The organism is Pseudomonas sp. S37 (assembly GCF_016658545.1).
Classification (GTDB): domain Bacteria; phylum Pseudomonadota; class Gammaproteobacteria; order Pseudomonadales; family Pseudomonadaceae; genus Aquipseudomonas.
Genome location: NZ_JACVZC010000023.1, coordinates 1 through 55,650, shown reverse-complemented (window position 1 = coordinate 55,650; position 55,650 = coordinate 1). Strand labels below are relative to the sequence as shown.

Sequence of the window (55,650 nt, the reverse complement as noted above, 5' to 3'; positions counted from 1 at the left end):
CGCATCTTCTCCACCAGATGGTCGCGCCCCAACAGCAGCTCGATGCCTGGCCCGGCACTGCTCGCGCCCGTGGTCAGGAACCAGCTGCCTCGCTCGCGCAGCTCCAGGCGAGCGATGGAAAAGCCCAGGGGGCGCAGCATCTGGCTCAATACCTGATACTGCTGCATGACTTGTTGCTGGGCACGCTGCGGCCCGGCCAGCTGCGGCAGGTGCTCGTAGTTGGCCAGTTCACGCGGGGTGAAGGCCTGGCCCTGGTTGTTGAGCAAGGCTTCTTCACCCCAGCGTGCCACCGGCAGCTGCTCTTCGAGGCGGATCACTACCTCGTCGGGCCACACCCGGCGTACTTCGGCGTGCGCGATCCAGGGCATCTGCTCAAGCTCTGCGCGCATCGCCGGCAGGTCGACGCTGAAGAAGCTCGCCGCCACGTAGGGCGCGATACGCTGCTGCACCGACTGCTGGCTGATGTAGCTGAGGTCGCCTTGCACGTCGATCTTGGTGATCGGCCGGTCGGCGTACGGCATCAGGCGAATGGCACCTTCGTAGGCACCAAAGCCTGCCGCCACCAGCAGCACGGGCCACAGCAGGCGCTTGAGGCCGCCCAGGCTTGGCCGCGGCAGGCGCGCCGATACGGGCTCGTCGGCCACCAGCCGGCTGGCACCACGCGGCACCGGCTTGCTACGGCCGGTTACGGGTTGCTGCTGACGTATCATTGCGCCTTGCATGATGATTAACCTCGCGTCGCCACGCTTTCGGCCAGGATTGCCAGCACCAGTTGCTGGAAGTCCAGGCCAGCCGCGCGGGCCGCCATGGGCACCAGGCTATGATCAGTCATGCCGGGTGCGGTGTTGACTTCGAGCAGCCAGAACCGGCCCTGCTCGTCCTGCATCACGTCCAGCCGCCCCCAGCCTTCGATGCCAATGGCATCACAGGCGCGGGCGGTCAGGTCGATCAGTTCCTGTTCCTTGGCGCTATCCAGGCCGCACGGGATGCGGTACTGGGTATCGTTGGCGATGTACTTGGCGTCGTAGTCGTAGAACACGTGCGGCGTACCCAGGGCGATCGGCGGCAGCACCTGGCCGCGCAGTACCGCGATGGTGAACTCCGGGCCGTGGATCCACTGTTCCACCAGTACCTGGGAATCGTATTGGGCGGCGTCCTGCCAGGCGGCGACCAGTTCCTGGGCGCTGTTCACCTTGGCCATGCCGATGCTAGAGCCTTCATGGGCGGGTTTGACGATAAGCGGGAAGCCCAGTTCCGTACTGGCCTGCAAACAATCGTTTTCGCTCGCCAATACCGCGTGGCGCGGGGTCGGAATACCCAGGCTCTGCCACACCTGCTTGGTGCGCAGCTTGTCCATGGCCAGCGCCGAGGCAAGGATGCCGCTGCCGGTGTAGGGGATGCCCAGGCACTCCAGCAGGCCTTGCATGCTGCCGTCTTCACCGCCACGGCCGTGGAGGATGATGAAGGCGCGGTCGATCTTCTCGCTTTGCAGGCGATCGAGCAGGTCGTCACCGACGTCGATGGCGACCACGTCGACACCGGCAGTGGTCAAGGCGTCGATCACGGCGGCGCCGGACTTCAGCGACACTTCACGCTCGGCGCTCTTGCCACCGTACAGCACGGCAACACGGCCGAACGCTTTCACGTCCAGGGTCGAGTGCAGCTTGTCGTAGGCGCTGGTCATTTCGACTTCTCCTGCTTTGCGCCAGCGAACAGCGGGCTTTTCATCAACTGTGGGGCCAGCCCGCCAACGTCACCGGCACCCTGGCAGAGCAGGATGTCGCCAGCGCGCAGCAGTGGCTTGACCAGCGGCGCCAGCTCGGCGCCACGTTCGATGTAGATCGGGTCCAGCTTGCCGCGCTGGCGGATGCTGTGGCACAGCTGACGGCTGTCGGCACCCGGGATCGGCTCTTCGCCGGCCGGGTAGACTTCCATCAGCAGCAGCACGTTGGCATCGCCCAGCACCTGGACGAAATCGTCGTACAGGTCGCGAGTACGGCTGTAGCGGTGCGGCTGGTAAACGATCACCAGACGGCGGCTTGGCCAGCCACCGCGCACGGCCTTGATCACGGCTGCCACTTCGGTCGGGTGGTGACCGTAGTCGTCGACCAGCATCACGCTGCCGCCTTCGACCGGCAGCTCGCCGTAGACCTGGAAGCGGCGGCCGACGCCCTGGAAGCCGGACAGCCCCTGAACGATGGCTTCGTCAGTGATGCCTTCGTCAGTGGCAATGGCGATAGTGGCCAAGGCATTGAGTACGTTGTGGTTGCCAGGCATGTTCACCGACACGTCCAGCGGCTCGCAGTCACGGCGCAGCACGGTGAAGTGGGTCTGCATGCCCTGCTGGCGCACGTTGATGGCGCGGATGTCGGCCTCTTCGCTGAAGCCATAAGTGACGGTCGGGCGCTTCACCTGCGGCAGGATCTCGCGCACTACCGGGTCGTCCAGGCACATCACGGCCAGGCCGTAGAACGGCAGGTTGTGCAGGAACTCGACGAAGGTTTTCTTCAGCTTGTTGAAGTCACCTTCGTAGGTCGCCATGTGGTCGGCGTCGATGTTGGTGACCACGGCCACCATTGGCTGCAGGTGCAGGAAGCTGGCATCGCTTTCGTCTGCTTCGGCGATCAGGTAGCGGCTGGTGCCCAGCTGGGCATTGGTGCCGGCAGCGGTCAGGCGGCCACCGATGACGAACGTCGGGTCCAGGCCACCGGCTGCGAAGACCGAAGCCAGCAGGCTGGTGGTGGTGGTCTTGCCGTGGGTACCGGCAACGGCCACACCGTGGCGGTAGCGCATCAGCTCGGCGAGCATCTCGGCACGCGGTACCACCGGAATGCGCCGCTCGAGGGCGGTGGCCACTTCCGGGTTGGCCGGGTTGATGGCGCTGGATACCACCAGCACATCGGCGGTGGCTGCGTTCTCGGCGCGGTGGCCGACGAAGATTTCAGCGCCGAACGATTCCAGGCGCTCGGTGACCGGCGAGGCTTTCAGGTCGGAACCGGACACTTCATAGCCCAGGTTCAGCAACACTTCGGCAATACCGCACATGCCTACGCCGCCGATACCGACGAAGTGAATACGGCGAATACGGCCCATCTTCGGCTGGGGCATGGCTTTCTGGCTCTCAACCATGGGCCACCTCCAGGCAGATATCGACCACGGTGCTGGTTGCTGCAGGTTTGGCCAGGCGCCGTGCGGTGCCTGCCATGACGTTGAGTTTCTCGGGTTGCATCAGCACCTCGTTCAGGCGTTCAGCGAGCTGCGCTGCGCCAGTTGTCGCTTGTGGCATCAGGAAGGCAGCGCCTTCGCGGGCCAGATATTGGGCGTTGTGGGTCTGGTGGTCGTCGATTGCGTGGGGCAACGGCACCAGCATCGAAGGCAGGCCTGCTGCCGCCAGCTCGCTGACGGTCAGGGCACCGGCCCGGCATACCACGATGTCGGCCCAGCCATAGGCTTGGGCCATGTCCTTGATGAAGGGCTCTACCTGAGCCGCGACGCCCGCCTCGTGATAACGCTCGGCGGTGATCGGCGCGTGTTGCTTGCCGGCCTGGTGGAACACCTCTGGCCGCAGCGCGGCAGGCACCTCGGACAGGGCCTTAGGCAACAATTTGTTCAATGGTTCCGCACCCAGGCTGCCGCCGAGTACCAACAGGCGTGCACGGCGTTCGGCCAGGGGCGCGCGTTGCGCGTCCATGAACAGCTCCGGGCGCACCGGGTTGCCGGTGGTGCGACGCTTGTCGCTGGCCTCGAAGGTGTTCGGGAACGCTTCGCAGACCCGCGCAGACAGGGGCACCAGCAACCGATTGGCGGTGCCGGCCCGGGCGTTCTGCTCGTGGATCACCAGCGGCACGCCGCACAGCCGCGCAGCCACGCCACCGGGGCCGGTCACGTAACCGCCAAAGCCCAGCACGCAGACTGGCTTGAGCTGGCGAATGATGCGCCGTGCCTGCAGCACAGCCTTGACCAGGGTGAACGGCGCCTTGAGCAACGACAGCTTGCCTTTGCCGCGCAGGCCGCTGACCTGGATCAAGTGCAGCGGCAGGCCGGCCTGTGGCACCAGCTCGTTCTCGATGCCACGCGGGGTGCCCAGCCAGTGCACGCTGTAACCGCGTGCCTGGAACTCACGGGCGCAGGCCAAGGCCGGGAACACGTGGCCCCCGGTGCCGCCAGCCATGATCAGTACGTTTTTGCCGTCAGCGGCCATGACTGGTCTCCTCGGCAAAATCGCTTTCGCTGAATTCATGTTCCTCGCTGCCCAGGTGCGTGCGGCTTTCCCACTCGATACGCAACAACAGGCCTACGCAGGCGCAGCAGATCACCAGCGAGCTGCCCCCGTAGCTGAGGAACGGCAAGGTCAGGCCTTTGGTCGGCAGCAGGCCGACGTTCACGCCGATGTTGATCAGGAACTGGCCGATCCACAGGAAGGCCAGGCCAAACGCCATGTACGCGGCAAAGAACTGCTTGGCCTTCTCGGCCCACAGGCCGATGTACAAGGCACGCACGGTAACGAACACGAACAGGGCAATCGTCACCAGCGAGCCGACCACGCCGAGTTCTTCGGCCAGTACCGAGAATACGAAGTCGGTGTGCGCTTCCGGCAGGTAGAACTGCTTTTGTACGCTGTTGCCCAGGCCCACGCCCAGCCACTCGCCACGGCCGAAGGCAATCAGCGCCTGGGTCAGCTGGTAGCCCGAGCCGAACTGGTCGGACCACGGGTCGGTAAAGGTGATCAGGCGCGCCATGCGGTAAGGCTGTGCCTGTACCAGGACGAACACCGCCACCACCGCCAGCACCACCATCAGGCTGAAGCGGAACAGCCCCACCCCGCCGAGGAACAGCATGGCCGCCGCCGCGCCCATCATGACCACGGTGGCGCCGAAGTCAGGCTCCATCAGCAGCAGGGCAGCCATGGGCAGCAGCACGATGAACGGTTTGAAGAAGCCCATCCAGGTCTCGCGTACCTCGGTCTGCCGGCGTACCAGGTAACCGGCCAGGTAAACGACCACGAACACCTTGGCGATTTCCGAAGGCTGCACGTTGAAGAAACTGAAGCCGATCCAGCGCATGGAGCCGTTTACCTCACGGCCGATGCCCGGCACCAGCACCAGCACCAGCAGGCCGAAGGCGCCCAGCAGCATCAGGAAGCCCATGCGCTGCCAGGTGGCGATCGGCACCAGCATGGTCGTGCCGCAGGCCACCAGGCCGAGGAACACGTACACCAGGTGGCGATACATGTGGTAAAGCGGATTGCCCGATTGCACCGCAGCCACTTCCGAGGAGGCCGAGGTGATCATCACCAGGCCCAGGCCAAGCAAGGCCAGGCAGCCGGCCAGCATCGGGAAGTCCAGGTCGATGCCACGGCCGCTGATCAGCGGCGACGGATAGGGCTTGAGGATGCCGAAGATCATGCAAGGCCTCCCGCTGCCTGGGCGAACAGGCGCCCGCGTTCTTCAAAGTTCTTGAACATGTCGAGGCTGGCGCACGCCGGCGACAGCAGCACGGCATCGCCGGCCTGGGCCAGTTCGGCGCATTGCTGTACGGCGGCGTCGAGGGTCTTGACCCGTACCAGCGGTACGTCATTACCCAGGGCCTCGGCCAGGCGCTCGGCATCACGGCCCAGCAACACCACGGCACGGCAGAAGCGCTTGACCGGCTCGCGCAATGCGCTGAACTCGGCGCCCTTGCCGTCGCCACCGGCAATCAGCACCAGCTTGCCTTCGATATCGGCACCCAGGCCTTCGATGGCGGCCAGGGCCGCACCCACGTTGGTGGCCTTGGAGTCGTCGTACCAGTTCACACCATTACGCTCGCGTACCCACTGGCAACGGTGGGCCAGGCCACCGAACTCGCGCAGGGCTTCGAGCATCGGTGCAAATGGCAAGCCGGCAGCATGGCCCAGGGCCAGCGCCGCCAGGGCGTTGCTCTGGTTGTGCGCGCCACGAACCTTCAGCTCGCGCACCGGCATCAGCGCCTGGAACTCGAACGCCAGGTATTTCTCGCCCTCCACTTCGCGCAGGCCAAAGGCCTTGAAGTCGGGCTGGTTGAGGCCGAAAGTCCAGCATGGGCGGCCTTCCACCGGCAGCGGCCGGCTCAGCGCGTCCTGGCGGTTGACCACCACCTGTTTGGCACCACGGAAGATCCGGTGCTTGGCCAGGTGGTAGGCCGGCAGGCCGCTGTAGCGGTCCATGTGGTCTTCGCTGATGTTCAGCACGGTGGCCACTTCGGCGTTGAGCTGGTCGGTGGTTTCCAGCTGAAAACTGGACAATTCCAGCACGTACAGCTCGACGTCGTCGGCCAGCAGGTCCAGCGCCGGGGTACCGAGGTTGCCGCCCACGGCCACGCGCTTGCCGGCCTTGGCGGCCATTTCGCCGACCAGGGTGGTGACGGTGCTCTTGGCATTGGAACCGCTGATGGCAATGATCGGCGCCTTGGCGTAGCGAGCGAACAGCTCGATGTCACCGGAAAGCTGCACGCCACGCGCGGCGGCCTGCTGCAGGGCCGGGGTAGCCAGGGCCAGGCCCGGGCTCACGTACAGCTCGTTGGCGCGGCACAGGAAGTCCACGTCCAGTTCCCCACAGCGCACTTCCACCTGCGGGTAATCACGGCGCAGGGTGTCCAGTTCCGGCGGTTGCTCGCGAGTGTCGGCGACCGCAAAGGCAATGCCCCGGTTCGCCAGGAAGCGAACCAGGGACATGCCGCTCTTGCCGAGGCCGACAACGATGCGGAATTGGTCGGAAGCGATCAAAGACACGCTCATCTACCTCAGTTTCAGGGTTGCAAGGCCAATCAGCACCAGGATCACGGTGATGATCCAGAAGCGGACGATCACCCGAGGCTCTGGCCAGCCCTTGAGTTCAAAGTGGTGGTGAATCGGCGCCATGCGGAACACGCGCTTGCCGGTCAGCTTGAAGGAGGCAACCTGGATCACCACCGACAGGGTTTCCACCACGAAAATGCCGCCCATGATGAACAGGACGATTTCCTGGCGCACGATCACGGCGATGGTGCCCAGCGCGGCGCCCAGTGCCAGTGCACCGACGTCACCCATGAACACTTGCGCCGGGTAGGTGTTGAACCACAAAAAGCCCAGGCCGGCACCGATCAGCGCACCGCAGAACACGATCAGCTCGCCCGAGCCCGGTACGTACGGAATCAGCAGGTATTCGGCGAACTTCACGTTACCCGACAGGTAGCAGAAGATGCCCAGCGCACCGCCGACCATCACCGTTGGCATGATTGCCAGGCCGTCGAGGCCGTCGGTGAGGTTGACTGCGTTGCTGGAGCCAACGATGACGAAGTAGGTCAGCACCACGAAGCCGACACCCAGCGGTATGGTGACGTCCTTGATGAACGGCAGGATCAGCGTGGTCTCCACGCTGGTCGGCGCGGTCTTGTACAGGAATACCGCCGCAGCCAGGCCAAACACCGATTGCCAGAAATACTTCCAGCGGCTTGGCAGGCCACGCGAGTTCTTTTCGATCACCTTGCGGTAGTCGTCGACCCAGCCGATGGCGCCGAACGCCAGGGTGACGATCAGCACCACCCAGACATAGCGGTTGCTCAGGTCGGCCCACAGCAGGGTGCTGATGGCGATGGCCGACAGGATCAGTGCGCCACCCATGGTCGGGGTGCCCGACTTGGACAGGTGCGATTGCGGGCCGTCGTTACGCACGGCCTGGCCGATCTGGCGAATTTGCAGGGTACGGATCATCCACGGCCCCAGCCACAGCGCCAGGGACAACGCGGTCAGTACACCAAGAATCCCGCGCAGGGACAGGTACTGGAAGACCGCGAAGCCTTTGTGGAACTGTTGCAGATACTCGGCCAACAGCAGCAGCATTAATGTTTCTCCCCGCTGGCACCGCACAATGCCGCCACGACGTTTTCCATCGCAGCGCTGCGCGAGCCCTTGATCAAGATAGTGGTGTCGCTGGCATGTTCGGCGCTAACCGCGTCGATCAGCTCAGCTTGAGTAGCGAAATGACGGCCATCGGCGCCGAACGCGTCGACCGCATGTTTCATGTTGGAACCCACTGCGTACAGGGCGTTGACCTTGCCACGCGCGTAGTCGCCCACCTGACGGTGGCCTTCTTCCGCCCATTGCCCCAATTCGCCGATATCCCCAAGCACCAGGACGGTGCGTCCGGAAAAGCCGGCGAGTATATCAATGGCCGCGCACATGGAGGTGGGATTTGCGTTGTAACTATCGTCGATCACCCGCACACCGTTTGGCGCGATTTGCGCCACGGTACGGCCCTTGACCGGTTGCACTGCAGCCAGGCCGGCGGCGATGCCGCTCAGGCTCAGACCAACGGCATGCGCAGCGGCAGCAGCGGCCAGGGCGTTGCTGACGTTGTGTTCGCCCAGCACATTGAGCTGTATATCTACCGTTTCACCTGCACCATGCAGCTTGAACGATGGGCAACCACGGGCATCGCGACCGATGTCGGTGGCGTAGAAATCGGCCTGCTTGTTGCTGCGCGCGAAACTGACGACCTTGTGCGCACCGGCACGGGCCTTCCAGATACCGAAGGCTTTGTCGTCAAGGTTGAGGATGGCGGTACCGCCCTCGCCCAGGCCTTCAAGAATCTCGCCCTTGGCCTCGACAATTTTCTCCGGGCCGCCGAACTCGCCCACGTGGGCGGTACCGGCGTTGTTGATGATCACCACCTGCGGTTGGGTCAGGCCGACGGTGTAACGGATTTCGCCAATGCGCGAAGCGCCCAGCTCGATCACTGCGGCGCTGTGCTCCGGGGCGATCTCCAGCAAGGTCAGCGGTGCGCCGAGGTCGTTGTTCAGGTTGCCGCGGGTGGCGTGCACCAGGCCCCGGGTACGCAGGATGCTGGCAAGCATCTCCTTGACCGTGGTCTTGCCGCTGGAACCGGTAATGGCCACCACTGGCTTGTCGTAGGCGGCGCGGTTCAGGGCGCCGAGCTGGCCCAGGGCCAGGCGGCAATCGGCAACCAGCAACTGCGGCAGGTCGACATCGGCGACTTTACGCTCGACCAGGGCAGCTACTGCGCCTTTGGCTTTTACATCAGCCAGGTAGTCATGGCCATCGAAACGCGGGCCGGTCAGGGCGACGAACAGTTGCCCGGCGCTGACGCTGCGGCTGTCGATGCTGACGCCGGTGAAGGTGGCATCGGCGCCGATTTGTTGACCCCTCAGTGCTGTGGTCAGCTGGCTGAGTGACAGCGGCTTAAGCATGTGGAGCCTCCCAGGCTGCAAGTGCCTTTTCGGCTTCGATCAGGTCGGAGAAGTCATGGCGTTCGCCATTGATCTCCTGGTAGTCCTCGTGCCCCTTGCCGGCCAGCACGATCACGTCGTTGGCAGCAGCAGTGGCAATCAGGTGCGCGATGGCTTCACCGCGACCCGCGACGAACTCGACACCGGCAGGTTTGGCGAAACCGGGGCGAATGTCGTCGAAGATGCGCAGCGGGTCTTCGGTTCGAGGGTTGTCGTCAGTAACCAGCACGCGATCTGCCAGGCGCTCGGCCACTTCAGCCATCAGCGGACGCTTACCGCGGTCACGGTCGCCGCCGCAGCCGAACAGGCACAGCAGCTTGCCGTGAGCGTGCGGGCGCAGGGCTTCGAGTACCTTTTCCAGGGCGTCCGGTGTGTGTGCGTAGTCGACCACCACCAGCGGCTTGTCGCCACCACCCAGGCGCTGCATGCGGCCGACCGGCCCCTGCAGCTTAGGGGTAACCTTGAGGATCTCGTCCAGTGCGTAGTCCAGTGCCAGCAGGGTTGCCACGGCAGCGAGCATGTTGCTCAGGTTGAAACGGCCCAGCAACGGGCTGCGCAGGATGTGCTCGCCTTGGGCGGTAACCAGCGTGGCGCGTACACCATCGTCGCTGAACACGGCCTGGCGGCAGAACAGCGAGGCGTCCGGGTTTTCCAGGCTATAGCTGAGCAGCCGGGTTTCGATACGATCGGTAAACGGTTTGCGGGCGAAATCGTCAGCCAGACGACGACCGAAATCATCATCCAGGTTGACCACCTGGCAACGCAGGCTTGGCCAGGCGAACAGCTTGGCCTTGGCGGCCTCGTAGGCCTGCATGCTGCCGTGGTAGTCGAGGTGGTCGCGGGACAGGTTGGTCATGACCGCGATGTCGAATTCCAGCGCAGCGACGCGGCCTTGCTCCAGGGCATGGGAGGAAACCTCCATGGCCACGGCTTTGGCACCGCCCTTTTTGAGGTCGTTCAGCGTGGCCTGCACGGCGATCGGGTCCGGTGTGGTCAGGCGACCGCTCTGCAGCTCGCCGTAGAAACCGGTGCCCAGGGTGCCGATCAGGCCGCAACGCTGGCCGAGCAGGTCAAGCGCCTGCGCCACCAACTGGGTGACGCTGGTCTTGCCGTTGGTGCCGGTCACGCCGACCAGGTTCAGCTGGCGGCTAGGTTCGCCATAGAAGCGCCCGGCAATGTCCGACAGCTGGGCGATCAGGCCCTTGACCGGAATCAGCGGCACATCGGTCAGCGGCAATACGTTGGCGCCCTGCTCTTCATAGGCCACTGCGGCAGCGCCACGGGCCAGGGCATCGGCAATGTGCTCGCGGCCATCGACCTTGGCCCCCGGCACAGCCAGGAACAGGTCACCCGGGCGCACATTACGGCTGTCCAGGGTCAGTTCACGGATCAGCGGGTCGCGGCTGGCGTGGGCGAACAGCTTGCTTAACGGCATTGTCATTATCCACGCCCTCCCTTGGCGGCTGCTGCGTTGACTTGCGGTTGCCCGGCAGGTGCCGGTGCTGCGGGTGGCGGCAGGTTGTCTGGCGGCACGTTCATCAGGCGCAGGGTGCCCGACATGACCTTGCTGAATACCGGCGCCGATACCAGGCCGCCGAAGTAACCGCCTTTGCCCGGCTCGTCGATGACCACGACGATGGCGTAGCGCGGGTCGCTCATCGGCCCGAAGCCGGCGAACAGCGAGCGGTAGGCGTTTTCGGTGTAGCCCTTGGAACCGACGGTGGCCTTACGTGCGGTACCGGACTTGCCGGCCACGTGATAGAACGGCACCTGGGCGCGGAACACGCCGCGCGGCGCTTCGATCACCTGCTGCAGCATGCCCTGGACGGTTTCGGCGGTTTCCTTCGGAATGGCCTGCACGGCTTCCGGGGCCTTGTCGACCTTGAGGATCGACAGCGGCACCATCTTGCCGTCGTTGGCCAGCGCCGCGTAGGCATGCACCAGTTGCAGCGCGGTCACGGACAAGCCGTAGCCATAGGACAGGGTTGCGGTTTCGGCCTTGCGCCACTCGCGGTGGTTAGGCAGGTTGCCGACGCGCTCACCCGGGAAGCCAAGGCCGGTGTACTGGCCCAGGCCGACCTGGGACATGACCCGGTAAATGGCTTCGCCGCCGATGTCGAAGGCGATCTTGCTCATGCCGACGTTACTGGAGTTGATCAGGATGCCGGTCAGGTCGAGGATCGGGCCCTCGCTGCGCGACACGTCCTTGATGGTGTAGCGGCCGATCTGCAGGCTGCCCGGGTACACCTCGACCTTGTCGCTGGGCTTCCATCGGCCGCTTTGCAGCGCCGCGCTCATGGAGATCGGCTTGACTGTGGAACCTGGTTCGAACACGTCGATGATGGCCCGGTTACGCATGGCCGCCGGGAACATGCTGCGGCGGTTGTTGGGGTTGTAGGTCGGCTGGTTGACCATGGCCAGGACCTCACCGGTCTTGACGTCCATGATCACCAGGCTGCCGGCCTTGGCGTTCTGTTCGGCAATGGCGTTGCGCAGCTCGCGGGTCGCCAGGTATTGCAGGCGCAGGTCTATCGACAACGCCAAGGTCTTCCCGGCCTTGGCGTTCTTGGTAACCTGGATGTCCTTGATCAGCCGGCCGCGCCGGTCCTTGATCACCTGGCGCTTGCCGGGCACCCCGGCCAGCCACTCGTCATAGGCCAGCTCGACCCCTTCGCGACCGTGGTCGTCAAGGTCGGTAAAACCGACCATGTGTGCGGTGACATCACCAGCCGGGTAGAACCGGCGGAATTCTTCCAGGCCATACACACCTGGCACTTTCAGGTCGAGTACGTGCTGGCCCTGCTCCGGGGTCAGGCCTCGGACCAGGTAGATGAACTCTTTGTTGGCCTGTTGGGTCAGGCGTTCGATCAACTGCTGCGGGTTTTGCCCCAGCGCTGCGGCCAGTTGCGGCCAGCGCTCCCTGGACGCCTGCATTTCCTTGGGGTTGGCCCACAGGGTGGTGACCGGGGTACTCACGGCCAAAGGCTCACCGTTGCGGTCTGTGATCAGGCCACGGTGTGCAGGAATGGGGATATGGCGCAGGCTGCGCGCATCGCCCTGGCCCTTGAGGAAGTCACGGTCAACCACCTGCAGGTCGATGATGCGCCAGCCAATGGCACCGACCATGATTGCCAGCAAGCCGATCACCACGCGGAAGCGCCACGGGTAGAGTGCGCCTTCGAGCTTCATCATGGCGCCACCATCCGCACTTCGTCAGCCGAAGGTACGCGCATCTTCAGCTGTTCGGAGGCGAGGTTTTCGATACGGCTGGCGGCGGTCCAGGTGCTTTGCTCGAGGATCAGCCGGCCCCACTCGGCCTGGGCCTTGTCGCGCTCGCTCAGTTCACCGTACAGGGTGTTGAGCAGCTGACGGTTCCAGTGCGCGCTGTAGGACACCGCAATGGCCGAAACCAGCACGCCAACGAACAGCAGAAGCATCAGGAAGCTTCCGCCTGGCAGGGGTTTGGCAAACAGCCTGCTCACCGCAACTTCTCCGCCACACGCATCACGGCGCTGCGCGAGCGTGGGTTGGCCTTGAGCTCGGCTTCGGAGGCGAACTGGGCCTTGCCGATGAGTTTGATCTTCGGCTCGAAGACTTTGTGTTGAACCGGCAGGTTGCGCGGCAGGTTGTCCGCCTCACCTTTCACCAGCTTGCGCATGAACAGCTTGACGATACGGTCTTCCAGCGAGTGGAAGCTGATGACCGCCAGGCGACCGCCGATTTCGAGCGCATCCAGTGCAGCCTCAAGACCGGTTTCAAGGTCACCCAGCTCATTGTTGACGTGGATGCGCAGCCCCTGGAAAGCGCGGGTAGCCGGGTTTTTGCCCTTTTCCCAGGCCGGGTTGGCCACCTTGAGCACTTCTGCCAGGTCGGCAGTACGGGTGAACGGCTGCTTTTCGCGGCGCTCGACCACGGCACGCGCCATGCGCCCGGCAAAACGCTCTTCGCCGTATTCCTTGAACACGCGGGCGATTTCTTCCACCGGTGCCGTGGCAATGAACTCGGCGGCACTGATGCCCTGGTCCGGGTTCATGCGCATGTCCAGCGGGCCGTCATTGAGGAAGCTGAACCCACGCTCGGGGTCATCCAGCTGCGGCGAGGACACACCCAGGTCCAGCAGCACGCCGCTGACCTTGCCGTGCAGGCCACGCTCGGCCACTTCCGCGCCCAGCTCGGCAAAGCTGCGCTGCACAATGACAAAGCGGCCGTCTTCGGCCGCCAGCGCTTGCCCGGTGGCAATCGCTTGTGGATCTTTGTCGAAGCCCAGCAGCCGCCCTTGCGGCCCGAGCTTGCTGAGAATAAGCCGGCTGTGTCCGCCACGGCCGAAAGTGCCGTCCAGATAGCAACCGTCGGCGCGCAGGGCCAATGCCTCGACAGCTTCGTCGAGCAGGACGGTAATGTGGTTGAAGCCGCTATCTATGGTCACAGGATCAGGTCACGCAATTCGTCGGGCATGGCGCCCGGTTGTTGAATAGCTGCAAGGTCGGCTGCCGAAACCGCGTTCCAGGCATCTTCATCCCACAGCTGGAATTTGTTCAGTTGCCCCACCAGCATCGCCTTCTTGTCGAGCTTGGCGTACTCACGCAGGCGGGGCGGCACCAGGAAACGCCCACTGCCATCGAGCTCCAGGTCAACCGCATTACCAATCAGCAAGCGCTGCAGGCGGCGGTTTTCCTCACGCAACGACGGCAAGGCACGCAACTTGGCTTCTATCTGTTCCCACTCATCGAGGGGATAAACACACAAGCAAGGGTCCACGGCGTCGATGGTCACGATCAGCTGACCATTGCAACGCGAATCGAGCTCGTCACGGTACCGGCTCGGCATGGCGAGACGGCCCTTGGCATCGAGGCTGACGGCGTTGGCTCCGCGGAACACGGCTGCGATTCCCCACAATGTTATCTTTTTTGTGCCAGAAAACCCACTTCATCCCACTTTCTGCCACTTGCGCACACTATAGGAATCCGCCCGCAGCACCGTCAAGGCACGTTCGGAAGGAAAAGCCTTACAGGACCGAGATTTAGCGTCACAAAAGAATGTGGAAGCATTACCAAAGAGAAAAAAACACGAGAAAAATCAAACCCACGCAAGCGAATGGAGTTCGAAGTTAAAGTGATTTATTAAGAGTAAGATTTTTTCGGTATTAGCAGAGGGGATCTGCTATCGAATCAAGCAGGAAGGAAAGGTGGAGAGTCGATCTGTAAGCCGGGTTTTGTCGAGGACAGTCATTCCTCTACGACGGCCATCACTGGACGCCTCTAGCAACCTACCCGGTTCCGACGCGGGCCACGCCTGATGGAACCCTATTTGGTCTTGCTCCGAGTGGGGTTTACCTAGCCACGAACTGTTGCCAGCCGTGCGGTGCGCTCTTACCGCACCTTTTCACCCTTACCGGCACCGAAGTGCTTAGGCGGTTATTTTCTGTGGCACTTTCCGTAGGCTCGCGCCTCCCAGGCGTTACCTGGCACTCTGCCCTATGGAGCCCGGACTTTCCTCCCCCATCTTTTGCGGAACAAAAGACGGCAGCGACTGTCCGATCGACTCTCCGCCGACAAGGTTAACGGCACACGCGCCCAAGAACAAGCGTTAACGGCATTTATATCAAACTGCCACTACTCAGCCTTCTGTTTATCCAGGGCAAGTTGATACAACAGGTTTTTGCGCACGCCGGTAATTTCTGCGGCAAGCGCCGCCGCCCGCTTCAGTGGCAACTCGGCCAGCAGCAGTTCGAGCACCCGCTGGGCCTCGGCACTGACCGCCTGCTCGCCTTCCGGCGCACTCCAGCCGCCCACCAGCACCACACACTCACCGCGCTGCTGGTTGCTGTCTCCCGCAACGAACGCACGCAACTCCGCCAGGGGCAGCCCCTTGAGTGTCTCGAAGGTCTTGGTCAGCTCGCGCGCCAGCAGCGCCGGGCGCTCGCCACCAAACACCGCCTCCATGTCCTCAAGGCATTCAAGGATACGGTGCGGCGCCTCATAGAAGATCAGCGTGCGCGGCTCTTCCTTCACCTGCTCCAGGCGCGCCCGGCGCCCGGCCTGCTTGGCCGGCAGGAAACCTTCGAAAATGAAGCGGTCCGACGGCAACCCGGCCGCCGACAGCGCCGCGATCAAGGCGCAGGCGCCGGGCACCGGCACCACACTCACACCGGCTGCCCGCGCCTGTCGCACCAAGTGGTAGCCCGGGTCGGAAATCAGCGGCGTACCGGCATCGGAGACCAGCGCCACATTTTCGCCGGCCAGCAGCTTGGTGAGAAAACGCCCGCCTTCATCACGCTCGTTGTGCTCGTGACAGGCCGCCAGTGGCGTATCGATACCAAAGTGTTGCAACAGGCGGATCGAATGGCGGGTATCTTCGGCGGCGATCAGCGCCACATCAGCCAGCACCTTCAGCGCCCGCGCGCTCATGTCGTCGAGGTTGCCGATGGGGGTTGCCACCACATACAGCGTCCCCACCGTGGATTTCGAAGCCCCTGCCACATCAGTCACTGCGCACACCTGTCATTCGGATCAAAGCCGCCATTGTAGCCCGAGCGCCTGCAACAGGGCGCAAAGAACTTCATCGTCGACCCGCGGCAAGCCACCTATAGTGAAGGATCGACACGGCAACATCGCGCCCCGGCCAGTGCTTGGGTACAATTGCCGGCCAACTTGATCGAGTAACAGGACCTTTACATGATCGCTTGCCTGCGGCTGCTCACAGCCCTCTGCCTCGCTGCCCTGCTGGCAGCCTGCGCCAGCTCGCCCTCATCCAGCCTGGGCGAACTGCCACGCACGCCGGACGCCAGCATCGAGCAACTGCTCGAGAAGGCTGCTTCCAGCAAGTCTGCGGAAGACGCCGCCCTGCTGCGCCTGAGCGCGGCCGACCTGGCCTACAAGCAGAAGGACTTCCCCCGCGCCGCACGCATTCTCGAGCAGGTCCCGCTGGACACCCTCAAGCCGGCCCAGCAAGTGTTCGCCAGCACCCTCGCTGCCGAGCTGGCCATGAGCCGCAACCAGCCCAAGGCCGCCCTGGCTGCCCTGGCCCACCCTAGCCTGCAGCGCGTTGCCGAGCTGCCGAAAGAGCAGCAAGCGCGCACCTACAACGTGCACGCCGCTGCCCTCGAGGCCGACGGCCAGGCCCTGGCTGCCGCACAGCAGCGCGTACTGCTGGCCCCCTTGCTCAGCGGCCAGGCCGCCAGCGCCAACAACGACGCCACCTGGGCCCTGGTCGCCTCCCTGCCGGCCGAGCAGCTGCAGCAGCCTGGCAACGACCAGACCCTGAACGGCTGGGCCAGCCTGGCCCTCGCCGTGAAAAGCGCCGGCACCCTCGAGCAGCAGCAAGCCGCCATCGAGGCCTGGGTCAAACAGCACCCGGAACACCCGGCCGCCCAACAACTGCCATTGGCATTGACCAAGCTCAAGGAGCTGGCCAGCCAACCGCTGACAAAGATCGCCCTGCTCCTGCCTCAGGAAGGCCCGCTGGCCGGCGTTGCCCGCGCCTTGCGTGATGGCTTCATGGCTGCGCATTTCCAGGCCCAGCAAGCCGGCCAGCCGGCACCTGCCGTGCAAGTGTTCGATAGCTCGCGCATCGGTTCGCTCGACGACTTCTATCGCCAGGCCCAGGCCGCCGGCGTGCAACTGGTGATCGGCCCGCTGGAAAAACCACTGGTCAAGCAACTGGCCAGCAAACCGCAACTGCCAATCACCACCCTGGCCTTGAATTACGCCGATGCCGGCCAGGTAGCCCCGCCGCAACTGTTCCAGTTCGGCCTGGCTGCCGAAGACGAAGCCCGCGAAGTAGCCCGCCGCGCCCGCGCCGACGGCATGGTCCGCGCCGTGGCGCTGGTGCCGAGCGGTGAGTGGGGTGACCGCGTGCTGGCTGCCTTCCGTCAGGACTGGGAAGGCAATGGCGGCACCGTGCTCGCCGCCCAGCGCATCGCCCAGCCCGTTGCCCTGGCCCAGCAAATCGCCGACCTGTTCCAGCTGCGCCAGAGCGAAGGCCGCGCCAAGAGCCTGCAAAGTACCGTAGGCGGCAGCATTGCCGCACAACCGTCGCGCCGCCAGGACATCGACTTCATCTTCCTCGCCTCGACGCCACAGCAGGCGCAGCAGATCAAGCCGACCCTGAACTTCCAGTACGCCGGTGACGTACCGGTCTACGCCACCTCCAACCTGTACAGCGCCAGCGGTGACGTCAACCAGTACAACGACATGAACGGCATCCGCTTCTGCGAAACGCCGTGGCTGCTCGACACCAGCAACAGCCTGCGCCAGCAGGTGGTTCAACAGTGGCCGCAAGCTGCCGGCAGCCTGGGCCGCCTATATGCCATGGGCGTCGATGCCTACAGCCTGGCGCCACGCCTGGGCCAGCTGAAAGCACTGCCGGACAACCGCGTCCAGGGCCTTTCCGGCAGCCTGAGCATAAACGCCAACCAGCGCGTCGAACGCCAGCTGCCATGGGCCGAATTTGCCGGCGGCCAGGTCAAGCGCCTGCCTGACACCCCGCGCTGATGGCCGCACCATCGCCAACCAGCGCCGGCCAGGCCGCAGAAACCCAAGCCCTTGCGTACCTTCAAGGGCAGGGCCTGCAGCTGCTGGCGCGCAATTGGCGATGCAAAGGCGGTGAGCTTGATCTGGTCATGCTCGACGCCGATACAGTAGTATTCGTCGAAGTCCGCTACCGGCTGCACGCGGCCTTCGGAGGCGCCCTCGACAGTATCGACGGGCGCAAGCAGAAACGGCTGGTGCTTGCCGCCAGCCTGTTCCTGCAAAAGGAGCCCCACTGGGGCAACCACCCCTGCCGCTTCGACGTAGTCGCCCTGCAGGGCAGCCACCATGCAGGCAGACCGCTTCAATGGCTGAAAAACGCCTTCGAATGCTGAACCCTCTTCGTATTTTTTGCTCTATGTATCGCGGGCTGGTCGTTGTTGCGCGCTGCAAAGGCCACCGCCCCACTTAAGGTCACCAGATGGACATGCAATCCCGAATTCGCCGGCTGTTCCAGGCCAGCATCGATACCAAGCAACAGGCGATGGACATCCTGGCACCGCACATCGAGCAGGCCAGCCTGGTCATGGTCAATGCGCTACTCAACGAGGGCAAGATGCTCGCCTGTGGCAATGGCGGCTCGGCCGGCGATGCCCAGCACTTTTCCTCGGAGCTGCTCAACCGCTTCGAGCGTGAACGCCCGAGCCTGCCGGCCATTGCCCTGACCACCGACAGCTCGACCCTGACCTCGATCGCCAACGACTACAGCTACAACGAAGTGTTCTCCAAGCAGATCCGCGCCCTGGGCCAGCCCGGCGATGTTCTGCTGGCGATCTCCACCAGCGGCAACTCGGCCAACGTGATCCAGGCGATCCAGGCCGCACATGACCGCGAAATGATTGTCGTAGCAATGACGGGGCGCGACGGCGGCGGCATGGCTTCGCTGCTGCTGCCCGAGGACGTGGAAATCCGCGTACCTTCGACGGTTACCGCGCGCATCCAGGAAGTCCACCTGCTGGCGATCCACTGCCTGTGCGATCTGATCGACAGCCAACTGTTCGGGAGTGAAGAATGACCCCTATGCGCCTCGGCCTGCTGGCCCTGACCCTGTGCCTGAGCGTCACCGGTTGCAGCTCGGTACTCACCTCTGCGCGCAATTCGCCGATTGAAGACGATCGCGGCACGCGCACCATCGGCAGCAAGATCGACGACTCGCTGATCGAAACCAAGGCCGCCGTGAACATTTCCAAGGCCAACCCGGACCTGGACAAGGGTTCGCACATCGTTGTCAGCAGCTACAACGGCATCGTCCTGCTGGCCGGCCAGACCCCGCGCGCCGACCTCAAGAGCCTTGCCGAGCAAACTGCCGGCCAGGTTCAACGAGTGAAGAAGGTGCACAACGAGCTGCAGGTGATGCAACCCTCCTCGATCCTGGCGCGTAACAACGATGCCTGGCTGACCACCAAGATCAAAACCCAGATGCTGACCGACAATGCCGTGCCCAGCTCGCGCATCAAGGTGATTACCGAGAACGGCATCGTTTACCTGCTCGGCCTGGTGACCCAGCAGGAAGCCAACTCGGCCACTGCTGTTGTGCAGGGCGTGTCGGGCGTGCAGAAGATCGTCAAGCTGTTCGAGTACATCGACTGATTCTTTAGCCTGCGCCGGCCTCTTCGCGGGTAAACCCGCTCCTACATGGTTCATCACCGGTCCTGAGCCTGGTGATGAACCATGTAGGAGCGGGTTCACCCGCGAAGAGGCCGGCACAGGCAACAGAGATGCTTCATTTTTTCAGAAACCCAGGAAACACCGCATGACAAAGCTTCTGCTGCCCGCCCTGCTGCTCGGCACCTTCGCCACCCTGGCCGGCTGCTCCACCCCAAGCCTGATCACCCTCAACGATGGCCGTGAATTCCAGGCTGTCGACGCGCCAAAGTTCGACCGTAACGCCGGCTTCTACGAATTCCAGCAACTCGATGGCAAGCGCACCCGCATCAACAAGGACCAGGTACGCACTATCAGCGACCTGTAACCCAATGCTGGCAGCAAAAAAAGGCGATCCATCTGGATCGCCTTTTTTGTTACTTGACCACTTTCAGGCTTGGCCGACCCGTCGGGCGTGGCGGCTGGCCACCGCCCTCTGGCGGGCCATCGTCGTCCGGCTGCACATCATCGTCTTCTTCCAGATCTTCACCATCGGGCGAATCCAGCTCAAAGACCATGCCTTGGCCGTTTTCACGGGCATAAATACCCAGAATGGCACCCACCGGCACGAACAGCGAATGGGCAACGCCACCAAAGCGGCCCTCGAAACTGACCGCGTCGTTGTCCATGTGCAGGCTGCGCACAGCACTTGGCGAGATATTCAGGACAATCTGGCCATCACTGGCGAAACCATCCGGCACCTGAACTTTCGGGAATTCGGCATTGACCAGCATATGGGGCGTGCAATCGTTGTCGACGATCCACTCGTACAATGCTCGAACCAGATAGGGGCGACTGGAGTTCATCAACAGCTCCTTAAAGCTTGCGCATTTCACGCTCTACGGAGGACAGGCTCGCCTGGAAAGGCTCGCGGGCGAACTGACGCTCCATGTAATCCAGCAGCGGCTTGGCTTGCCGCGGCAACTCGATACCCAACACCGGCAAACGCCAGAGTATTGGAAGTAGACAACAATCGACCAGGCTTTGCTCATCGCTCATGAAGCAAGCGAATTCATTGAACAGCGGCGAAACGCCGGTCAGGCTTTCGCGCAGTGCCTTGCGCGCCTCGTTACGGGCAGCCTCGCTGCTGCGCGAATCGAGCACGGTATCGGCCAGGGCACACCAGTCGCGCTGAATGCGGTGCATCAGCAAACGGCTATTGCCGCGTGCAACCGGGTAAACCGGCATCAGCGGCGGGTGCGGGTAACGCTCCTCGAGGTATTCCATCACCACGGTCGATTCATACAACGCCAGGTCACGGTCGACCAGGGTCGGCACGCTGCCGTAAGGGTTGACCTCGGCCAGCTTGGGCGGCAAGCGCGCAGGGTCGACATCGATGACCTGCACGCTGACGCCCTTCTCGGCCAGCACCAGGCGTACCCGATGAGAATAGTGATCAGCGGGGTCGGAATAGCAGGCTAACCTGTTGGTTGCGCCCATGTAGCGGCTCCTCGCACGGGATGCTTGTGCAACTGTAAATGAAAACGCGCCCGGGGCCCCCTGGCATTTCTACCAGGGCGCCCCGGGCGCGTTCAACAACCAGAAACTACTGCGTGATCAGTGCACGTCCTTCCAGTATTCACGCTTGAGCAAGTAGGCGAATACGAAGAAGAAAGCCAGATACAGCAACACATAGGTACCGATGCGCTGGCTTTCCAGTTTGACCGGGTTGGCCGAATAGGCCAGGAAGGTCACCAGGTTCTTGACCTTCTCGTCGAACTGCTCGGTGGTCAGGGTACCGGATTTCGGCGTGATGGTCAGCTGGTCACAGGCTTCGTGGGTGATCGGGCTGCCGGTCAACGGGTCGAATTGCTTCTTGCCATCGGTCACCGTCTGCACCTGCTTGCAGCCGATCACCTGGTTACCCTGCAGGCCGACCAGCACGTTAGGCATGCCGACGTTCGGGAACACCTTGTTGTTCACCCCGTAAGGCCGCGACGGGTCCTCGTAGAAGCTGCGCAGGTAGCTGTACAGCCAGTCGGTACCGCGCACCCGGGCAACCAGGGTCAGGTCGGGCGGCGCGGCGCCAAACCAGGTCTTGGCATCGCTCGGCTGCATGCCGATCTGCATGTGGTCACCGATCTTGGCGCCGGTGAACACCAGCTTCTCGAGCATCAGCTCGTGCGGGATACCGAGGTCATCGGCGACCCGCTCGTAACGCTGGAACTTGGCACTGTGGCAACCCATGCAATAGTTGGCAAAAGTACGCGCACCGTCCTGCATGGCGGCTTTGTCGGTCAGGTCGATATCGACCTTGTCCAGTTCCAGGCCGTGTTCGGCAGCGAAGGAAAAGGCAGGCATCACTGCCAGCAAAAATACTGCAATCAACTTTTTCATCAGCCAGTCACCCTTTCCGGAACCGGTTTGGTCTTCTCGAGCCTTGTGTAGAACGGCATCAGCAGGAAGTAGGCGAAGTACAACACCGTGCACACCTGCGACAGCAAGGTACGCCCGGGTGTCGGTGCCAGAACGCCCAGCACGCCGAGGATGACGAAGGCCACGCAGAACACCAGCAGGAAGGCTTTGCTGATCCAGCCTTTGTAACGCATGGATTTCACCGGGCTGCGGTCGAGCCACGGCAGTACGAACAGCACGGCGATGGCCGCGCCCATGGCAATCACGCCCATCAGCTTGTCAGGCACCGCACGCAAGATTGCGTAGAACGGTGTGAAGTACCACACAGGTGCGATGTGCTCGGGCGTCTTGAAGGCGTTGGCCTGCTCGAAGTTCGGTTTCTCCAGGAAGTAACCGCCCATTTCCGGGAAGAAGAACACCACGGCGCAGAACACGAACAGGAACACCACCACGCCGACAATGTCTTTCACGGTGTAGTAAGGGTGGAACGGGATGCCGTCCAGCGGGATACCGTTTTCGTCCTTTTTCTTCTTGATGTCGACACCATCGGGGTTGTTCGAACCCACTTCGTGCAGGGCAAGGATGTGCAGCACCACCAGGCCGAGGATCACGATGGGCAGCGCCACCACGTGCAGCGCAAAGAAGCGGTTCAGGGTGATACCCGAGATCAGGTAGTCACCGCGGATCCATTGCGTGAGGTCGTCACCGATCACCGGGATGGCACCGAACAGCGAGATGATCACCTGAGCACCCCAGTACGACATCTGACCCCACGGCAGCAGGTAACCCATGAAGGCCTCGGCCATCAGCGCCAGGTAGATCAGCATGCCGAACAGCCAGACCAGCTCGCGTGGCTTCTGGTAAGAGCCGTAGAGCAGGCCACGGAACATGTGCAGGTAGACCACAATGAAGAACGCAGACGCGCCGGTAGAGTGCAGATAGCGCAAGATCCAGCCGTATTCCACGTCACGCATGATGTACTCGACCGAGGCGAACGCCTCTTCCGCCGAGGGCGTGAAGCTCATGGTCAGCCATACACCGGTGACGATCTGGTTGACCAGTACCAGCAATGCCAGGGAGCCGAAGAAGTACAGGAAGTTGAAGTTCTTGGGCGCGTAATACTTGCTCAGGTGGTCTTCCCACATCTTGGTAGCGGGGAAGCGAGCATCAATCCAGTCCATGAACTTGCTCATCATGCGTTCTCCTGGTCGACGCCGATGACGACAATCTCGTCCGACTCGTATGAGTGCGGTGGCACGGGCAGGTTAAGAGGCGCCGGCTGCGACTTGTAGACACGGCCAGCGAGGTCGTAGTGGGAGCCATGGCACGGGCAGAAATAGCCACCCACCCATTTCGGACCCAGGTCGGCGGGTGCGACTTCCGGGCGAAAGGTGGGCGAGCAACCCAGGTGCGTGCACAGGCCGACGAGGATGAGCACTTCCGGCTTGATCGAACGCACTTCAGGGTCGACGTAGGTCGGTTGCACCGAAGCCTTCGACTCTGGATCAGAGAGTTCGCCGGTAATTTTTTTGAGGTTCCCGAGGATTTCCGGCGTTCGCCGCACGATGAATACAGGCTGGCCGCGCCACTCTGCAACCATCTGCTGCCCAGGCTCCACCTTGGCGATATTGACCTTCACCGGTGCACCTGCGGCTTTCGCCTTGGCACTGGGAAACCATGACCCCACGAACGGTACCGCAGCCCCCACTGCTCCCGCTGCCCCGACCACGGATGTCGCGGCTACGAGGAAGCGGCGCCGGCCTGCGTTGACGCCGTCATTGCTCATTCAGTCCTCTCCCATCAGCTTGCTTGGCCAGTTGGACCTGACCTGTACTTAGGTAATGTCTGTGGCACTAAAAATTGGCCGTCATGGTAAGAAACAAATCCACACACTGACAAGGTGATTACCCCTGGTCCGGGCTACAACCCTCGCTTTGCTTGATCTGCGTCTATGCGGCACGTGATCACCGACATGCTGACAGGTTAGTTCAAGGCAAAAAAAAAGCCCGGTTCCAAGGAACCGGGCTTTTTTCGACTGCCGAAGCGGTATTAACGCTTGGAGTACTGAGGACGCTTACGCGCTTTACGCAGACCCACTTTCTTACGCTCGACTTCACGAGCGTCGCGGGTGACGTAGCCAGCACGACGCAGGGCGCCACGCAGGGTTTCGTCGTATTCCATCAGGGCGCGGGTGATACCGTGACGGATCGCACCGGCCTGACCGCTGACACCACCACCGGAAACGGTGACGTAGATGTCGAACTTCTCAACGGTTTCGGTCAGCTCGAGTGGCTGGCGAACAACCATGCGAGCGGTTTCGCGACCGAAGAACACGTCCAGAGAACGGTTGTTGATGGAGATGTTACCAGTACCCGGACGCAGGAATACGCGAGCGGTTGCGGTCTTGCGACGGCCAGTGCCGTAATTTTGAGTCGCCGACATAATGAACTATCCCGTTAGATCTTCAGTTCTTGAGGCTGCTGAGCAGTGTGTGGGTGAGCAGCACCCGCGTACACTTTCAGCTTGCGGTACATGTCGCGACCCAGCGGGTTCTTAGGCAGCATGCCTTTAACCGCGGTTTCGATAACACGCTCAGGGGCCTTGGCGATCAACTTCTCGAAGTTGATTTCCTTGATACCGCCCGGGAAGCCGGAGTGGGAGTAGTACATTTTGTCGGAAGACTTGGCACCAGTCACACGAACCTGCTCGGCGTTGATAACGACGATGTAGTCGCCGGTGTCAACGTGAGGGGTGTATTCTGGTTTGTGTTTGCCACGCAGACGGGTAGCGATTTCGGTAGCCAGACGACCCAGGGTCTGGCCAGCGGCGTCGACTACGAACCACTCGCGCTTTACTGTTTCCGGTTTAGCAGTAAAAGTTTTCATTCTCTAAAGCCTCAGAGGCCGCCCAGCGAAAAATAGACGGCGAATCTTACTGGATAGTGCACATCTTGCCAAGGGCAAGCGCGCAGCCGAACACAGACGCTTTTGGGGGCTCGGGTCGGGCACGCCAATGTTCGACGGGGTTCTTCCTGCGTGATGGTGCATCACTTCCGCCACGCGGAGAGGGGCTGAATTATCCAGATTGCGCGAAAAATTTCAACCTGCTTTGATGAGCTTCTATTGCCAAGGAGTGTTTACCCGATGGAATACCGCCAGCTCGGCCGAACCGACCTCAACGTCAGCGCCCTGTGCCTGGGCACCATGACCTGGGGCGAACAGAACGTCCAGGCCGAGGCCTTTGCACAGATTGCCCGGGCCAAGGCCGCCGGGATCAACTTCATCGACACCGCCGAGATGTACCCGGTGCCGCCGCGCCCGGAAACCTACGCCGCCACCGAACGCATCATCGGCAACTGGTTCCGCGAGCATGGAGACCGCGATGACTGGGTGCTGGCCAGCAAAGTCGCCGGCCCCGGCAACGGCATCAGCCACATCCGCGACGGTCAGCTCAAGCACAACCGCCAGCACATAGTCGCGGCGCTGGACGAAAGCCTCAAGCGCCTGCAGACCGACCGTATCGACCTGTACCAGTTGCACTGGCCAGAGCGCAGCACCAACTTCTTCGGCAAGCTGGGCTACCAGCACCTGCCGCAGGACCACTTCACCCCGCTGGAAGAAACCCTTGAGGTGCTCGACGAGCAGGTGCGCGCGGGCAAGATCCGCCACATCGGCCTGTCCAACGAAACGCCGTGGGGCACCATGAAGTTCCTGCAGCTGGCCGAAAGCCGTGGCTGGCCGCGGGCGGTGTCGATCCAGAACCCGTACAACCTGCTGAACCGCAGCTTCGAGGTGGGCCTGGCGGAAGTGGCCATCCGCGAGCAGTGCGGTTTGCTGGCCTATTCGCCGCTGGCATTCGGCATGCTTTCGGGCAAGTACGAGAACGGTGCACGGCCAGAGAACGCGCGCCTGACCCTGTTCAGCCGCTTTGCCCGCTACTCCAACCCGCAAACCGTGGCGGCCTGCAGCCGTTATGTGCAACTGGCCCGCGATCACGGCCTGGACCCGGCACAGATGGCGTTGGCGTTCGTCACGCGGCAGCCGTTCGTGACCAGCAACATCATTGGTGCGACCAGCCTGGAGCAGCTGGACAGCAACCTGGCCAGCGCTGAGCTGAACCTGAGCGACGAACTGCTGGCGGCGATCGAAGCGATTCATCAGGAGCAGCCGAACCCGGCGCCTTGAGCGTAATCCTGTACCGCCCTCTTCGCGGGTGAACCCGCTCCCACAGGATCCCCGCAGCCCTCAAGACCTGCGCAGTACCTGTGGGAGCGGGTTCACCCGCGAAGAAGCCAGTGCGGTGCTGCGGGCTAGACACAATCGCCAAAAAATAAGACGATCCAGCCGGTGATTGACCACTCTACCCTATAAGAACAATGACAATGATGTTTACCCAACCCTCCGCGTCGCTGCGGCGCGTCAGCATCCTGGCCATTGACAAGGTGTTCGCTTCTACCTTGATGCAGGCCAAGGACTTCTTCCACCTCGCCAGCCTGCGTTACAGCAAGCAGCTGGGCCTGGGCTTGCAGCCCATGTTCGAGATCCGCCTGGTGAGCCCCGATGGCCAGCCCGTGGACAGCTTCAGCAATGTGCAACTGCCGGTCGACGGCGGCCTGGACGACGCCGACGTGATCATCCTGCCGGCCTACTGGGACGACTTCGACAACCTGTTGCAACGTTATCCACAGGTGCTGCCGTGGCTGCGCGACCAACATGCGCGTGGCGCGGTGCTGTGCGCCGAAGCCAGTGGCGTGTTCTGGTTGGCCGAGTCCGGCCTGCTCGACGGCAAGGAGGCGACCACTTACTGGCGCTTCTTCAGCAGCTTTGCCGAACGCTTCCCGAACATCCGCCTGAACCAGGACAAGCACCTGACCGATGCCGACAATATTTACTGTGCTGGCGGCGCCACTTCGGCCTGCGACCTGTACATCTACCTGATCGAGCGCTTCTGCGGCGCCAACGTGGCCCGTGCGGTGTCGCGCGACATCCTGTACGAAGTGCAGCGCAATTACACGCCGGGGCGCATGGGCTTTGGCGGGCAGAAGCTGCACCAGGACCTGATCATCCTGCAGATCCAGCACTGGCTGGAAGAGCACTTCGCCGACAAGTTCCGCTTCGAGGACGTGGCGCGCAACCACGGCATGAGCATCCGCAACTTCATGCGCCGCTTCCAGGGCGCAACGGGCGACAAGCCGCTGCACTACCTGCAACGGCTACGCATCGAGACGGCCAAGGGGTTGTTGTCGAGCACGCGCAAGAGCATCAAGACCATCAGTTACGAGGTTGGTTATGACGATGCCAGTTTCTTTGCGCGGTTGTTCCGCCAGCATACCGAGCTGTCGCCGAACCAGTATCGGCAGCAGTTCATGCAAGAGGCTTGAGGGCTTCCAGCAGCTGCAAGTTTCAAGCTGCAAGCCACAAGAAAAAGCCGGAGCAATTCGCGATCTGCTTTTTCTTGTAGCTTGCAGCTAGAAGCTTGCAGCTGCCTTAAGGCTTGTGCGCGCGCGACAAGAACTCGTGCGACTGCATCTCCAGCAACCGGCTCAGGGTACGCTGGAACTCGAAAGCCAGACGCCCACCGGTATACAGGTCCTTCAGCTCAACCTCGGCCGAGATGATCAGCTTGACGTTGCGGTCGTAGAACTCATCCACCATGTTGATGAAACGGCGGGCGATGTCGTCGGTGGTCACACCCATCTGCTCGACGTTGCTCAGCAGCACGGCGTGGAAAATCTTGCCCAGCTCGATGTAGTCGTTCTGGCTGCGTGGCCCGTCGCACAGGGCGCGGAAGTCGAACCAGGCGACGTCGTCGCAGGTACGCAGGGCATTGATCGGGCGGTTCTCGATCATCAGCACGTCGTTCTCGACCGCCTGGGTGCACTCAGGGGTCAGCGCCTTGAAGCTGGCACGCATGCTCTGGTGCGCGGCGTCGTTAAGCGGGTAGTGGAACAGTTCGGCCTGCTCCAGGTGACGCAGGCGGTAGTCGACCCCGCTGTCGACGTTCACCACGTCGGTGTACTGCTTGATCATGGCGATGGCCGGCAGGAAGCGCGCACGCTGCAGGCCGTCCTTGTACAGGCCGTCCGGCACGATGTTGGAAGTGGCCACCAGCGATACGCCGTTCTTGAACAGCTCTTCCATCAGGGTGCCGAGGATCATCGCGTCGGTAATGTCCGAAACGAAGAATTCGTCGAAGCAGATCACCTTGGCTTCTTCGCTGAAACGCTTGGCGATGATGGTCAGCGGGTTCTTTTCGCCCTTGAGGGTGCGCATTTCCTCATGCACACGCTTCATGAAGCGGTGGAAGTGCGTGCGCATCTTCTGCTTGAACGGCAGCGCCTCGTAAAAGGTATCGACCAGGTAAGTCTTGCCTCGCCCTACCCCGCCCCAGAAATAAAGGCCCTTGACCGGGGTCTGCTCCTTCTTGCCGAACAGCTTGCCGAACACGCCCGGCTTGTTGTTCTGCGCCTGCACCAGGTCGTCGTACAGGCGCTGCAGGTGACGCACCGCAGTTTCCTGCGCCGCGTCATGGAAGAAGTCGGGACGTTTCAGATCTGCTTGATATCGTTCTAGGGGCGTCATGATTTCGTTAGCGAGGCAACAAAAAACGGGCCGTCACTGTAGCGACAGGCCCGCTTAATGGCAATCAGACTTGCGTCAATATGCCTCAGTCCTGCTGTGGCGCCAGGGCTTCGCGCAGGCTTTCGATAGCCGAATCACGGGCTTCAGCGCTGTCGAACTGCGGCCCGTCGGCAACCTGCTCGCCGTTCAGCCACAAGCCGAAGCCCAGGCCTTCAACGCGTACATCGGCCTCACCACCCTGCTGCAGCTGCTTGCTCACCGCGCCGGCACTCTTGCCGTCGGCGAAGCTGCGCGACAGCAGCAGTTGCTCGCCGTCGGCGGCCAGCAGGCGGAAGCGGAAGCTGCCGTCTTCGTCACGGAAGCTGACAAAACGCGCGCTCTTGGCGGCTTTTTTCTTCACTTCGGTGTTGGCCTGCACGCTGGTGCGGAACGAACGCAGGCCAACGGCCTCGCGCAGCTGCTCTAGGAACGGCGTGGCGATCTTGCGGGCCTTGGCAGCGCCGGCCAGCAGAATGTCTTCCAGGTCCGCCGGACGGGCGATCAGCTGGTGGTAGTACTCGCGCTTCTCGGCCAGCTGGCCGTCCAGCAGCTGGAACAGGCGCTGCTTGGCGTCGCCCCAGCCCAGGCCCTGCAACAGCTCTTCGCGGAATTCGCTGCACTGCTCCGGCGTCGCGAAGGCCTGGTACAGGGTGAACAGGTGCGAGTTGTCAGGGTCTTTCGCCTCGCCCGGCGCACGCGAGTCGGTGACGATGCGCGAGATGGCGTCCTTCATGTCCTTGGCGCTGGTGAACAACGGGATGGTGTTGTCGTAGCTCTTGGACATCTTGCGCCCGTCCAGGCCCGGCAGGGTCGCCACGCTCTCTTCGATTACCGCCTCTGGCAGGGCGAAGAAGTCCTTGCCTTGGCCGAACAGGTGGTTGAAGCGCTGGCCGATGTCGCGGGCCATTTCCACGTGCTGGATCTGGTCACGGCCGACCGGCACCTTGTTGGCGTTGAACATCAGGATGTCCGCAGCCATCAGCACCGGGTAGCTGAACAGGCCCATGGTCACGCCGGCATCCGGGTCTTCGCCGGCTTCCAGGTTCTTGTCTACCGAAGCCTTGTAGGCGTGTGCGCGGTTGAGCAGGCCCTTGGCTGCAACGCAGGTCAGCAACCAGGTCAGCTCGGGAATTTCCGGAATGTCGGACTGACGGTAGAAGGTCACCTTGTCCGGGTCCAGGCCACCGGCCAGCCAGGTGGCGGCGATTTCCAGGCGCGAACGCTGGATGCGCAGCGGGTCGTCGCACTTGATCAGGGCGTGGTAGTCGGCCAGGAAGTAGAACGAGTCGGCACCGGGCTGCTGGCTGGCACGGATCGCCGGGCGGATGGCGCCGGCGTAGTTGCCCAGGTGCGGAGTGCCGGTGGTGGTGATACCGGTAAGAATGCGCGTGGTCATGGGTGTTCGCTTATTCAGGCTTGGCTCAGTTCGAAAGGCGCGGCAGCAGCAGATCCTTCAGATCGGTCAGCTTGCCATGGAAGAAGTGTCCGCATTCTGCCACTTTCAGCAGCTCATGGGGGCGCGACAGGCTGTAGGACCAATCGTAAACCAGCTGCGGCGCGACCACTTCGTCGGCATCCGGCTGCACAACGGTGATCGGGCACTGCTGCGGCAGCGGGAATTCATCGGTCAGGCGCATCACCGCCGGGGCGATCATGAACAAGTGCTGCAGGCTCACCCCGGCGGCCTCCAGGCGGCCAGCCAGGCTGGTGGCGACAAAACCGCCGAACGAGAAGCCCATCAGTACCAGCGGCAGTCCGGGGTGCTTGCCACGCAGCCAGGCCGCGGCAGCCTCGGCATCGGCCACTTCGCCAGCGCCCATGTCATGGCTGCCGGCACTCTGGCCAACGCCTCGGTAGTTGAAGCGCAGGGTCACATAGCCGGCATCACGGGCGGTGCGCTGCAGGGTCGAGACCACCTTGTTGAGCATGGTGCCGCCCTGGACCGGGTTGGGGTGGCAGATCAGCACCGCGCCGCGGGCGTCGGCCACGTCCAGGTACAAGGCTTCCAGCTGGCCGCAGGGGCCATCGATGAACAAGGGGGTTTCGCGGACAAGCAAGGCACTACTCCGTGACCTCAGGAGGGGTCGATTCGTCTAGGTGAGGAATTCTGTTCTGATTTGCGATCGCTCGCGGTATACAGCGCAGGTCTGAGCCGTTAACGTAAAGCAAAGCCGTTTATAGAGGAAGGACTCGTGGAACTCTCGCTCCTTGTTTGGTTGTTGCCGACCTTGGCCCTGGTCATTGGTGTAGTAGTTGGTTTCGTCGTGGCCCGCCTGCTGCCCAATGCCGCGCCGAGCAGCACCCAGCGCCAGCTGGATGAAATGCAGAAGCGCTTCGACAGCTACCAGAACGAAGTGGTGACCCACTTCAACAGCACTGCGGTACTGGTGAAGAAGCTGACCCAGAGCTACCAGGATGTCCAGGACCACCTGGCCGACGGCGCCAACACCCTGGCGCTGGACGAACTGACCCGCCAGCGCCTGCTGGCCGCGCTGCACTCCGAAGGCAGCCAAGGCCCGCGTGACCGCCTGACGCCGCCAAAGGACACTGCGGAAGTGCCACGCGACTATGCGCCGAAAGTGCCGAACTCGCCGGGCATGCTTGACGAGAGCTACGGGCTCAAGCGTTGATCCGCTGAACATGAAAAAGGCCTCGCGAGAGGCCTTTTTTGTGGGCTGGATTCACTGGCCTCTTCGCGGGTAAACCCGCTCCTACAGGTACGGCGCCGCATTTGAAACTTGTTCGGACCTTGTGGGAGCGGGTTCACCCGCGAAGAGGCCGGCCCAAGCAACCTAGCTGCAAGCCTGCAACGCCTGTTCGACATCCGCCAGCAGGTCTTCCACATCCTCCAGCCCCACCGACAGCCGCACCAGCCCCTCCGAGATCCCGTGATGCGCCCGCTCCTGTGGCGTATAGCTGGAGTGGGTCATGCTCGCAGGGTGCTGCGCCAGCGACTCGGCATCCCCCAGGCTCACCGCCCGGGCAAACAGCTGCAGTGCGTTCATGAACCTGCGCCCGGCCTCGATACCTCCTTTCAGCTCAAAGGCAATCATCCCCCCCGGCAAACGCATCTGCCGCTGTGCCAGTTCATACTGGGCAAACGACGGCAAACCTGGATAGTGAATCAGCTCCACCTGCGGCTGCCGCGCCAGAAACTCGGCCACCTGCCGGGCATTGGCGCAATGCCGGTCCATGCGCAGGGCCAGGGTCTTGATGCCGCGCATCAGCAGCGCCGCATCATGCGGCGACAGCACCGCCCCGGTCATGTCTTTCAGCCCCTCCAGGCGAATACGGTCGATCAGCGCCTTGCGGCCCACCACCAGGCCGGCAGTAATATCGCCATGGCCACTGAGGTACTTGGTGGCCGAATGCACCACCAGGTCCGCCCCCAGCTCCAGCGGCCGCTGCAGGTAAGGCGTGCAATAGGTGTTGTCGACCACCACCCGCACATCATGCCCGCGCACTGCCTCGACAACCGCGGCAATGTCCACCAGTTGCATATTGGGGTTTGCCGGGGTTTCGAAGTAGATCATTCGCGTTTTACTGTTGATCGCCGCTTTAAGCGCCTTGGCATCGTTAAGGTCGACATGGCGAATCTTCACCCCGAATTCGCCAATGCCGTGGTGCAAAAAGGCAAAGGTGCAACCATACAAGGTGCGACCGACGATCATCTCATCGCCGGGCCGCAGCAAGGTCCAGAGGGTCGAGGTAATCGCGCCCATCCCCGACGCCAGCGCCAAGCCTGCCTCACCGCCCTCCAGCGAAGCCATGCGCTCCTCCAGCAGGGCCAACGTGGGGTTGGAGATGCGGCTGTAGAAATGCCCTGCCACCTCCCCGGCGAAGCACGCTGCGCCGTATTCAACAGTGGGAAAAGCATAGGTGGCGGTCTGGTAGACCGGCGGCACCAGTGCGCCACCGTGGGACAGCGGGTCGTAGCCATGGTGAATGGCTCGCGTGGAAAAACCGGTGTTGTTATGGGAGTCGCGCATGGCAACAGCCTCTTGTGGTTTGCTATAAGCTTATGCCACCGAGCTGCCCGATTTTTTCCAAAATAGCCCACGCATCTGCGTGCTTGCTGGAACAAAAACAATAATTACCGGACCAGGAGGGCAAAACATGCCTTCAAGCCTCGACCGCACCGACCGCGCCCTGCTCGCCGCCCTGCAGGACAACGCCCGCCTCACCGTTGCCGAACTGGCCGACCGGGTGGCACTGACCACTTCGCCCTGCTGGCGACGGGTCAAGCTGCTGGAAGACAACGGCTACATCACCGGCTACCAGGCCATCCTCTCGCCCAGGTCGCTGGGCTTTGGCGTGACCGCGTTCGTCAGCATCATGATGGACTCGCACACCAAGGACATGGCGCTGGCGTTCGAGCAGCGGCTGATGGAGATTCCCGAGATTGTCGCCTGCCACAACATTTCCGGGCGCTATGACTTCTTGCTGGAGATCCTGGCGCGGGACCTGGAGTCGTTCGGCGAATTCACCCGCGAAGTGCTGCAACGGTTGCCGGGGGTGAAGGAGATCTATTCGAGTTTTTCGTACAAGGCGGTGAAGGAGAAACGGGTGATACCGGTGTCGGAAAAACATATCTGAGACAGATCTTTCCGAGCGACGCGAAGCTTCCTACTGATTGACAGGCTGCAGCTGACATACCGCGAATTCGATTTACCTAAAGCTAGCCCATGTAGTGACCAGGAGAACCTACATGGCACGGGACAACACGTATTACCTCGATGAGGCGCTGTACATCAGTGCGCAAGCACCAACAGGTAGTGAACTGAGGCTTATAGGCGGCGGTGGAGGTGGGCCGGGCTCCGGCGGCTGGGGGCTAAGCGATGGTTATCCACGTGGCACCAGCCCAACCCAAAATGACATTGCTCGGGTTATTTCCACGCGCCGGGTGCTGACAGATGAATTCCAGATCATCGAGAAGGACTATGCAGATAAGTATGCTCATCAAACAAGCCAGCTTCCTGAAACCGTAAATGCACTGAAAGCCCAGATCAAAACCGAGGCGAGCAGTACACACGGCGCGGCATCAACACTCGCAACAGAACAACAAATCCTGTCATCACGCATCAGTCAGATTCGTGATGGTTATCTGCAGATTTTACCGGAAGCCAACAACTATTTCGGCGTGCCCGCATTCTACAAGCGCGGCGACTCAATGATGAGCCGATTTCTCGACCCAGGATTCTTCGCAGCAACCACAGGCCAGGAATTGGGCGTGGAATGGGCCACTAGGCTGCAAAAGTCCTGGGAGGGTTCGTACCGTCTACACTTGGAAGCCCAGAAGCACCAAGCATTGGCGGACGAACTTAATGCACTGGCAATCCAGGTAGATCAGGAAGAGCTCAGCCTGCGTGCAGATTTGTCGCAAGTGATTGCGCGCAGAACGGCGCAGATTCAAACAGAGCGGCAGATACATTTCGATTGTTTACCCAACGTCCTTCAGCATGAGTTGGGGCAAACCGTCATCGACGACGCGTTCACGCTTGTTCAAACTTTCAGCGCCTACTTGGCAACCGCTGCGGCGTTGGTACAGGCCAAGCAATCGCAAATACCGCAGTATCATGATCAAAATCCACGCATCAACGGCCCCCTGTCGAAACCACAACTTGAAGGGCTGTTGCATCTTGTAGATGAGCAACGCTTGCGCCGGGCCGGCCCCCGCTGGCAGGAATACCACCTGGCACTGGCGCTAACCGAATCGATCAGATTTCTGGGTGTATATGCAGGTGCCACGCAGAACCTGATGCAGCGCGCGGTTGAAGTGGAAAATCTCCGGGTTCAACTCGCTGCTCAGGAAGAAGCTGCACGCCAACAGGCCGAAGCCGAGCGCTTGGCTGCAGAAGCCGAACGGCAAAGGCAAGAGGCCCTGCGGCGTAGCATCTCTTATATCAATGACGCGCGTTTAGCGGGATCAACGCCAGCCGTAATCCCCATTGGTGCTACCACTTTTGCGGTGGCCGAAGCAGCTTACTCCGCCTTGGGAGAAGCGATCGCGGCCGCCATAACCCGCCTTGCTGCTACAGCTATCCCCTCGCTTGCAGTCGGCACGCTTGCGATGGCGTGGCCGTCAACGCTGGGTAACAGTGAACGCCAGTACCTCATCAGCACACCACTCGGTAGCCTCAGCCCTGCCGGTGGGCCAGACCTTGCTGCCTTGGCGGCGTCCTCGACCAGCATCGACCTGCCCTATCTTCTGGCGGGGGTTGAGAACGAAAACGAGCTGGATCTGTATGTGGTGCCAGGCGGCAAGCCAGTGGCGGTACGTGCAGCAACGTTCGACAGTGAACGGCAGGTGTACAGCCTGGCGCTGGACAATCCACAGCGGATTTTGACCTGGACACCCGCCAGCGCGCCGGTTGGTGAAGAGGGAAGCTCCACCAGCCTGCCGCTAGTCCCGACTGGTACCGTCGTGTACACCGGCAGCAGCCTGAACCCTGTCATCACCGAGCAGGAGGGTTACCCCGCGCTTGAATTGCTGGATCAGGAACGGCTGATCATCACGTTCCCTGTCGACTCGGGATTACCGCCTATTCTGGTGGTGTTCAAAAGTCCGAGATATGAGCCGGGTATTGCCATGGGCTCAGGGGCGCAAATCGATGGTATCTGGCTTGGGGACATAACCAACGGGAGCGGAGCAAAAATCCCGGCACAAATTGCAAATACGCTGAGGGGAAGAGAGTTTCGAGATTTCGATGCGTTCAGAAGCGCATTCTGGAAGGCGATATCCGATACCCCAGAGCTTGCTAGCCAGTTCAATGATGCAAACAGAAGTCTCATCACCAAAGGGCGTGCACCAAAAGCGCGTGACAAAGATCACTACAAAGGTCACGCAAGCTTCATACTCCACCACGTGATTCCAATTTCCGAGAACGGAGCTGTATACGACGTAGACAACTTAAGAGTAGTTACGCCAGCGGCGCATAACGACATTCATTATGGGGCCTCCGAATGACTCAAAAAGCCACGATTTCCGAATACACAGAAATTGAATTCTTGAATTTTATCAAATCAATAATAAACCCACCAGACAACATAAGCGATCAAGAGCTTGATGCACTAATCATGACATTTAAGGCATTGAGCGAACACCCCAATGGCTCAGACTTAATCTATTGGCCTGAAGCAGACGGACTTGATACGCCTGAAGAAATTGTACGCATAATAAAAGAGTGGCGCACAGCTAACGGCAAGTCAGACTTCAAAGCAGAATGACTCGGACACCCTGCTCACGCGGGGTGTACAACCTTGAAGCACCTTAACAGAAAAATCCTACACACCTACAGGACCAATCACACGGCGCTCTCGGATCACTAAATGAAATCATTAGATTAAAATGGAAAACCCTATAATGGAGTTAGCTCTAGCATGGCCGCTTGCCTTCCTGACTACATAGTAAAAAAGCTTTCAGGACAAACATTTGAAAGCTTCGACCATTTCTCACAGTCATTCTGGCTGGCGATCGCAGAAGACCCCGTATATTGTAAGCAGTTCATTCCTGCACAACTCAACCGCCTCAAGAACGGCTGGCCACCCCGCGCGCTCTACTCTGACACCGCGAAAGGCTTGCGTTCCTACCAGATTATCCACCAGCACCCGCCCGAATGGGGTGGGTTGATGTACGACGCCGCGAACTTGCGAATCATGAGCGCCATGCAGTATGCACTGTCATCGGAGGCGCCATGGTGAACAGCGGGAAGCACTGCCTTGCGGACTATACATACGCTGAATTTCGGTCGATTGTTGAAGCGTTGATCCAGGCCGAGGGTTCTCCAGCCTGGCAGGACCGGCTACTGGAACTGTTCATCGAGTTGGTAGCACATCCCGACGGCTCGGACCTGATCTACTACCCAGGCAATGAAGAGGATGGCAATGCCGAAACAGTAATGGCACTCATCGTGAAGTGGAGAAAGTCGAAGGGGCTACCACTGTTCAGGGATCAGAAATGTGAGCCAAATAGCTGATCAGGTGCAGGAAGCACTGAACAAGCACCAAGCGCCGCTTAGAAGGGTGCAATGTCGTGCTGTTCGAGGACCGCTCGGAGCAGGTCAAAGCGATAAGCTATCAACTGGTGTGGCGGCCGTTCTAGAGAACGGAGAAACGGTAATAGAGTTTCTAGACAGCCTGGGTGTAGCAGTGGAGTAGAGGCACAAGCCGAATCTGTTGGGAAGGCCAGGTTTTACTGCCCATCTTTAAAAGCATTCACAAAGTCACTCCAGCAACTCGCAACGGCTGGCTACACGCTCGAATGCGCGCACCTTCATCCTGGCGATTGCCTCCTGATTGCGCGTTGCAACACTGCGTATCGCTTCAACATCTACCTTGGCAAGGGCAGCAAAAGCCTTCTCGTCCGCAAGGGCCTACCGCTTTCAGCACTACCGCTTCCAACGCACGTGCAAGATGCTCCTCGAAGCGCTGTCTCAATGCTGCTTTGGCAGCTTCAATGCAGGCGAACCCCGGGTGGATCGAGTCACGAGTAGCGGTAGTCATGCGGGTCTCCCCAGGCCTGAACAGGCTTGTTGTGGACAGGACAGGCCCCTCATACACAATGTCAACTTGTCAATTAGTCAACATGTAAATACAACGCCTCCCCTGCACAGAACCAACATATAGCTCTTTGATTTAGCAGGGACCTGTGGGAGCGGGCATGCTCGCGAACACCGGCACAGCCGGTGCCATACACCGTGTCACATTCTTCGCGGGCTCGCCCGCTCCCACAGGGTACGCGGCACTCGATAGACATCCTCCAGGCCCACCGACAAGCGCACCAGCCCCGACGCCACGGCGGGGCCAGGTTACGCGCTGGGACAGCTTTGAATCTGCTGAATGAGCTGCTAGTGCGAGTCGCCGGCCTTCTCCAAAGTCTTTACGCGCTGATCCAGTTCACGGACAGCCTCGATCAAAGGTGCAACCAGCTTTTCGTAGTCCACCGTCAGCAGCCCATCCTTCTCATGCACCAGCTCCGGATAGACCTTTTGCACGTCCTGTGCGATCACCCCAATGTCATTACGACCGGACGCTATCCACTTCATCCGCACGCCTTGAATCTGCTGCAAGGTGTCCGTGGAATTCAGCAAACGCTCTATGTCGGTTTTCAGACTCTTATCACTGAAAGGGCAACATTTGGCTCCCAGATCTGCGTGTGCCATGGCCGATAACCCAACAGCCGATACCAACGTCAATGCTGCGAAAAGATGGGAGAACTTCATCGCTAGGCTTCCTTATACTCAGAAGCACACAGAGTGAGCGAACGGTTTCCTACCCAATAGTCGGACGCGTCGCCCAGGACTGTAGGAAAAGGCGACATGACTTGTAGTATGAAATAGATAGGGATGGACATTACACGCAGCAAAAGAGGCACTTTACGTGTGACAAACACAAAAAAAACCCCGCCGAAGCGGGGTTTTTCTTGCAGCCCAGCGCTTAGATCGCGCCACGCTGACGCAGTACGTCCAGCACCAGCTTGACGCCTTCATCGACGCTGATCGACTGGGTGTCGATGACCAGGTCCGCGTCCAGCGGCACATCGAACGGGAAGCTTTCCCCCGGGATGTTGTCACCGCCAGCAGCATACAGGCCCTGTGGGTCGCGCTCGCGGCAGGCCAGTGGCGAGGCCTGGACGTAAACGGTCACCAGGCGCTCCTTGCCGATCAGCGCCTTGGCCTGTTCGCGGCCTTCGGCGTCCGGGGCAACGAATGCGGCCAGGGTCAGCATGCCGGCTTCGTTGAACTGGCGCGCCACATGGGCGGCGCGGCGCCAGTTTTCGGTGCGGCCGGCGCGGTCCTGTGGCAGACCCTTGTTCAGGTCGTGGCGCAGGTTCTGGCCGTCGAGCACGTACACCGCACGGCCCATGTCGAACAGCTTGCGCTCCACGGCATAGGCCAGGGTGCTCTTGCCAGCGCCGGACAGGCCGCTGAACAGCACGGTAGCCGGCTGCTGGCCAAAGCGCAGGGCGCGCTCTTCGGTGGACACGTGGGCCTGTTTACCATGCTGGCCGGTGCTGCCATGCGGCAGCACTGGCTGGGCGATGATCATGCCGGCGCCGACGGTACCGTTGGTCAGGCGGTCGATGACAATGAACGCACCGGTGGTGCGGTTGCTGTCGTAACCGTCCAGGGCAATGGCGCTGTCCAGGGATACCTTGACGCGACCGATCTCGTTCAACTGCAGGGCGCTGGCAGCGTCCTTCTCGAGGGTGTTCACATCCACCTTGTGGGTGATGCTGGCAATCGAGCCCGGCACGTAGCTGGTGGCGCGCTTGATGTCGTACTTCTTGCCCGGGAGCATCGGCTCCTCGGCCATCCACACCAGCATGGCGTCGAACTGGTCGGTGACCGGTGGAACGTTGTCGGCGTGAACCAGCAGGTCACCACGGGAGATGTCGATCTCGTCTTCCATGGTCAGGGTCACGGCCTGGCCCGGGCCGGCGTTTTCCAGTTCACCTTCGTAGGTGACGATGGACTTGACCCGGCTGCTCTTGCCCGACGGCAGTACGACGATTTCGTCGCCCTTGTGCACCACGCCGCTGGCGAGGGTGCCGGCAAAGCCGCGGAAGTTCAGGTTCGGGCGGTTGACGTACTGCACCGGGAAACGCAGGTCGGTGAAGTTGCGGTCAGCCGAAACCTCGACGGTTTCGAGGATTTCCATCAGCGTCGGGCCGCTGTACCACGGCGATTGCTCGCTATGGTTGACCACGTTGTCACCCTTGAGCGCCGACATTGGCACGAAGTGCAGGCTGCTCGGGGTCAGGTTGATGGCTTCGGCAAACTTCAGGTAGTCGGCCTTGATCGACTCGAACACGCCTTCATCGAAGCCTTTCAGGTCCATCTTGTTGACCGCGACCACGATGTGCTTGATGCCCAGCAACGAGGCAATGTAGCTGTGGCGGCGGGTCTGGGTCTGCACGCCGTAGCGGGCATCGACCAGGATGATCGCCAGGTCGCAGGTGGACGCACCGGTGGCCATGTTGCGGGTGTACTGCTCGTGGCCCGGGGTGTCGGCAATGATGAACTTGCGCTTGGCGGTGGAGAAATAGCGGTAGGCGACATCGATGGTGATGCCCTGCTCACGCTCGGCCTGCAGGCCGTCTACCAGCAGCGCCAGGTCGACTTCTTCGCCGGTGGTGCCGGACTTTTTCGAGTCACGGGTGATGGCCTCGAGGTGGTCCTCGTAGATCATCTTGGAGTCGTGCAGCAGGCGCCCGATCAGGGTGCTCTTGCCGTCATCCACGTTGCCGCAGGTGAGGAAACGCAGCAGTTCTTTACGCTCGTGCTGAGCCAGGTAGGCGAGGATGTCCTCGCTGATCAGATCGGATTGATGACTCATTGCATTCAAGCTCCAAGCTGTAAGCTTCAAGCAGCAAGCTTGTCGGCGTACAGCTAGTTAGAAATTTTGTTGATCAACCCAGCAAGCATTCTGGATAGCTCACGGGTTTCAGTAATCCAGTCGTTGGCCAATTCAGCAGGCAAGTAACCAATTTCACCAGCGATGATCAGTTGGGTCCGCAATTCTGCGCAGGATGCCTTCGCCACAGTTAGGAACCATGCTTTCTCCCGCATCCCTCTGCGCTCCATTCCCTCAGCAATATTGGAGGGAACCGAAACTGCTGCTCGAGTGATTTGGGACCTGAAACCAAAATCCCGACACCCCGCGAATGCCCGATACATCTCAACAGCTAAATTTTTACTTCTCTGCCAAACCAGCAACTTCTCAAAATCCACTGCAGGCACTCCCTGTACGCCCGCAATGCAGGCGGCAGTCCACAAAATTCAGAAACTACTCGCTCCGCTTCTGTCTTGCAGCTTGCCGCTTGTAACTTGAAGCTTAGAAGTAGCCCTGACGTTTCTTGTCTTCCATGGAACCGGCGCCATCGTGGTCGATGACCCGGCCCTGGCGCTCGGAAGTGCGCGTCAGGAGCATTTCCTGAATGATGTCGGTGAGCGTTTCGGCTTCCGACTCGACAGCGCCCGTGAGCGGGTAGCAGCCGAGGGTACGGAAACGCACCTTCTTCTTGACGATGCGGGCTTTCTCTTCCTCGGAGAGGTGCTCGAGAATGCGCTCGTCGTCGATCATGATCAGGGTACCGTTCTTCTCAATGACTTCACGCTCGGCGGCGAAGTACAGCGGCACGATCGGGATGCCTTCAAGGTAGATGTACTGCCAGATGTCCAGCTCGGTCCAGTTCGACAGCGGGAAGACACGGATCGACTCGCCCTTGTTGACCTTGCCGTTGTACACGTTCCACAGCTCGGGGCGCTGGTTCTTCGGGTCCCAACGGTGCTTGCTGTCACGGAACGAATAGACACGCTCCTTGGCCCGCGACTTCTCTTCGTCGCGGCGCGCGCCACCGAAGGCGGCGTCGAAACCATGCTTGTCCAGCGCCTGCTTCAGGCCCTGGGTTTTCATGATGTCGGTGTGCTTGGAGCTGCCATGGGTGAACGGGTTGATGCCCTGCGCCACACCCTCAGGGTTGACGTGGGTGATCAGCTCCAGGCCCATTTCCTCGACCATCTTGTCGCGGAAGCTGTACATCTCCTGGAATTTCCACTGGGTGTCGACGTGCATCACCGGGAACGGCAGCTTGCCCGGGAAGAAGGCCTTGCGCGCCAGGTGCAGCATCACGGCGGAATCCTTGCCGATCGAGTACAGCATTACCGGGTTGTCGAACTCGGCCGCCACCTCGCGGATGATGTGGATGCTTTCCGCCTCCAGCTGTTTCAAGTGCGTCAGTTTGTCGACCATGGCTACTCACGAAAAACGATCTTATGGACGGCCTGCGGGCCGTGTTCGAGCGAGCCACTTTATCACAGCGGTAGCTTCTATTTAGGCGGCTGGATAGATCGAAAGCGTCTAACGATATGACTGGGGGTTTGGGGTGGCAGGCCCGGCCTCTTCGCGGGTGAACCCGCTCCCACAAGGATCGCACCAAGCCTGAGTCAGTGCAGTCCCTGTGGGAGCGGGTTTACCCGCGAAGAGGCCGACGCCGATGTCAGATAGGATTCGGGCAATCGATAAACAGGTGCTCCACCGCAAACCGCCGCGCCAGGTAATCACCCAGCGCCTGCACCCCATAGCGCTCGGTGGCATGGTGCCCGGCAGCAATGAAGCTGACCCCGTTCTCGCGGGCACTGTGATAGGTCTGCTCCGACGCCTCACCGGTCAGGTACAGATCGACCCCGGCAGCAATCGCCGTATCGATGTAGCCCTGCCCACCCCCGGTGCACCAGCCAACCCGGCGTATCATCTGGTCGCCTTCGACCAGCAACGGCTCACGCCCCAGCACTTCCTGCACCCGCCGGGCAAAGTCGCGCGCGGTCATCGGCTCGGCCAGCGAGCCGACCAGCCCGACCACCTTGGGGTTCTGTGGGTCCAGCGGCCCTTCGACGGTAATGTCCAGTTGCCGCGCCAGTTGCACGTTGTTGCCCACCTCAGGGTGTACATCCAACGGCAAGTGGAAGGCCAGCAGACTGACATCGTTGTTCAGCAAGGTCTTCAACCGGCGCTGGCGGATGCCGGTGATACAGGGATTTTCGCCCTTCCAGAAGTAGCCATGGTGCACCAGCACCAGGTCGGCCTCGGCTTCGACTGCCGCATCCAGCAACGCCTGGCTGGCGGTAACGCCACTGACAATGCGGCTGACCTGCGGCCGGCCTTCTACCTGTAACCCATTGGGGCAATAATCCTGGATCTTCGCGCTGCCCAGGTAACGCTCGGCTTCCTCGACCAGGGTGTTTAGAGCGACGGCCATGAAAATCTCCTCGAAAACTGCGCTTTTCCCGGGCACAACGCAGAGGGAACGCCCGTATAATGCCGGCCATTATGGGCCGTCGCCGGCACTGGGGGAACCGGTGTATGATCGCGCGCGCTCATGCCCCACCGCGCGGCCGCTGGCCCCCGCTCTTTCCAGGATCCGTTCATGTTCAAGGCTTTGCGTTACTTTGGCTGGCCCCTGCTTACCGGCGTACTGATCGCCATGTTGATCATCCAGCGTTTCCCGGAATGGGTCGGCCTGCCCAGCCAGGACGTCAACCTGCAGCAGGCCCCGCAGACCACGCGGATCATGCAGGGCCCGGTGTCGTACGCCGACGCCGTGACCCTCGCCGCCCCGGCGGTGGTCAACCTGTACACCACCAAAGTGGTGAACAAAAGCGCCCACCCGCTGTTCGAAGACCCGCAGTTCCGCCGCTTCTTCGGCGACAACCTGCCCAAGCAGCGCCGCTGGGAATCGAGTCTGGGTTCGGCGGTGATCATGAGCCCCGAAGGCTACCTGCTGACCAACAACCACGTCACCAGTGGCGCCGACCAGATCGTCGTGGCCCTTAAAGACGGCCGCGAAACCCTGGCCCGGGTGATCGGCAGCGACCCGGAAACCGACCTGGCGGTGCTGAAGATCGACCTGAAGAACCTGCCCGCCATTACCATCGGCCGTTCCGACACCATTCACATTGGCGACGTGACGCTGGCAATCGGCAACCCGTTCGGCGTCGGCCAGACCGTGACCATGGGCATCATCAGCGCCACTGGCCGTAACCAGCTGGGCCTGAACAACTACGAAGACTTCATCCAGACCGACGCGGCGATCAACCCGGGCAACTCCGGTGGTGCGCTGGTGGATGCCAACGGCAACCTGGTGGGTATCAATACCGCGATCTTCTCCAAGTCTGGCGGCTCGCAGGGTATCGGCTTCGCCATCCCGGTGAAACTGGCGCTGGAGGTGATGAAGTCGATTGTCGAGCACGGCCAGGTGATCCGTGGCTGGCTGGGTATCGAAGTGCAGCCGCTGAGCCAGGAGCTGGCCGAATCGTTTGGCATGAAGGACCGCCCAGGCATCGTGGTGGCGGGCATCTTCCGCGAAGGCCCGGCAGCCAAGGCCGGGCTGCAACTGGGTGATGTGATCCTGAGCATCAACGGCGAACCGGCGGGTGACGGGCGCAAGTCGATGAACCAGGTGGCGCGGATCAAGCCTAACGAGAAGATCACCATCGAGGTGATGCGCAATGGGCAGCAGCTGAAGCTGGTGGCCGAGGTGGGGCTACGGCCGCCACCGGCACCGGCTGCCCCACAAGAAGAGAAGTAACGCTCAGTACACGCCCCGTGTAGGAGCGGCCTTGTGTCGCGATGGGGCGCGTAGCGGCCCCAGGATTTCAGCTTCGCAGCATATATCCCTGGGGCCGCGTTGCGGCCCGATCGCGACACAAGGCCGCTCCTACAGGGACCGCGTTAGCAGCCCCAACAGCATCAATGCAGAATCTGGCTCAGGAACAGCCGGGTCCGGTCGCTGCGCGGCCGGTCGAAGAAATCATCCGGTGCCGCCTGCTCCACGATCTCCCCTTTGTCCATGAAGATCACCCGGTTCGCCACCGTACGGGCAAAGCCCATCTCGTGGGTGACGCAGAGCATGGTCATGCCATCCTCGGCCAGGCCGACCATGGTATCGAGCACTTCCTTGACCATTTCCGGGTCCAGCGCCGAGGTCGGTTCGTCGAACAGCATGATCTTCGGCTTCATGCACAACGCCCGGGCAATCGCCACCCGCTGCTGCTGGCCACCGGACAACTGCCCCGGGTACTTGTGTGCCTGTTCAGGGATACGCACCCGCTCCAGGTAGTGCATGGCAATTTCCTCGGCCTTGCGCCGGGGCATCTTGCGCACCCACATCGGCGCCAGGGTGCAGTTCTCCAGGATGCTCAGGTGCGGGAACAGGTTGAAGTGCTGGAACACCATGCCCACCTCGCGGCGGATGGCCTCGATCTGCTTAAGGTCGTTGGTCAGTTCCACGCCATCGACCACGATGCGCCCCTGCTGGTGTTCCTCCAGGCGGTTGAGGCAACGGATGGTGGTGGACTTGCCCGAACCGGACGGCCCGCACAGCACGATACGCTCGCCCTGGCGCACGTTCAGGTTGATGTCCTTGAGCACATGGAACTGGCCGTACCACTTGTTCACGCCCTGCATCTGGATGATGCCTTCGGGGCCGGCAGGCTGCTTGATCGCTTCACTCATTTCGAAACTCCTAACGCTTGTGGCCAGTGTCCAGCTTGCGCTCCAGGTGCATGGAGTAGCGGGACATACCGAAACAGAAAATCCAGAACACCAGGGCGGCGAACACATAGCCCTCGGTGGCCATGCCCAGCCAGGCCGGGTCGGCGGCGGCTTGCTTGACGCTGTTCAGCAGGTCGAACAGGCCGATGATGATCACCAGGCTGGTGTCCTTGAACAGGGCAATGAAGGTGTTGACGATGCCGGGGATCACCAGTTTTAGCGCTTGCGGCAGAATCACCAGGCCCATCGCCCGCCAGTAGCCCAGGCCCATGGCTGCGGCGGCTTCGTACTGGCCCTTGGGAATGGCCTGCAGGCCACCGCGCACCACCTCGGCGATGTACGCCGACTGGAACAGGATCACACCGATCATCGCCCGCAGCAGCTTGTCGAAGCTCATGCCCTCGGGCAGGAACAACGGCAGCATCACCGAGGACATGAACAGCACGGTGATCAGCGGCACGCCGCGCCAGAATTCGATGAAGGTCACGCACACCACCTTCACCGCCGGCATCTTCGAACGCCGCCCCAGGGCCAGCAATATGCCCAGCGGCAAGGCGCCGACGATACCCACCGTGGCGATCACCAGGGTCAGCATCAGCCCGCCCCACTGGCTGGTCGGTACACTATCCAGGCCCAGTACGCCGCCATGTAGCAGGGTGTAGGCCAGCACCGGGTACAGCACCAGGAAGCCCAGGCCATAGAAGGCCTTGCGCGGGAAGCGCTTGATGAACAGCGGCGCGGCGCCGAGCACGGCAAGCCACACGGTCAGGTCCACACGCCAGCGCAACTCGGCCGGGTAGTAGCCGTACATGAACTGGCCGAAGCGCTGCTGCACGAACACCCAGCAGGCGCCTTCCTTGGTGCAGTCGGCGCGGGTGGTGCCAACCCAGTTGGCGTCGATCAACGCCCACTGCAGCAACGGCGGCACGATCAGCCACACCAGGTAGATGGCAAACAGGGTCAACAAGGTGTTGAGCCAGCTCGAGAACAGATTGGCACGCATCCATGCGAGCACGCCGACGGTTTTCACCGGTGGCGGCATATCGGGTTTGAAAACATGGGCATTCACGGGCGTATCCTCACCGCTCGATCAGCGCAATGCGCTTGTTGTACCAGTTCATCAGCAGCGAAATGCTGATGCTGATGGCGAGATAGACACTCATGGTGATGGCAATCACCTCGATGGCCTGGCCGGTCTGGTTGAGTACGGTACCGGCGAACAGCGAGACCATCTCCGGGTAGCCGATACCGGCCGCCAGCGACGAGTTCTTCGCCAGGTTCAGGTACTGGCTGGTCAGCGGCGGAATGATCACCCGCAGTGCCTGGGGGATGATCACCTTGCGCAGGGTCGGGCCCTCGCGCAGGCCGAGCGAGCGCGCGGCTTCGGTCTGGCCATGGCTGACCGAACGGATACCGGAGCGCACGATTTCGGCGATGAAGGCAGCCGTATAAATAGTCAGCGCCAGGGTCAACGCCAGCAGCTCGGGGATCAGCACCCAGCCACCGACAAAGTTGAAGCCCTTGAGCTGCGGCACTTCCCATCTGACCGGGCTGCCGAACAGCAGCACGCTCAGGCCTGGAATGACGATGAGCAACGCCAGCCCGACCCAGAACTTGTGAAACGGCACACCGGTCTCGTCAAAGCGCTTGTTGGCGAAGCGCACCATCAGCACGATCGCGACAATCGCCACCGCCAGGGCTACGGCGAACGGCCAGAAGCCTTCGGCCATGGACGCGCCCGGCATGTTCAGGCCGCGGTTGCTGATGAAGAACAGGTCGTCGATGTTGATGCTGCCCCGCGGTCCCGGCAGGGTCAGGAACACGGCGAAATACCAGAACAGGATCTGCAGCAGCGGCGGGATGTTGCGGAAGGTTTCCACATACACAGTCGCCAGCTTGTTGATCATCCAGTTCGGTGACAACCGCGCCACACCAATGATGAACCCCAGGATGGTCGCCAGGATGACGCCAATGAAGGTGACCAGCAGGGTATTGAGCAGGCCGATGACAAACACCCGCGCATAACTGTCGGATTCCACATAGGGGATCAGGTGCTGGGCGATGCCAAAGCCGGCGCTACGGTCAAGAAAGTCGAAACCCGAGGTGATACCCCGGTGCTGCAGGTTGGTCTGGGTGTTGTGGAACAGGTACCAGCCCAAGCCGACCACGAAGACGATCGTGAGTATCTGGAACAGCCAGGCGCGCACGCGCGGGTCGCTCAGGGAAAGCCCCTTGGGTGCGCCAATTTGATTTTGCATGAAATGCCCCGAAAAATAGGGATTCGAACAACCTGCGGCGGCCGGATGCCGCCGCAGGGTGCAACCATCAGCGCACAGGTGGCGCGTACTGGATGCCGCCGTTGTTCCACAGGGCGTTCATGCCACGGTCGATCTTCAGGTCGGTGCTCTGGCCCAGGTTCTTCTCGAACACTTCGCCGTAGTTGCCGACTTGCTTGACGATCTGCACTACCCAGTCTTTGGGCAGCTTGAGGTCCTTGCCGTACTCACCGTCGCCACCCAGCAGGCGGGCAACATCCGGGTTCTTGGTGGCTTTGGCTTCAGCCTCGACGTTCTTCGAGGTGATGCCTGCCTCTTCGGCGTTGAGCATGGCGAACAGGGTCCACTTGACGATGCTGAACCACTCTTCGTCGCCCTTGCGCACTACCGGGCCCAGCGGCTCCTTGGAGATGGTTTCCGGCAACACCACATAGTCGGTCGGCGCCGCCAGCTTGGAACGCTGGGCGAACAGCTGCGACTTGTCCGACGTCAGCACGTCGCAACGGCCGGACTCCAGCGACTTGGCGCTCTCGTCAGAAGTATCGAAGGTGATCGGGGTGTACTTCAGGCCATTGGCACGGAAGAAGTCCGACACGTTCAGCTCGGTGGTGGTACCGGCCTGGATGCAGATGGTCGCGCCGTCCAGCTCCTTGGCGCTGGAAACCCCCAGCTTCTTGTTGACCAGGAAGCCGACGCCGTCATAGTAGGTGACACCGGCGAACACCAGGCCCATGCCGGCGTCGCGCGAGCTGGTCCAGGTGGTGTTGCGCGACAGCACGTCGACTTCGCCCGACTGCAGCGCAGTGAAGCGTTCCTTGGCGTTGAGCTGGCTGAACTTGACCTTGGTCGCATCGCCGAACACGGCGGCGGCTACGGCGCGGCACACATCGGCGTCGATGCCGACGATCTTGCCTTGCGCATCAGGTACCGAGAAGCCTGGAAGGCCGTCGCTCACGCCACACTGGACGAAGCCCTTCTTCTTTACCGCATCCAGGGTGGCGCCGGCCTGGGCAGTGCTCACGGCGCCCAGCGCGGCGGCAGCGGTAAGGACTGCCAGGGTGGTTTTCAACACGTTCATTCACAACCTCCAAATCGCTCTTGTTGTATCGAGCCGGAATTGCACCGCACCCTTTTGAGGCATGTCCGACCCGTATTGGCTTGTTATTGGGTCAATTGGCGCAATGGACTGTTCTGTGACAGCCTTCGCTTACAAAGGGTGTTACCGTCACGGCCTGCCCTTTGCATCGCAGGTTGAATTGCAAAGCGCGTACCACATTTTCTGGCTGTAGCGTTTAAGCGCTCGTCAAGTAGGGAAAGTTGTATCGTTGCGACATTCTTTTTCCGACAATCATTTCCAGCGCCTTCTTTTCACGCACGCCATAACAAGACCCGCACACTTTCGGAGCAGTCATGACCAACCCGCTGATTCTCGAACCACAGAAAACCGCTGACGCCTGTGTGATCTGGTTGCACGGTCTGGGGGCCGACCGTTACGACTTCCTACCTGTGGCCGAATTCATGCAGGAGCGCCTGCTCAGCACGCGCTTCATCATGCCCCAGGCACCAACCCGCCCGGTGACCATCAACGGCGGCTACGCCATGCCCAGCTGGTACGACATCAAGGCCATGACCCCGGCCCGTGCCATTGACGAAGCGCAGCTGGAAGAATCTGCCGAGCAGGTGGTTGCCCTGATCAAGGCCGAGCAGGCCAAAGGCGTCAGCCTGTCGCGGATCTTCCTCGCCGGCTTCTCCCAGGGCGGCGCGGTGGTACTGCACACGGCGTATATAAAGTGGCAAGAAGCACTCGGCGGGGTCATCGCCCTGTCCACCTACGCCCCCACCTTCAACGACCAGCACCAGCTCAGTGCCTGCCAGCAACGCACCCCGGCCCTGTGCCTGCATGGCGTGCACGACCCGGTGGTAATCCCGTCGATGGGCCGCACGGCCTTCGAGTACCTGAACACCTGGGGCGTGGCCGCCCGCTGGCACGAGTACCCGATGGAACACGAAGTGGTGGTCGAAGAGTTGAACGACATCCACGAATGGCTGGCCAAGCAACTGCAATAAGCGCCTACCGCTTGTAGTTGTAGGGCTATTCCGCTACGCCGCGCCCGAATCTTGCATTACACTGCCCGGCGTACATTCCTTAACCAGTTGATGAGACGATCGTGCTCAAGGCACTCAAGAAAATATTCGGCAAGGGAGACGCCGCGCCACAGGCCGTCGCTCCTGCTGCCAGCGTGACGCCACCGGCGCCCGCGCCCGCCAGCGAGGCCCGGCCTGCAGCCATACCGGCCGCCGCGCACGCCAGCCCTGCTCCCAAGGCTGAACAGCCTGCCGCCGTTACGCCAGCTACCGAGAAACCGGCCAAGGACAAACCGCGTCGCGAGCGCAAGCCCAAGCCGCAGGCCAGCCTGTGGAAGCCGGAAGACTTCGTGGTCGAGCCGCAGGAAGGCAAGACCCGCTTCCACGACTTCAAGCTGTCCAACGAGCTGATGCACGCCATCCACGACCTGGGCTTCCCGTACTGCACGCCGATCCAGGCGCAGGTACTGGGCTTCACCCTGCGTGGCCAGGACGCCATTGGCCGGGCCCAGACCGGTACCGGCAAAACTGCCGCGTTCCTGATCTCGATCATTTCCCAGCTGCAGCAGACGCCACCGCCCAAGGAACGCTACATGGGCGAGCCACGCGCGCTGATCATCGCGCCAACCCGCGAGCTGGTGGTGCAGATCGCCAAGGACGCCGCGGCCCTGACCAAGTACACCGGCCTGAACGTGATGAGCTTCGTCGGCGGCATGGACTTCGACAAGCAGCTAAAGGCCCTGGAAGCGCGCCACTGCGACATCCTGGTGGCCACCCCGGGCCGCCTGCTGGACTTCAACCAGCGCGGCGAGGTGCACCTGGACATGGTCGAGGTGATGGTGCTGGACGAAGCCGACCGCATGCTGGACATGGGCTTCATTCCGCAAGTGCGCCAGATCATTCGCCAGACGCCGCCGAAAAGCGAGCGCCAGACCCTGCTGTTCTCCGCCACTTTCACCGACGACGTGATGAACCTGGCCAAGCAGTGGACCACCAACCCGGCCATCGTCGAGATCGAGCCGGAGAACGTGGCCAGCGAAACGGTCGAACAGCATGTGTACGCCGTGGCCGGCAGCGACAAGTACAAGCTGCTGTACAACCTGGTGACCCAGAACAAATGGGAACGGGTGATGGTGTTTGCCAACCGCAAGGACGAAGTACGCCGCATCGAGGAAAAACTGGTGCGCGACGGCATCAATGCCGCCCAGCTGTCGGGCGACGTGCCGCAGCACAAGCGCATTCGTACCCTGGAGAGCTTCCGCGAAGGGCGCATCACCGTGCTGGTGGCCACCGACGTGGCCGGGCGTGGCATTCACATCGATGGCATCAGCCACGTGATCAACTTCACCCTGCCGGAAGACCCGGACGACTACGTGCACCGCATTGGCCGTACCGGCCGTGCCGGTACCAGTGGTGTGTCGATCAGCTTTGCCGGGGAGGATGATTCTTATCAGCTGCCGGCGATCGAAGAATTGCTGGGGCGCAAGATCAAGTGCGAAATGCCGCCGGATGAGCTGCTGAAGCCGGTGCCGCGCAAGCATCACTGAACTGTGCCGGCCTCTTCGCGGGTAAACCCGCTCCCACAGGTACTCCACAGCTTCCGAAACCTGTGCAGCAACTGTGGGAGCGGGTTTACCCGCGAACCGGGGCAAAGCCCCGGCCATCAAACAAGAATCTACCAGCGCTCAGCAGCATCCTGGTCGCTCTGCCTGCCTTCCACCCACCTAGGCCCTTCCTGGGTATTTTCCTTCTTCCAGAACGGCGCCCGGGTCTTCAGGTAGTCCATGATGAAATTGCAGGCATCGAATGCCGCCTGCCGATGGGCACTGGCCACGCCGACGAACACAATCGGCTCACCCGGCTCCAGCGCACCGATGCGGTGCAGCACTTCCACTTTCAGCAACGGCCAGCGCTGCTCGGCCTCGACCACGATCTTGGCCAGGGCCTTTTCGGTCATGCCCGGGTAGTGTTCAAGGAACATCCCCGCCACTTCGCGGCCATCATTGAAGTCCCGCACATAACCGACAAAGCCGACCACCGCGCCCACACCCACGTTGGCCGCATGCATGGCATTGGTCTCGGCCCCCGGGTCGAACGCGCGTTCCTGCACTCGCACTGCCATGTTCAGCCTCCGGTCACCGGCGGGAAGAACGCCACTTCGTCGCCATCTTCCAGCGGCTCATCGAGCTTGCACAATTCTTCGTTGCGCGCGCACATCAGGTTCTGCTCGGCCAGCAGTTCATAGTGCCCGCCCTTGCCCAGCAATGCCCGGCGCACATCGTCGACAACCTTGAACTCACCTTCCACCCGCTCGGCATCCACGCCCAGCAACTCGCGGTAACGAGCGAAGAACATCACTTTGACTTTCATCACGCCTGCACCTTGTAGTGGCCGCTCTTGCCGCCCAGCTTTTCCAGCAGGCGCACCTGCTCGATGACCATGCCTTTATCCACAGCCTTGCACATGTCATAGATCGTCAGCGCAGCCACGCTGGCGGCGGTCAGTGCCTCCATCTCCACACCGGTCTGCCCGGCCAGCTTGCAGCGGGCGACGATACGCACGGCGTCCGCGCCATCGGCGCTGAGTTCGACTTTGACGCTGGTCAGCATCAGCGGGTGGCACAGCGGGATCAGGTCGCTGGTCTTCTTCGCCGCCTGGATACCGGCAATGCGCGCCACGGCGAACACATCGCCCTTGGGGTGTTCACCATCGACGATCATCTGCAGGGTCTGCGGCAACATGCGCACCCGTGCCTCGGCGGTGGCCTCGCGCTCGGTCACGGCCTTTTCAGTGACGTCGACCATGTTGGCCCGCCCCTGGGAATCAAGATGTGTCAGCACTGCTCTGCTCCTGTGAAGGGAGCCTGCAGTGTAAACCTGTGGGTCAGGTTTGAGCAGAGGTATGTGTCGGCAGGTTCGGCCCCTTCGCGGGTGAACCCGCTCCTACAGGTAGGGTGCAGATCCTGTAGGAGCGGGTTTACCCGCGAAGAGGCCGGCGATGGTTACAAATGCGACTCGGCGTACTCGGCCAGCACCGAACGGGGCACGCCCTGCAGGGTGATGTGCACGCCATGGGGGAAGTCCTTGAAGCGCTCGGTCAGGTAGGTCAGGCCCGAGCTGGTCGCGGACAGGTAGGGGGTGTCGATCTGCGCCAGGTTACCCAGGCAGACCACCTTGGACCCGGAGCCGGCACGGGTGATGATGGTTTTCATCTGGTGCGGCGTCAGGTTCTGGCACTCGTCGATCAGGATCAGGCTCTGCTGGAAGCTGCGACCGCGGATGTAGTTCAGCGACTTGAATTGCAGCGGCACACGCTCAAGGATGTACTCGACGCTGCCATGGGTGCTTTCGTCATCCATGTGCAAGGCTTCGAGGTTGTCGGTGATGGCGCCCAGCCAAGGCTCCATTTTCTCTGCTTCGGTACCCGGCAGGAAGCCGATCTCCTGGTCCAGCCCCTGCACGCTGCGGGTGGCGATGATGCGCCGGTAGCGCTTGCTGACCATGGTCTGCTCGATGGCGGCAGCCAGAGCCAGGATGGTTTTACCGGAACCGGCAGCGCCGGTCAGGTTGACCAGGTGAATGTCCGGGTCGAGCAGGGCGAACAGCGCCAGGCTCTGGTGAATGTCGCGCGGTTTCAGGCCCCAGGCTTCCTGGTGCAGCAACGGCTCCTGGTGCAGGTCGAGCAGCAGCAGTTCATCGTTGCGGATGCCCTTGATCCAGCCGACAAAGCCCTGCTCGTCGATGATGAACTCGTTGATGTGCACCGCCGGCAGGTTGTCGATCATCTGCACGCGGTGCCAGGTACGGCCACGCTCCTGGCGCGTGTCGACCTTGCTGACCCGGTCCCAGAACGAGCCGGTGACCGAATGGTAACCCTTGGACAGCAAGGACACGTCATCGACCAACTGGTCGGTGCTGTAGTCCTCGGCAGCGATGCCACAAGCGCGCGCCTTCAGGCGCATGTTGATGTCTTTGGTAACCAGCACAACGTCCAGGTCGGTACGCCGGCTGCGGACTTCGAGCAGGGTGTTGATGATGATGTTGTCGTTGAGGTTTTCCGGCAGCAACTTGCTGGGCTCGTTGCGCGGGCTCATCAGGATGGACAGGAAGCCCTTGGGCCCACTCTTGTTACGCTGGATCGGCACGCCCTGTTCGACATCACTGGGCGAAGCGTCACCCAGGGTCTGGTCGATCAGGCGGATGGCCTGCCGGCATTCGGCGGCGATGGTCTGTTTACCGGTCTTGAGCTTGTCGAGTTCCTCCAGCACCGTCATCGGAATGGCGACGTGGTGCTCCTCGAAGTTGAGTAATGCGTTGGGGTCGTGAATCAGGACGTTGGTATCGAGCACATAGAGGATTGGCTTGCTGGAGGAAGGGTTGCGTCCTTGGTCATCCATACTCGGTCACCTTATGTCGAAGCCACACGGCGCGGTCTGCTGCGCCGCAAAGTGACTGCCGTGCTCCCCGTATCCGCGTTGCTACGGGCGGGAAGTGAACCTGCCAAGGTGGGCCTGGATGACGCCACCTGTGCTGCAGGAATCGGCTGTCTGGTTTCTTCATACCGCAAAAACCATGACCAAAAAAAGCATTTTTACGCGTTTTTGAAGTTTATTTTTCAGAATGACGAAGGGCCCTTGGCGGCAAAGCCAGACGGGACTACGCTCAGAAGTCATACCCTCTATTCGCTATATCCATATTCCCGGCAATCCTCCCAGCCAATGCCGCTCTGCGCGGTGTTTTGCAGCAACCACTCCACTGCCGGCTGCGCCTTGGGCAGGCTGTCATGGAACTGGATCACGCCCTTGCGCCACAGCAGCATCAGGGTCAGTACACGTTGCGCCGAGGCCTCTGCACTCAGCGCACCGTCATCCTCGGCATCGATATCCCACAACGACACCCGCAATTGCTGGCTGGCCATGAACGCCTCGCCATCGGCCCGGCGTTGCCCATAGGGCGGCCGGAACAGCGGCACGTATTGCTTCGGCAGGTCGGCCTGGACCCGCGCCTGGCTGCGCCGCAGGGAATCCTGCCAGCCGGTCCACTGTGCATGGGAGCGGTACTCCCACCCCTGGATGCCCACGCATTGCCCGCGATAGAGATCGCGCAAGGTGTTCGCGGCCCCGCCATCACGGCGCTGTTGCAGGCGGTTGCCGAGTACGAAGAATGTGCCCTCGAGCTTCTGCCGGCGCAAATAATCAGTCAGCAGATCGGTACTTCCACCCTCAGGCCCAGGGCCGCCGACGAAGCTCAGCACGAACATGCGGTCGTTCAGTTCGTCACCGTTGCGCTCGCGTGAAGACAGCCGCTCGACTTCGCTGCTGGTCTGCGGCAGTAGGGCCGCCTTGCGCAGTTGCTCGTCCAGGTAGCGCACATGGAACTGGTGGCTCGGCTCGATCCAGCTGGTATAGAACGTGCCGACATCGGCCGCGAACGTCGCAGCCTGCGTGCGTAAATCTGCCATGGAGGCAACCGGGTAGCAGAACGACGCATCCTGTTCGCAACTGCGTTGCGCCTGTTGATAGCCCTCCCACAACCGCTGCCACAGGCGCGCCCGCACCTGGCGCACCTTCTGCAAGTTGATCTGCCGCAGGCCCAGCCGCGTGGCCAGCGCCGCATCATCCAGCAGCTCGCTTTCGTGCAGCACTTGCGCGAACGAAAGGATTTCTGCACGCGATGCCACATCGAACAACGCCGGGCTGTTCAATTGCTCGGGCCACAGGCTGCGGTCGAGGCTGACCGGGGGTACGGGGGCGGCTTGCACGGCCAGGCTCGACAGAGCGGCCAGCAAGGCAAAGGCAATGCGCACGGTGGAAGGCTCCGTAACGGCAAAACGCGAACTATAGCGCCTGTACCGGCCATGGTCTGTGACTATCGTCGCCATAGTTTGGACTTGTACCGCCCACCCCGTAGAATCCCCGACCAACGATGCCAGGAGCCGACCCGATGCTGACGGTGATTTCCCCCGCCAAGACCCTCGACTACGACACCAAGCCTGTGACCGAGCGTTTCACCCTGCCCCAGTACCTGGACGACTCCCAGGCACTGATCCAGCAACTGCGCGAACTGTCGCCCGCGCAGATCAGCGAACTGATGCACCTGTCCGACAAGCTCGCCGGCCTGAATGCCGCGCGCTTCGGCAGCTGGACGCCTGAGTTCACCCCAGCCAATGCCAAGCAGGCACTGCTGGCGTTCAAGGGTGACGTGTACACCGGCCTCGACGCCGAAAGCCTGGGCGAGGACGATTTCAGCTACGCGCAGGACCACCTGCGCATGCTCTCGGGCCTGTACGGCCTGCTGCGCCCGCTCGACCTGATGCAGCCCTACCGCCTGGAGATGGGCACCAAGCTGGCCAACGCCCGCGGCAAGGACCTGTACGCCTTCTGGGGCACGCGCATCAGCGAATGGCTGAACCAGGCCCTGGCCGAGCAGGGTGATGACGTGCTGCTGAACCTGGCCAGCAACGAGTACTTCAGCGCAGTGAAACGCAGCGCCCTCAACGCACGGGTGATCAACGTCGACTTCAAGGACTGGAAGAACGGCCAGTACAAGATCATCAGTTTCTACGCCAAGAAAGCCCGCGGCATGATGAGCCGCTTCGTCATCCAGCAGCGCATCAGCGACCCGGAGCAGCTCAAGCAGTTCGATGTGCAGGGGTACTATTACAGTGCCGAGCAGTCCAAGGCGGATCATCTGGTGTTTTTGCGCGATCATCCCTCCGAGTAAGCCTGCCAGGGCCTCTTCGCGGCTAAAGCCGCTCCTACACAGGTACCGCGCGGGTTTCGGGTTCACGCTGTAAATGTAGGAGCGGCTTTAGCCGCGAACACCGGCAAAGCCGGTGCCATCCACC

At 61.7% G+C, this 55,650-nt stretch carries 56 protein-coding genes and 1 other RNA gene (1 of these 57 only partly in view); 17 read left to right on the top strand and 40 right to left on the bottom strand.

The features are described from left to right. From IAE39_RS10685 to rsmI, 15 genes are all read right to left on the bottom strand, one after another. On the bottom strand, nucleotides 1-722 hold the 5' portion of the coding sequence (locus IAE39_RS10685) for a cell division protein FtsQ/DivIB (RefSeq protein WP_201202063.1). 148 nt of this gene lie to the left of the window's left edge; only the first 722 of its 870 coding nucleotides appear in the window; it begins with the start codon at nucleotides 720-722; its stop codon lies beyond the left edge, outside the window. Between the two features lie 5 nt (nucleotides 723-727). Next, nucleotides 728-1,684: a D-alanine--D-alanine ligase gene (locus IAE39_RS10680; RefSeq protein WP_201202061.1), complete on the bottom strand. Its 957-nt coding sequence runs from the start codon at nucleotides 1,682-1,684 to the stop codon at nucleotides 728-730. Further along, entirely contained in the window at nucleotides 1,681-3,129 is a 1,449-nt protein-coding gene (murC, locus tag IAE39_RS10675; RefSeq protein WP_201202059.1) for a UDP-N-acetylmuramate--L-alanine ligase, read from the bottom strand. The genes IAE39_RS10680 and murC overlap by 4 nt, the downstream gene beginning before the upstream one ends. Continuing rightward, the gene (gene murG / locus IAE39_RS10670; RefSeq protein ID WP_201202056.1) at nucleotides 3,122-4,201 is read right to left on the bottom strand and encodes an undecaprenyldiphospho-muramoylpentapeptide beta-N-acetylglucosaminyltransferase; all 1,080 of its coding nucleotides are present in this window, start codon (nucleotides 4,199-4,201) and stop codon (nucleotides 3,122-3,124) included. Before murG ends, murC begins: the two co-directional genes overlap by 8 nt. Beyond that, nucleotides 4,191-5,405, bottom strand: a complete 1,215-nt coding sequence (gene ftsW, locus IAE39_RS10665) for a putative lipid II flippase FtsW (protein ID WP_236548506.1) — start codon at nucleotides 5,403-5,405, stop codon at nucleotides 4,191-4,193. Before ftsW ends, murG begins: the two co-directional genes overlap by 11 nt. Then, nucleotides 5,402-6,748 carry a UDP-N-acetylmuramoyl-L-alanine--D-glutamate ligase gene (murD, locus tag IAE39_RS10660; protein ID WP_201202054.1) on the bottom strand — a complete coding sequence of 449 codons (1,347 nt, stop codon included), beginning with the start codon at nucleotides 6,746-6,748 and terminating at the stop codon, nucleotides 5,402-5,404. Before murD ends, ftsW begins: the two co-directional genes overlap by 4 nt. 6 nt (nucleotides 6,749-6,754) lie before the next feature. Beyond that, nucleotides 6,755-7,837 carry a phospho-N-acetylmuramoyl-pentapeptide-transferase gene (gene mraY / locus IAE39_RS10655; RefSeq protein ID WP_016498046.1) on the bottom strand — a complete coding sequence of 361 codons (1,083 nt, stop codon included), beginning with the start codon at nucleotides 7,835-7,837 and terminating at the stop codon, nucleotides 6,755-6,757. Next, nucleotides 7,837-9,204, bottom strand: a complete 1,368-nt coding sequence (locus tag IAE39_RS10650) for a UDP-N-acetylmuramoyl-tripeptide--D-alanyl-D-alanine ligase (RefSeq protein ID WP_201202052.1) — start codon at nucleotides 9,202-9,204, stop codon at nucleotides 7,837-7,839. Before IAE39_RS10650 ends, mraY begins: the two co-directional genes overlap by 1 nt. Beyond that, nucleotides 9,197-10,684, bottom strand: a complete 1,488-nt coding sequence (locus tag IAE39_RS10645) for a UDP-N-acetylmuramoyl-L-alanyl-D-glutamate--2,6-diaminopimelate ligase (RefSeq protein WP_201202050.1) — start codon at nucleotides 10,682-10,684, stop codon at nucleotides 9,197-9,199. Before IAE39_RS10645 ends, IAE39_RS10650 begins: the two co-directional genes overlap by 8 nt. Then, the gene (locus IAE39_RS10640) at nucleotides 10,684-12,432 is read right to left on the bottom strand and encodes a peptidoglycan D,D-transpeptidase FtsI family protein (protein WP_201202082.1); all 1,749 of its coding nucleotides are present in this window, start codon (nucleotides 12,430-12,432) and stop codon (nucleotides 10,684-10,686) included. Before IAE39_RS10640 ends, IAE39_RS10645 begins: the two co-directional genes overlap by 1 nt. Continuing rightward, nucleotides 12,432-12,725, bottom strand: coding sequence for a cell division protein FtsL (gene ftsL / locus IAE39_RS10635; RefSeq protein ID WP_012274065.1), 294 nt, complete (start codon nucleotides 12,723-12,725; stop codon nucleotides 12,432-12,434). Before ftsL ends, IAE39_RS10640 begins: the two co-directional genes overlap by 1 nt. Continuing rightward, nucleotides 12,722-13,669, bottom strand: coding sequence for a 16S rRNA (cytosine(1402)-N(4))-methyltransferase RsmH (gene rsmH, locus IAE39_RS10630; protein WP_431061563.1), 948 nt, complete (start codon nucleotides 13,667-13,669; stop codon nucleotides 12,722-12,724). Before rsmH ends, ftsL begins: the two co-directional genes overlap by 4 nt. After that, nucleotides 13,666-14,121 (bottom strand): division/cell wall cluster transcriptional repressor MraZ, encoded by a 456-nt coding sequence (gene mraZ / locus IAE39_RS10625; RefSeq protein WP_004575120.1) that lies wholly within the window; start codon nucleotides 14,119-14,121, stop codon nucleotides 13,666-13,668. The genes rsmH and mraZ overlap by 4 nt, the downstream gene beginning before the upstream one ends. A 307-nt stretch (nucleotides 14,122-14,428) precedes the next feature. Beyond that, an RNA gene (gene rnpB / locus IAE39_RS10620) (RNase P RNA component class A) lies at nucleotides 14,429-14,788 on the bottom strand. Nucleotides 14,789-14,855: 67 nt separating this feature from the next. Next, the gene (rsmI, locus tag IAE39_RS10615; RefSeq protein ID WP_201202047.1) at nucleotides 14,856-15,731 is read right to left on the bottom strand and encodes a 16S rRNA (cytidine(1402)-2'-O)-methyltransferase; all 876 of its coding nucleotides are present in this window, start codon (nucleotides 15,729-15,731) and stop codon (nucleotides 14,856-14,858) included. Between the two features lie 186 nt (nucleotides 15,732-15,917). On the opposite strand from rsmI, the gene IAE39_RS10610 reads away from it, so the two are divergent. The 5 genes from IAE39_RS10610 to IAE39_RS10590 all read left to right on the top strand — a co-directional run bounded on the left by IAE39_RS10610 (nucleotide 15,918) and on the right by IAE39_RS10590 (nucleotide 19,743). Next, nucleotides 15,918-17,735, top strand: coding sequence for a penicillin-binding protein activator (locus IAE39_RS10610; RefSeq protein WP_201202046.1), 1,818 nt, complete (start codon nucleotides 15,918-15,920; stop codon nucleotides 17,733-17,735). Further along, complete coding sequence (locus tag IAE39_RS10605) at nucleotides 17,735-18,106, top strand: YraN family protein (protein WP_201202044.1); 372 nt, start codon at nucleotides 17,735-17,737, stop codon at nucleotides 18,104-18,106. Before IAE39_RS10610 ends, IAE39_RS10605 begins: the two co-directional genes overlap by 1 nt. 86 nt (nucleotides 18,107-18,192) lie before the next feature. Then, the gene (locus IAE39_RS10600; protein ID WP_136913061.1) at nucleotides 18,193-18,786 is read left to right on the top strand and encodes a phosphoheptose isomerase; all 594 of its coding nucleotides are present in this window, start codon (nucleotides 18,193-18,195) and stop codon (nucleotides 18,784-18,786) included. Beyond that, nucleotides 18,783-19,361 carry a BON domain-containing protein gene (locus IAE39_RS10595; RefSeq protein ID WP_201202042.1) on the top strand — a complete coding sequence of 193 codons (579 nt, stop codon included), beginning with the start codon at nucleotides 18,783-18,785 and terminating at the stop codon, nucleotides 19,359-19,361. Before IAE39_RS10600 ends, IAE39_RS10595 begins: the two co-directional genes overlap by 4 nt. 163 nt (nucleotides 19,362-19,524) lie before the next feature. Further along, on the top strand, nucleotides 19,525-19,743 hold the full coding sequence (locus IAE39_RS10590) for a YgdI/YgdR family lipoprotein (protein WP_201202039.1): 219 nt from the start codon (nucleotides 19,525-19,527) through the stop codon (nucleotides 19,741-19,743). A 49-nt stretch (nucleotides 19,744-19,792) separates the two neighbouring features. Here the strand turns inward: IAE39_RS10590 and IAE39_RS10585 are convergent, their stop codons facing one another. The 7 genes from IAE39_RS10585 to rplM all read right to left on the bottom strand — a co-directional run bounded on the left by IAE39_RS10585 (nucleotide 19,793) and on the right by rplM (nucleotide 24,655). Continuing rightward, a complete protein-coding gene (locus IAE39_RS10585) occupies nucleotides 19,793-20,221 on the bottom strand; it encodes a ClpXP protease specificity-enhancing factor (protein WP_201202037.1) in 429 nt (142 codons plus the stop codon). 10 nt (nucleotides 20,222-20,231) lie between these two features. After that, the gene (locus tag IAE39_RS10580) at nucleotides 20,232-20,855 is read right to left on the bottom strand and encodes a glutathione S-transferase N-terminal domain-containing protein (RefSeq protein ID WP_201202035.1); all 624 of its coding nucleotides are present in this window, start codon (nucleotides 20,853-20,855) and stop codon (nucleotides 20,232-20,234) included. A gap of 117 nt (nucleotides 20,856-20,972) precedes the next feature. Further along, nucleotides 20,973-21,752, bottom strand: a complete 780-nt coding sequence (locus IAE39_RS10575; protein ID WP_201202030.1) for a cytochrome c1 — start codon at nucleotides 21,750-21,752, stop codon at nucleotides 20,973-20,975. Continuing rightward, complete coding sequence (locus tag IAE39_RS10570; protein ID WP_201202079.1) at nucleotides 21,752-22,963, bottom strand: cytochrome b; 1,212 nt, start codon at nucleotides 22,961-22,963, stop codon at nucleotides 21,752-21,754. Before IAE39_RS10570 ends, IAE39_RS10575 begins: the two co-directional genes overlap by 1 nt. Continuing rightward, a complete protein-coding gene (petA, locus tag IAE39_RS10565) occupies nucleotides 22,963-23,556 on the bottom strand; it encodes a ubiquinol-cytochrome c reductase iron-sulfur subunit (protein ID WP_201202028.1) in 594 nt (197 codons plus the stop codon). Before petA ends, IAE39_RS10570 begins: the two co-directional genes overlap by 1 nt. A 263-nt stretch (nucleotides 23,557-23,819) precedes the next feature. Then, nucleotides 23,820-24,212 (bottom strand): 30S ribosomal protein S9, encoded by a 393-nt coding sequence (rpsI, locus tag IAE39_RS10560; RefSeq protein ID WP_003260797.1) that lies wholly within the window; start codon nucleotides 24,210-24,212, stop codon nucleotides 23,820-23,822. 14 nt (nucleotides 24,213-24,226) lie between these two features. Next, entirely contained in the window at nucleotides 24,227-24,655 is a 429-nt protein-coding gene (gene rplM, locus IAE39_RS10555) for a 50S ribosomal protein L13 (protein ID WP_003251819.1), read from the bottom strand. 258 nt (nucleotides 24,656-24,913) lie between these two features. On the opposite strand from rplM, the gene IAE39_RS10550 reads away from it, so the two are divergent. Together IAE39_RS10550 and IAE39_RS10545 are read left to right on the top strand one after the other, a co-directional pair. Continuing rightward, a complete protein-coding gene (locus IAE39_RS10550) occupies nucleotides 24,914-25,954 on the top strand; it encodes an NADP(H)-dependent aldo-keto reductase (RefSeq protein WP_201202027.1) in 1,041 nt (346 codons plus the stop codon). A 275-nt stretch (nucleotides 25,955-26,229) separates the two neighbouring features. After that, nucleotides 26,230-27,150, top strand: a complete 921-nt coding sequence (locus tag IAE39_RS10545) for a GlxA family transcriptional regulator (RefSeq protein WP_201202078.1) — start codon at nucleotides 26,230-26,232, stop codon at nucleotides 27,148-27,150. 106 nt (nucleotides 27,151-27,256) lie between these two features. On the opposite strand, the gene zapE is transcribed toward IAE39_RS10545, so the two are convergent. From zapE to IAE39_RS10530, 3 genes are all read right to left on the bottom strand, one after another. Further along, nucleotides 27,257-28,351 (bottom strand): cell division protein ZapE, encoded by a 1,095-nt coding sequence (gene zapE / locus IAE39_RS10540; protein WP_201202026.1) that lies wholly within the window; start codon nucleotides 28,349-28,351, stop codon nucleotides 27,257-27,259. Between the two features lie 85 nt (nucleotides 28,352-28,436). After that, nucleotides 28,437-29,786, bottom strand: coding sequence for a tryptophan--tRNA ligase (locus IAE39_RS10535; protein ID WP_201202025.1), 1,350 nt, complete (start codon nucleotides 29,784-29,786; stop codon nucleotides 28,437-28,439). Nucleotides 29,787-29,811: 25 nt separating this feature from the next. Continuing rightward, nucleotides 29,812-30,447 (bottom strand): alpha/beta hydrolase, encoded by a 636-nt coding sequence (locus tag IAE39_RS10530; protein WP_201202024.1) that lies wholly within the window; start codon nucleotides 30,445-30,447, stop codon nucleotides 29,812-29,814. Between the two features lie 135 nt (nucleotides 30,448-30,582). Here IAE39_RS10530 and IAE39_RS10525 point away from each other — a divergent pair, with 135 nt between their 5' ends. Continuing rightward, nucleotides 30,583-31,020: a YhcB family protein gene (locus IAE39_RS10525; RefSeq protein WP_201202022.1), complete on the top strand. Its 438-nt coding sequence runs from the start codon at nucleotides 30,583-30,585 to the stop codon at nucleotides 31,018-31,020. A gap of 162 nt (nucleotides 31,021-31,182) precedes the next feature. On the opposite strand, the gene IAE39_RS10520 is transcribed toward IAE39_RS10525, so the two are convergent. Continuing rightward, complete coding sequence (locus IAE39_RS10520; protein ID WP_201202020.1) at nucleotides 31,183-32,379, bottom strand: methionine gamma-lyase; 1,197 nt, start codon at nucleotides 32,377-32,379, stop codon at nucleotides 31,183-31,185. Nucleotides 32,380-32,506: 127 nt separating this feature from the next. On the opposite strand from IAE39_RS10520, the gene IAE39_RS10515 reads away from it, so the two are divergent. The 5 genes from IAE39_RS10515 (at nucleotide 32,507) to IAE39_RS10495 (ending at nucleotide 36,366) form a co-directional block, all read left to right on the top strand. After that, on the top strand, nucleotides 32,507-32,986 hold the full coding sequence (locus tag IAE39_RS10515) for an Lrp/AsnC family transcriptional regulator (RefSeq protein WP_201202017.1): 480 nt from the start codon (nucleotides 32,507-32,509) through the stop codon (nucleotides 32,984-32,986). A gap of 112 nt (nucleotides 32,987-33,098) precedes the next feature. Then, nucleotides 33,099-35,357 (top strand): S-type pyocin domain-containing protein, encoded by a 2,259-nt coding sequence (locus tag IAE39_RS10510; RefSeq protein WP_201202015.1) that lies wholly within the window; start codon nucleotides 33,099-33,101, stop codon nucleotides 35,355-35,357. Continuing rightward, nucleotides 35,354-35,617, top strand: a complete 264-nt coding sequence (locus IAE39_RS10505) for a bacteriocin immunity protein (protein ID WP_201202013.1) — start codon at nucleotides 35,354-35,356, stop codon at nucleotides 35,615-35,617. The genes IAE39_RS10510 and IAE39_RS10505 overlap by 4 nt, the downstream gene beginning before the upstream one ends. Nucleotides 35,618-35,770: 153 nt before the next feature. Next, complete coding sequence (locus IAE39_RS10500; protein ID WP_201202011.1) at nucleotides 35,771-36,091, top strand: S-type pyocin; 321 nt, start codon at nucleotides 35,771-35,773, stop codon at nucleotides 36,089-36,091. Then, a complete protein-coding gene (locus tag IAE39_RS10495) occupies nucleotides 36,085-36,366 on the top strand; it encodes a bacteriocin immunity protein (protein ID WP_201202009.1) in 282 nt (93 codons plus the stop codon). Before IAE39_RS10500 ends, IAE39_RS10495 begins: the two co-directional genes overlap by 7 nt. An 870-nt stretch (nucleotides 36,367-37,236) precedes the next feature. On the opposite strand, the gene IAE39_RS10490 is transcribed toward IAE39_RS10495, so the two are convergent. The 5 genes from IAE39_RS10490 to IAE39_RS10470 form a co-directional block, all read right to left on the bottom strand. Then, complete coding sequence (locus IAE39_RS10490) at nucleotides 37,237-37,611, bottom strand: tail fiber domain-containing protein (protein WP_201202007.1); 375 nt, start codon at nucleotides 37,609-37,611, stop codon at nucleotides 37,237-37,239. Nucleotides 37,612-37,825: 214 nt separating this feature from the next. Continuing rightward, nucleotides 37,826-39,727 (bottom strand): sulfate adenylyltransferase subunit CysN, encoded by a 1,902-nt coding sequence (gene cysN / locus IAE39_RS10485; protein WP_201202006.1) that lies wholly within the window; start codon nucleotides 39,725-39,727, stop codon nucleotides 37,826-37,828. Nucleotides 39,728-39,780: 53 nt separating this feature from the next. Beyond that, nucleotides 39,781-40,122, bottom strand: coding sequence for a four helix bundle protein (locus tag IAE39_RS10480; RefSeq protein ID WP_201202003.1), 342 nt, complete (start codon nucleotides 40,120-40,122; stop codon nucleotides 39,781-39,783). 103 nt (nucleotides 40,123-40,225) lie between these two features. Then, a complete protein-coding gene (cysD, locus tag IAE39_RS10475) occupies nucleotides 40,226-41,143 on the bottom strand; it encodes a sulfate adenylyltransferase subunit CysD (protein ID WP_003251799.1) in 918 nt (305 codons plus the stop codon). A gap of 247 nt (nucleotides 41,144-41,390) precedes the next feature. Then, the gene (locus IAE39_RS10470; protein WP_201202000.1) at nucleotides 41,391-42,149 is read right to left on the bottom strand and encodes a Nif3-like dinuclear metal center hexameric protein; all 759 of its coding nucleotides are present in this window, start codon (nucleotides 42,147-42,149) and stop codon (nucleotides 41,391-41,393) included. Nucleotides 42,150-42,317: 168 nt separating this feature from the next. On the opposite strand from IAE39_RS10470, the gene algW reads away from it, so the two are divergent. Next, nucleotides 42,318-43,478 (top strand): Do family serine endopeptidase AlgW, encoded by a 1,161-nt coding sequence (gene algW / locus IAE39_RS10465; protein ID WP_201201998.1) that lies wholly within the window; start codon nucleotides 42,318-42,320, stop codon nucleotides 43,476-43,478. 161 nt (nucleotides 43,479-43,639) lie between these two features. On the opposite strand, the gene IAE39_RS10460 is transcribed toward algW, so the two are convergent. The 4 genes from IAE39_RS10460 to IAE39_RS10445 form a co-directional block, all read right to left on the bottom strand. Further along, nucleotides 43,640-44,404: an amino acid ABC transporter ATP-binding protein gene (locus IAE39_RS10460; RefSeq protein ID WP_016498022.1), complete on the bottom strand. Its 765-nt coding sequence runs from the start codon at nucleotides 44,402-44,404 to the stop codon at nucleotides 43,640-43,642. A gap of 10 nt (nucleotides 44,405-44,414) precedes the next feature. After that, nucleotides 44,415-45,512, bottom strand: coding sequence for an amino acid ABC transporter permease (locus tag IAE39_RS10455; protein ID WP_201201996.1), 1,098 nt, complete (start codon nucleotides 45,510-45,512; stop codon nucleotides 44,415-44,417). A 10-nt stretch (nucleotides 45,513-45,522) separates the two neighbouring features. Next, nucleotides 45,523-46,701 carry an amino acid ABC transporter permease gene (locus IAE39_RS10450; RefSeq protein ID WP_201201993.1) on the bottom strand — a complete coding sequence of 393 codons (1,179 nt, stop codon included), beginning with the start codon at nucleotides 46,699-46,701 and terminating at the stop codon, nucleotides 45,523-45,525. A 67-nt stretch (nucleotides 46,702-46,768) separates the two neighbouring features. Next, nucleotides 46,769-47,797 (bottom strand): amino acid ABC transporter substrate-binding protein, encoded by a 1,029-nt coding sequence (locus IAE39_RS10445; RefSeq protein WP_201201991.1) that lies wholly within the window; start codon nucleotides 47,795-47,797, stop codon nucleotides 46,769-46,771. Between the two features lie 332 nt (nucleotides 47,798-48,129). On the opposite strand from IAE39_RS10445, the gene IAE39_RS10440 reads away from it, so the two are divergent. Both IAE39_RS10440 and rhlB read left to right on the top strand, forming a co-directional pair. Next, nucleotides 48,130-48,786: an alpha/beta hydrolase gene (locus IAE39_RS10440; protein WP_201201989.1), complete on the top strand. Its 657-nt coding sequence runs from the start codon at nucleotides 48,130-48,132 to the stop codon at nucleotides 48,784-48,786. A gap of 101 nt (nucleotides 48,787-48,887) precedes the next feature. Continuing rightward, a complete protein-coding gene (gene rhlB / locus IAE39_RS10435) occupies nucleotides 48,888-50,351 on the top strand; it encodes an ATP-dependent RNA helicase RhlB (protein ID WP_201201987.1) in 1,464 nt (487 codons plus the stop codon). 128 nt (nucleotides 50,352-50,479) lie between these two features. On the opposite strand, the gene moaE is transcribed toward rhlB, so the two are convergent. From moaE to IAE39_RS10410, 5 genes are all read right to left on the bottom strand, one after another. Continuing rightward, entirely contained in the window at nucleotides 50,480-50,926 is a 447-nt protein-coding gene (moaE, locus tag IAE39_RS10430; RefSeq protein ID WP_201201986.1) for a molybdopterin synthase catalytic subunit MoaE, read from the bottom strand. Nucleotides 50,927-50,928: 2 nt separating this feature from the next. Beyond that, the gene (gene moaD / locus IAE39_RS10425) at nucleotides 50,929-51,174 is read right to left on the bottom strand and encodes a molybdopterin converting factor subunit 1 (RefSeq protein WP_201201985.1); all 246 of its coding nucleotides are present in this window, start codon (nucleotides 51,172-51,174) and stop codon (nucleotides 50,929-50,931) included. Then, nucleotides 51,174-51,644, bottom strand: a complete 471-nt coding sequence (gene moaC / locus IAE39_RS10420; RefSeq protein ID WP_201201984.1) for a cyclic pyranopterin monophosphate synthase MoaC — start codon at nucleotides 51,642-51,644, stop codon at nucleotides 51,174-51,176. The genes moaD and moaC overlap by 1 nt, the downstream gene beginning before the upstream one ends. A gap of 161 nt (nucleotides 51,645-51,805) precedes the next feature. Beyond that, nucleotides 51,806-53,200 (bottom strand): PhoH family protein, encoded by a 1,395-nt coding sequence (locus IAE39_RS10415; protein ID WP_051098608.1) that lies wholly within the window; start codon nucleotides 53,198-53,200, stop codon nucleotides 51,806-51,808. Between the two features lie 281 nt (nucleotides 53,201-53,481). Further along, entirely contained in the window at nucleotides 53,482-54,609 is a 1,128-nt protein-coding gene (locus IAE39_RS10410) for a polysaccharide deacetylase family protein (protein ID WP_201201983.1), read from the bottom strand. Between the two features lie 137 nt (nucleotides 54,610-54,746). Here IAE39_RS10410 and yaaA point away from each other — a divergent pair, with 137 nt between their 5' ends. Then, entirely contained in the window at nucleotides 54,747-55,526 is a 780-nt protein-coding gene (gene yaaA / locus IAE39_RS10405) for a peroxide stress protein YaaA (RefSeq protein WP_201201982.1), read from the top strand. Nucleotides 55,527-55,650 lie beyond the last annotated feature (124 nt).

Excerpts from the sequence above, each read along its gene's own strand:
- IAE39_RS10680 (WP_201202061.1), bottom strand. The coding sequence starts at position 1,684 with ATGACCAGCGCCTACGACAAGCTGCACTCGACCCTGGACGTGAAAGCG.
- murC (WP_201202059.1), bottom strand. The coding sequence starts at position 3,129 with ATGGTTGAGAGCCAGAAAGCCATGCCCCAGCCGAAGATGGGCCGTATT.
- murG (WP_201202056.1), bottom strand. The coding sequence starts at position 4,201 with ATGGCCGCTGACGGCAAAAACGTACTGATCATGGCTGGCGGCACCGGG.
- ftsW (WP_236548506.1), bottom strand. The coding sequence starts at position 5,405 with ATGATCTTCGGCATCCTCAAGCCCTATCCGTCGCCGCTGATCAGCGGC.
- mraY (WP_016498046.1), bottom strand. The coding sequence starts at position 7,837 with ATGCTGCTGCTGTTGGCCGAGTATCTGCAACAGTTCCACAAAGGCTTC.
- IAE39_RS10650 (WP_201202052.1), bottom strand. The coding sequence starts at position 9,204 with ATGCTTAAGCCGCTGTCACTCAGCCAGCTGACCACAGCACTGAGGGGT.
- IAE39_RS10645 (WP_201202050.1), bottom strand. The coding sequence starts at position 10,684 with ATGACAATGCCGTTAAGCAAGCTGTTCGCCCACGCCAGCCGCGACCCG.
- IAE39_RS10640 (WP_201202082.1), bottom strand. The coding sequence starts at position 12,432 with ATGAAGCTCGAAGGCGCACTCTACCCGTGGCGCTTCCGCGTGGTGATC.
- IAE39_RS10610 (WP_201202046.1), top strand. The coding sequence starts at position 15,918 with ATGATCGCTTGCCTGCGGCTGCTCACAGCCCTCTGCCTCGCTGCCCTG.
- IAE39_RS10605 (WP_201202044.1), top strand. The coding sequence starts at position 17,735 with ATGGCCGCACCATCGCCAACCAGCGCCGGCCAGGCCGCAGAAACCCAA.
- IAE39_RS10600 (WP_136913061.1), top strand. The coding sequence starts at position 18,193 with ATGGACATGCAATCCCGAATTCGCCGGCTGTTCCAGGCCAGCATCGAT.
- IAE39_RS10595 (WP_201202042.1), top strand. The coding sequence starts at position 18,783 with ATGACCCCTATGCGCCTCGGCCTGCTGGCCCTGACCCTGTGCCTGAGC.
- IAE39_RS10590 (WP_201202039.1), top strand. The coding sequence starts at position 19,525 with ATGACAAAGCTTCTGCTGCCCGCCCTGCTGCTCGGCACCTTCGCCACC.
- IAE39_RS10585 (WP_201202037.1), bottom strand. The coding sequence starts at position 20,221 with ATGAACTCCAGTCGCCCCTATCTGGTTCGAGCATTGTACGAGTGGATC.
- IAE39_RS10580 (WP_201202035.1), bottom strand. The coding sequence starts at position 20,855 with ATGGGCGCAACCAACAGGTTAGCCTGCTATTCCGACCCCGCTGATCAC.
- IAE39_RS10575 (WP_201202030.1), bottom strand. The coding sequence starts at position 21,752 with ATGAAAAAGTTGATTGCAGTATTTTTGCTGGCAGTGATGCCTGCCTTT.
- IAE39_RS10570 (WP_201202079.1), bottom strand. The coding sequence starts at position 22,963 with ATGAGCAAGTTCATGGACTGGATTGATGCTCGCTTCCCCGCTACCAAG.
- petA (WP_201202028.1), bottom strand. The coding sequence starts at position 23,556 with ATGAGCAATGACGGCGTCAACGCAGGCCGGCGCCGCTTCCTCGTAGCC.
- rpsI (WP_003260797.1), bottom strand. The coding sequence starts at position 24,212 with ATGTCGGCGACTCAAAATTACGGCACTGGCCGTCGCAAGACCGCAACC.
- rplM (WP_003251819.1), bottom strand. The coding sequence starts at position 24,655 with ATGAAAACTTTTACTGCTAAACCGGAAACAGTAAAGCGCGAGTGGTTC.
- IAE39_RS10550 (WP_201202027.1), top strand. The coding sequence starts at position 24,914 with ATGGAATACCGCCAGCTCGGCCGAACCGACCTCAACGTCAGCGCCCTG.
- IAE39_RS10545 (WP_201202078.1), top strand. The coding sequence starts at position 26,230 with ATGCAGGCCAAGGACTTCTTCCACCTCGCCAGCCTGCGTTACAGCAAG.
- zapE (WP_201202026.1), bottom strand. The coding sequence starts at position 28,351 with ATGACGCCCCTAGAACGATATCAAGCAGATCTGAAACGTCCCGACTTC.
- IAE39_RS10535 (WP_201202025.1), bottom strand. The coding sequence starts at position 29,786 with ATGACCACGCGCATTCTTACCGGTATCACCACCACCGGCACTCCGCAC.
- IAE39_RS10520 (WP_201202020.1), bottom strand. The coding sequence starts at position 32,379 with ATGCGCGACTCCCATAACAACACCGGTTTTTCCACGCGAGCCATTCAC.
- IAE39_RS10515 (WP_201202017.1), top strand. The coding sequence starts at position 32,507 with ATGCCTTCAAGCCTCGACCGCACCGACCGCGCCCTGCTCGCCGCCCTG.
- IAE39_RS10510 (WP_201202015.1), top strand. The coding sequence starts at position 33,099 with ATGGCACGGGACAACACGTATTACCTCGATGAGGCGCTGTACATCAGT.
- IAE39_RS10505 (WP_201202013.1), top strand. The coding sequence starts at position 35,354 with ATGACTCAAAAAGCCACGATTTCCGAATACACAGAAATTGAATTCTTG.
- IAE39_RS10500 (WP_201202011.1), top strand. The coding sequence starts at position 35,771 with ATGGCCGCTTGCCTTCCTGACTACATAGTAAAAAAGCTTTCAGGACAA.
- IAE39_RS10495 (WP_201202009.1), top strand. The coding sequence starts at position 36,085 with ATGGTGAACAGCGGGAAGCACTGCCTTGCGGACTATACATACGCTGAA.
- IAE39_RS10490 (WP_201202007.1), bottom strand. The coding sequence starts at position 37,611 with ATGAAGTTCTCCCATCTTTTCGCAGCATTGACGTTGGTATCGGCTGTT.
- cysN (WP_201202006.1), bottom strand. The coding sequence starts at position 39,727 with ATGAGTCATCAATCCGATCTGATCAGCGAGGACATCCTCGCCTACCTG.
- cysD (WP_003251799.1), bottom strand. The coding sequence starts at position 41,143 with ATGGTCGACAAACTGACGCACTTGAAACAGCTGGAGGCGGAAAGCATC.
- IAE39_RS10470 (WP_201202000.1), bottom strand. The coding sequence starts at position 42,149 with ATGGCCGTCGCTCTAAACACCCTGGTCGAGGAAGCCGAGCGTTACCTG.
- algW (WP_201201998.1), top strand. The coding sequence starts at position 42,318 with ATGTTCAAGGCTTTGCGTTACTTTGGCTGGCCCCTGCTTACCGGCGTA.
- IAE39_RS10460 (WP_016498022.1), bottom strand. The coding sequence starts at position 44,404 with ATGAGTGAAGCGATCAAGCAGCCTGCCGGCCCCGAAGGCATCATCCAG.
- IAE39_RS10450 (WP_201201993.1), bottom strand. The coding sequence starts at position 46,701 with ATGCAAAATCAAATTGGCGCACCCAAGGGGCTTTCCCTGAGCGACCCG.
- IAE39_RS10445 (WP_201201991.1), bottom strand. The coding sequence starts at position 47,797 with ATGAACGTGTTGAAAACCACCCTGGCAGTCCTTACCGCTGCCGCCGCG.
- IAE39_RS10440 (WP_201201989.1), top strand. The coding sequence starts at position 48,130 with ATGACCAACCCGCTGATTCTCGAACCACAGAAAACCGCTGACGCCTGT.
- moaE (WP_201201986.1), bottom strand. The coding sequence starts at position 50,926 with ATGGCAGTGCGAGTGCAGGAACGCGCGTTCGACCCGGGGGCCGAGACC.
- moaD (WP_201201985.1), bottom strand. The coding sequence starts at position 51,174 with ATGAAAGTCAAAGTGATGTTCTTCGCTCGTTACCGCGAGTTGCTGGGC.
- IAE39_RS10415 (WP_051098608.1), bottom strand. The coding sequence starts at position 53,200 with ATGGATGACCAAGGACGCAACCCTTCCTCCAGCAAGCCAATCCTCTAT.
- yaaA (WP_201201982.1), top strand. The coding sequence starts at position 54,747 with ATGCTGACGGTGATTTCCCCCGCCAAGACCCTCGACTACGACACCAAG.